This is a genomic window from Streptomyces sp. NPDC025721, from assembly GCF_055558595.1.
Genome location: NZ_JBVHMF010000009.1, coordinates 171,242 through 221,653 on the forward strand (window position 1 = coordinate 171,242; position 50,412 = coordinate 221,653).

At 71.4% G+C, this 50,412-nt stretch carries 39 protein-coding genes and 1 tRNA gene (1 of these 40 running past the window's edge); 32 read left to right on the forward strand and 8 right to left on the reverse strand.

The window, feature by feature from the left end; genetic code table 11:
• The 17 genes from ACZ4EF_RS15745 to ACZ4EF_RS15825 form a co-directional block, all read left to right on the forward strand.
• Positions 1 to 241, forward strand: the 3' portion of a protein-coding gene (locus ACZ4EF_RS15745; RefSeq protein WP_355337067.1) for a TcmI family type II polyketide cyclase. The gene continues 89 nt to the left of window position 1, outside the view; 241 of the gene's 330 nt are visible here — the last part of the coding sequence; the start codon falls outside the window, past its left edge; it ends in the stop codon at positions 239 to 241.
• Between the two features lie 61 nt (positions 242 to 302).
• Positions 303 to 1,559 carry a beta-ketoacyl-[acyl-carrier-protein] synthase family protein gene (locus ACZ4EF_RS15750; RefSeq protein WP_188280342.1) on the forward strand — a complete coding sequence of 419 codons (1,257 nt, stop codon included), beginning with the start codon at positions 303 to 305 and terminating at the stop codon, positions 1,557 to 1,559.
• On the forward strand, positions 1,556 to 2,863 hold the full coding sequence (locus tag ACZ4EF_RS15755; protein ID WP_467504893.1) for a ketosynthase chain-length factor: 1,308 nt from the start codon (positions 1,556 to 1,558) through the stop codon (positions 2,861 to 2,863). The genes ACZ4EF_RS15750 and ACZ4EF_RS15755 overlap by 4 nt, the downstream gene beginning before the upstream one ends.
• Positions 2,864 to 2,907: 44 nt before the next feature.
• On the forward strand, positions 2,908 to 3,177 hold the full coding sequence (locus ACZ4EF_RS15760) for an acyl carrier protein (protein ID WP_355337071.1): 270 nt from the start codon (positions 2,908 to 2,910) through the stop codon (positions 3,175 to 3,177).
• Between the two features lie 258 nt (positions 3,178 to 3,435).
• Positions 3,436 to 4,221, forward strand: a complete 786-nt coding sequence (gene fabG / locus ACZ4EF_RS15765; RefSeq protein WP_188280345.1) for a 3-oxoacyl-ACP reductase FabG — start codon at positions 3,436 to 3,438, stop codon at positions 4,219 to 4,221.
• Between the two features lie 54 nt (positions 4,222 to 4,275).
• Positions 4,276 to 5,223, forward strand: coding sequence for an aromatase/cyclase (locus ACZ4EF_RS15770; RefSeq protein WP_355337074.1), 948 nt, complete (start codon positions 4,276 to 4,278; stop codon positions 5,221 to 5,223).
• 1 nt (position 5,224) lies between these two features.
• The gene (locus ACZ4EF_RS15775; protein WP_467504895.1) at positions 5,225 to 8,563 is read left to right on the forward strand and encodes an FAD-dependent monooxygenase; all 3,339 of its coding nucleotides are present in this window, start codon (positions 5,225 to 5,227) and stop codon (positions 8,561 to 8,563) included.
• A 79-nt stretch (positions 8,564 to 8,642) separates the two neighbouring features.
• A complete protein-coding gene (locus ACZ4EF_RS15780) occupies positions 8,643 to 9,323 on the forward strand; it encodes a nitroreductase/quinone reductase family protein (RefSeq protein ID WP_355337078.1) in 681 nt (226 codons plus the stop codon).
• On the forward strand, positions 9,320 to 9,562 hold the full coding sequence (locus ACZ4EF_RS15785) for a hypothetical protein (RefSeq protein ID WP_355337080.1): 243 nt from the start codon (positions 9,320 to 9,322) through the stop codon (positions 9,560 to 9,562). The genes ACZ4EF_RS15780 and ACZ4EF_RS15785 overlap by 4 nt, the downstream gene beginning before the upstream one ends.
• A 50-nt stretch (positions 9,563 to 9,612) precedes the next feature.
• Positions 9,613 to 10,428 carry a dienelactone hydrolase family protein gene (locus ACZ4EF_RS15790; protein ID WP_355337082.1) on the forward strand — a complete coding sequence of 272 codons (816 nt, stop codon included), beginning with the start codon at positions 9,613 to 9,615 and terminating at the stop codon, positions 10,426 to 10,428.
• A 176-nt stretch (positions 10,429 to 10,604) separates the two neighbouring features.
• Complete coding sequence (locus ACZ4EF_RS15795) at positions 10,605 to 12,266, forward strand: MFS transporter (RefSeq protein ID WP_391046837.1); 1,662 nt, start codon at positions 10,605 to 10,607, stop codon at positions 12,264 to 12,266.
• 421 nt (positions 12,267 to 12,687) lie between these two features.
• Positions 12,688 to 14,385, forward strand: a complete 1,698-nt coding sequence (locus ACZ4EF_RS15800) for an NAD(P)/FAD-dependent oxidoreductase (RefSeq protein ID WP_391046834.1) — start codon at positions 12,688 to 12,690, stop codon at positions 14,383 to 14,385.
• A gap of 43 nt (positions 14,386 to 14,428) precedes the next feature.
• Complete coding sequence (locus tag ACZ4EF_RS15805) at positions 14,429 to 15,937, forward strand: FAD-binding oxidoreductase (protein ID WP_355337088.1); 1,509 nt, start codon at positions 14,429 to 14,431, stop codon at positions 15,935 to 15,937.
• A gap of 151 nt (positions 15,938 to 16,088) precedes the next feature.
• Positions 16,089 to 17,456 carry a cation:proton antiporter domain-containing protein gene (locus ACZ4EF_RS15810; protein WP_401304701.1) on the forward strand — a complete coding sequence of 456 codons (1,368 nt, stop codon included), beginning with the start codon at positions 16,089 to 16,091 and terminating at the stop codon, positions 17,454 to 17,456.
• Positions 17,453 to 18,001 carry a flavin reductase family protein gene (locus ACZ4EF_RS15815; protein WP_391046827.1) on the forward strand — a complete coding sequence of 183 codons (549 nt, stop codon included), beginning with the start codon at positions 17,453 to 17,455 and terminating at the stop codon, positions 17,999 to 18,001. The genes ACZ4EF_RS15810 and ACZ4EF_RS15815 overlap by 4 nt, the downstream gene beginning before the upstream one ends.
• A 70-nt stretch (positions 18,002 to 18,071) precedes the next feature.
• Positions 18,072 to 18,446 (forward strand): antibiotic biosynthesis monooxygenase family protein, encoded by a 375-nt coding sequence (locus ACZ4EF_RS15820; protein WP_355337094.1) that lies wholly within the window; start codon positions 18,072 to 18,074, stop codon positions 18,444 to 18,446.
• 47 nt (positions 18,447 to 18,493) lie between these two features.
• Positions 18,494 to 19,981, forward strand: a complete 1,488-nt coding sequence (locus tag ACZ4EF_RS15825) for a cation:proton antiporter (protein ID WP_355337096.1) — start codon at positions 18,494 to 18,496, stop codon at positions 19,979 to 19,981.
• Positions 19,982 to 20,019: 38 nt separating this feature from the next.
• Here ACZ4EF_RS15825 and sigJ read toward each other — a convergent pair whose 3' ends face one another.
• Entirely contained in the window at positions 20,020 to 21,093 is a 1,074-nt protein-coding gene (sigJ, locus tag ACZ4EF_RS15830) for an RNA polymerase sigma factor SigJ (RefSeq protein WP_355337098.1), read from the reverse strand.
• A gap of 171 nt (positions 21,094 to 21,264) precedes the next feature.
• Here sigJ and ACZ4EF_RS15835 point away from each other — a divergent pair, with 171 nt between their 5' ends.
• Positions 21,265 to 21,684 carry a nitroreductase family deazaflavin-dependent oxidoreductase gene (locus ACZ4EF_RS15835; protein ID WP_355337100.1) on the forward strand — a complete coding sequence of 140 codons (420 nt, stop codon included), beginning with the start codon at positions 21,265 to 21,267 and terminating at the stop codon, positions 21,682 to 21,684.
• 39 nt (positions 21,685 to 21,723) lie between these two features.
• Complete coding sequence (locus ACZ4EF_RS15840) at positions 21,724 to 22,083, forward strand: hypothetical protein (RefSeq protein WP_391046820.1); 360 nt, start codon at positions 21,724 to 21,726, stop codon at positions 22,081 to 22,083.
• A 68-nt stretch (positions 22,084 to 22,151) separates the two neighbouring features.
• Here ACZ4EF_RS15840 and ACZ4EF_RS15845 read toward each other — a convergent pair whose 3' ends face one another.
• The gene (locus ACZ4EF_RS15845) at positions 22,152 to 22,643 is read right to left on the reverse strand and encodes a MarR family winged helix-turn-helix transcriptional regulator (protein WP_355337104.1); all 492 of its coding nucleotides are present in this window, start codon (positions 22,641 to 22,643) and stop codon (positions 22,152 to 22,154) included.
• Positions 22,644 to 23,217: 574 nt separating this feature from the next.
• Here ACZ4EF_RS15845 and pstC point away from each other — a divergent pair.
• The 7 genes from pstC (at position 23,218) to ACZ4EF_RS15880 (ending at position 34,736) form a co-directional block, all read left to right on the forward strand.
• Positions 23,218 to 24,243 carry a phosphate ABC transporter permease subunit PstC gene (gene pstC, locus ACZ4EF_RS15850; protein ID WP_355337106.1) on the forward strand — a complete coding sequence of 342 codons (1,026 nt, stop codon included), beginning with the start codon at positions 23,218 to 23,220 and terminating at the stop codon, positions 24,241 to 24,243.
• 4 nt (positions 24,244 to 24,247) lie between these two features.
• On the forward strand, positions 24,248 to 25,555 hold the full coding sequence (pstA, locus tag ACZ4EF_RS15855) for a phosphate ABC transporter permease PstA (RefSeq protein WP_355337108.1): 1,308 nt from the start codon (positions 24,248 to 24,250) through the stop codon (positions 25,553 to 25,555).
• A complete protein-coding gene (locus ACZ4EF_RS15860) occupies positions 25,555 to 27,366 on the forward strand; it encodes a phosphate ABC transporter substrate-binding protein PstS (protein ID WP_467504901.1) in 1,812 nt (603 codons plus the stop codon). Before pstA ends, ACZ4EF_RS15860 begins: the two co-directional genes overlap by 1 nt.
• Complete coding sequence (locus tag ACZ4EF_RS15865) at positions 27,363 to 30,119, forward strand: hypothetical protein (protein ID WP_467504903.1); 2,757 nt, start codon at positions 27,363 to 27,365, stop codon at positions 30,117 to 30,119. The genes ACZ4EF_RS15860 and ACZ4EF_RS15865 overlap by 4 nt, the downstream gene beginning before the upstream one ends.
• A gap of 193 nt (positions 30,120 to 30,312) precedes the next feature.
• Positions 30,313 to 32,565 (forward strand): Ig-like domain repeat protein, encoded by a 2,253-nt coding sequence (locus tag ACZ4EF_RS15870; protein ID WP_467504905.1) that lies wholly within the window; start codon positions 30,313 to 30,315, stop codon positions 32,563 to 32,565.
• 277 nt (positions 32,566 to 32,842) lie between these two features.
• Positions 32,843 to 33,835, forward strand: coding sequence for a sortase (locus ACZ4EF_RS15875; RefSeq protein ID WP_467504907.1), 993 nt, complete (start codon positions 32,843 to 32,845; stop codon positions 33,833 to 33,835).
• Between the two features lie 109 nt (positions 33,836 to 33,944).
• On the forward strand, positions 33,945 to 34,736 hold the full coding sequence (locus ACZ4EF_RS15880; RefSeq protein ID WP_391047183.1) for a phosphate ABC transporter ATP-binding protein: 792 nt from the start codon (positions 33,945 to 33,947) through the stop codon (positions 34,734 to 34,736).
• A gap of 167 nt (positions 34,737 to 34,903) precedes the next feature.
• Here the strand turns inward: ACZ4EF_RS15880 and ACZ4EF_RS15885 are convergent, their stop codons facing one another.
• The 3 genes from ACZ4EF_RS15885 to ACZ4EF_RS15895 form a co-directional block, all read right to left on the reverse strand.
• A complete protein-coding gene (locus tag ACZ4EF_RS15885) occupies positions 34,904 to 36,361 on the reverse strand; it encodes an aldehyde dehydrogenase family protein (RefSeq protein ID WP_355337118.1) in 1,458 nt (485 codons plus the stop codon).
• Between the two features lie 41 nt (positions 36,362 to 36,402).
• A complete protein-coding gene (locus ACZ4EF_RS15890) occupies positions 36,403 to 37,752 on the reverse strand; it encodes an MFS transporter (RefSeq protein ID WP_355337120.1) in 1,350 nt (449 codons plus the stop codon).
• Positions 37,753 to 37,974: 222 nt separating this feature from the next.
• The gene (locus ACZ4EF_RS15895) at positions 37,975 to 38,799 is read right to left on the reverse strand and encodes a nuclear transport factor 2 family protein (protein WP_391160436.1); all 825 of its coding nucleotides are present in this window, start codon (positions 38,797 to 38,799) and stop codon (positions 37,975 to 37,977) included.
• 130 nt (positions 38,800 to 38,929) lie between these two features.
• On the opposite strand from ACZ4EF_RS15895, the gene ACZ4EF_RS15900 reads away from it, so the two are divergent.
• On the forward strand, positions 38,930 to 41,119 hold the full coding sequence (locus tag ACZ4EF_RS15900) for an ATP-binding protein (RefSeq protein WP_467504909.1): 2,190 nt from the start codon (positions 38,930 to 38,932) through the stop codon (positions 41,117 to 41,119).
• A 128-nt stretch (positions 41,120 to 41,247) separates the two neighbouring features.
• Here the strand turns inward: ACZ4EF_RS15900 and ACZ4EF_RS15905 are convergent, their stop codons facing one another.
• Together ACZ4EF_RS15905 and ACZ4EF_RS15910 are read right to left on the reverse strand one after the other, a co-directional pair.
• The gene (locus tag ACZ4EF_RS15905; protein WP_467504911.1) at positions 41,248 to 42,153 is read right to left on the reverse strand and encodes an NADP-dependent oxidoreductase; all 906 of its coding nucleotides are present in this window, start codon (positions 42,151 to 42,153) and stop codon (positions 41,248 to 41,250) included.
• 219 nt (positions 42,154 to 42,372) lie between these two features.
• Entirely contained in the window at positions 42,373 to 42,903 is a 531-nt protein-coding gene (locus ACZ4EF_RS15910) for a TetR/AcrR family transcriptional regulator (RefSeq protein ID WP_467504913.1), read from the reverse strand.
• Positions 42,904 to 43,008: 105 nt separating this feature from the next.
• On the opposite strand from ACZ4EF_RS15910, the gene ACZ4EF_RS15915 reads away from it, so the two are divergent.
• A complete protein-coding gene (locus tag ACZ4EF_RS15915; RefSeq protein ID WP_467504915.1) occupies positions 43,009 to 43,746 on the forward strand; it encodes an SDR family NAD(P)-dependent oxidoreductase in 738 nt (245 codons plus the stop codon).
• Between the two features lie 255 nt (positions 43,747 to 44,001).
• Here ACZ4EF_RS15915 and ACZ4EF_RS15920 read toward each other — a convergent pair.
• A tRNA-Arg gene (locus ACZ4EF_RS15920) sits at positions 44,002 to 44,074 on the reverse strand.
• 339 nt (positions 44,075 to 44,413) lie between these two features.
• Here ACZ4EF_RS15920 and ACZ4EF_RS15925 point away from each other — a divergent pair.
• The 4 genes from ACZ4EF_RS15925 to ACZ4EF_RS15940 all read left to right on the forward strand — a co-directional run bounded on the left by ACZ4EF_RS15925 (position 44,414) and on the right by ACZ4EF_RS15940 (position 50,308).
• The gene (locus tag ACZ4EF_RS15925; protein WP_467504970.1) at positions 44,414 to 46,111 is read left to right on the forward strand and encodes a dynamin family protein; all 1,698 of its coding nucleotides are present in this window, start codon (positions 44,414 to 44,416) and stop codon (positions 46,109 to 46,111) included.
• Positions 46,112 to 46,116: 5 nt separating this feature from the next.
• On the forward strand, positions 46,117 to 48,003 hold the full coding sequence (locus ACZ4EF_RS15930; protein ID WP_467504917.1) for a dynamin family protein: 1,887 nt from the start codon (positions 46,117 to 46,119) through the stop codon (positions 48,001 to 48,003).
• A 125-nt stretch (positions 48,004 to 48,128) separates the two neighbouring features.
• Complete coding sequence (ssb, locus tag ACZ4EF_RS15935; RefSeq protein WP_467504919.1) at positions 48,129 to 48,629, forward strand: single-stranded DNA-binding protein; 501 nt, start codon at positions 48,129 to 48,131, stop codon at positions 48,627 to 48,629.
• A gap of 248 nt (positions 48,630 to 48,877) precedes the next feature.
• The gene (locus tag ACZ4EF_RS15940) at positions 48,878 to 50,308 is read left to right on the forward strand and encodes an LAETG motif-containing sortase-dependent surface protein (RefSeq protein ID WP_467504921.1); all 1,431 of its coding nucleotides are present in this window, start codon (positions 48,878 to 48,880) and stop codon (positions 50,306 to 50,308) included.
• The last annotated feature ends 104 nt before the right edge of the window (positions 50,309 to 50,412 follow it).

The window sequence follows — 50,412 nt, forward strand, 5'->3', positions numbered from 1 at the left end:
GCCCGACCTGATGGGCACCCGTCGACGGGAGCTCTTCTCCTACAACGGCCTCTACTTCCACCTCCAGGACTTCGACACGGAGGCCGGTAACACGACCATCGAACAGACCAAGGACCACCCGCTCTTTGTGCAGGTCAGCGCCGACCTGAAGCCGCACATCGAGGCCTACAACCCGGCGACCTGGCGGTCGCCGAAGGACGCGATGGCCACGCGTTTCTATCACTGGGCCAAGTCCGAGTGACGGACCTGATCTCAAGCCTGTCCTCAAGAATTCACGAAATTCCGAAGGGAGCGGCGTCCACATGGGACGGCGAGTGGTGATAACCGGCATTGGGGTCGTGGCGCCGGGGGGTGTCGGCGTGAAGGACTTCTGGAGTCTGCTGAGCGACGGCCGAACCGCGACCAGAGGCATCACGTTTTTCGATCCCGCCCCGTTCCGTTCCCGCGTCGCGGCCGAGGTCGATTTCGACCCGGAGGCACTGGGACTGAGCCCGCAGGAGATCCGCCGCATGGACCGCGCCGCGCAGTTCGCGGTGGTCACGGCCGCGGAGGCGCTCGCGGGCAGCGGACTGGAGATGTCCGACCTGGACCCGTACCGGACCGGGGTGACCGTCGGCAGCGCCGTCGGCGCGACGATGGGCCTGGACCAGGAGTACCGCGTCACCAGTGACGGCGGGCGTCTCGACCTCAACGACCACCGGTACGCGGTACCGCATCTGTACGACTTCTTCGTGCCCAGCTCCTTCGCGAGCGAAGTGGCCTGGTCCACCGGGGCCGAGGGCCCGGCGACGGTGGTCTCCACCGGCTGCACCTCCGGCCTGGACTCGGTGGGCTACGCGACCGAGCTGATCCGCGAGGGCAGCGTCGACGTGATGATCGCGGGCGCCACCGACGCCCCGATCTCCCCGATCACCGTGGCCTGCTTCGACGCCATCAAGGCCACCACCTCGCGCAACGACGACCCCGAGCACGCCTCGCGGCCGTTCGACAACTCCCGCAACGGCTTCGTCCTCGGCGAGGGTTCCGCGATGTTCGTGCTGGAGGAGTACGAGGCGGCCAAGGCGCGCGGCGCGCACATCTACTGCGAGATCGCCGGGTACGCCACCCGCTCCAACGCCTTCCACATGACGGGTCTGCGGCCCGAGGGCCTGGAGATGGCCGAGGCCATCAGGACGGCCCTGGACGAGGCGCGGATGAACCCCGACGAGATCGACTACGTCAACGCGCACGGCTCGGGCACCAAGCAGAACGACCGCCACGAGACCGCCGCCGTCAAGCGCACGCTGGGCGACCACGCGTACCGGACGCCGATGAGCTCCATCAAGTCGATGGTCGGGCACTCGCTCGGCGCGATCGGCTCGATCGAGATCGCCGCGTCCGCGCTGGCCATCGAGAACAACCTGGTCCCGCCGACGGCCAATCTGCACGAGCCGGACCCGCAGTGCGACCTGGACTACGTACCGCTCAAGGCCAGGGAGTGGACCACCGACGCCGTGCTCAGCGTCGGCAGCGGCTTCGGCGGCTTCCAGAGCGCGATGGTGCTGCGGAGGGCGGCATGACCACTTCCGAAGGCACGGCCGCTTCCGCGGACACGACCGCTTCCACGGGCCCGGCCGCTTCCGAAAGCACGGCCGCCTCCTCTGGCGCCGCCAGTTCCGTCGTCGTCACCGGTATCGGCGTCACCGCGCCCAACGGCCTGGGCACCGAGGAGTTCTGGGCCGCGACGCTCGCGGGGAAGAACGGCATCGGACCCGTCCAGCGGTTCGACGCCACCGGCTACCCCGCCAAACTCGCAGGCGAGGTACCGGGCTTCGTCGCCACGGACTACCTGCCGAGCCGGCTGATCCCGCAGACCGACCACATGACCAGGCTCGCCCTGGTCGCGGCCGACTGGGCGCTGGCCGACGCGGGCGTGAAGCTCGACGAGTGGAAACAGTTCGACATGGGCGTCATCACCGCCAGCTCCTCCGGCGGTTTCGAATTCGGCCAGAACGAACTCCAGAAGCTGTGGTCCAAGGGCGGCCAGCACGTCAGCGCGTACCAGTCCTTCGCCTGGTTCTACGCGGTCAACACCGGCCAGATCTCCATCCGCAACGGCATGCAGGGCCCCAGCGGGGTCGTCGTCTCCGACCAGGCGGGCGGCCTCGACGCGCTCGCGCAGGCCAGGCGGCAGATCCGCAAGGGCACCCGGCTGATCGTCTCCGGCGGCGTCGACGGCTCGATCTGCCCCTGGGGATGGATCGCGCAGGTCGCCGCGGGACGGCTCACCGACAGCGACGACCCGGACAAGGCGTACCGGCCCTTCGCCGCGGACGCCGACGGCTATGTGCCCGGCGAGGGCGGCGCGTTGCTGATCCTGGAGGACGCCGGGTCCGCGCGGGAGCGCGGCGCCAAGGTCTACGGGGAGATCGCCGGATACGCCTCGACCTTCGACCCCAGGCCCGGCAGCGGCCGGGAGCCCGGTCTGCGGCGGGCCGTCGAGGCGGCGCTGGCCGACGCGGGCCTGACGGCGGGCGACATCGACGTCGTCTTCGCCGACGCGGCGGCCGTCCCCGAACTGGACCGCGCGGAGGCCCACGCGATCACCGCGGTCTTCGGACCGCGCGGCGTGCCGGTCACCGCGCCCAAGACGATGACCGGACGGCTCTACTCAGGAGCCGCGTCGCTCGACACGGCCGCCGCGCTGCTGTCGATCAGGGACGGGGTCATCCCGCCCACCACCCATGTCGCCCCCGCCCCCGAGTACGACCTCGACCTGGTGGTCGACCGGCCCAGGACCGCGCCGGTGAACGCCGCGCTGGTGCTGGCCAGGGGCTACGGCGGCTTCAACTCGGCGATGGTCGTGCGCGGAGCAGCCCGGTGACGGGCCCGCGCACCGCCGTCGCCACACCTCAGGAAGGGACCGAGATGGCCGGACCGGAACTCACGATCGAAGACCTCAAGCGCATCCTCCGGGAAGCCGCGGGCGAGAGCGAGGGCATCGACCTGGACGGCGACATCCTCGACCAGACCTTCGAGGACCTCGGCTACGACTCGCTGGCGCTGCTGGAGACCGGCAGCCGGATCGAGCGCGAGCACGGGATCGAGCTGGAGGACACCTCCATCACCGTCGTCGAGACGCCGCGGGCGCTGCTCGCCGTCGTCAACGAGCAACTCGCCGCGGAACACGCGGCCTGACGCTCCCCCCACCCGGTGGGGGGGGGGGGGGGGCGAGGGGGGGGGGGGGGGGGCCCCCCCCCCCACCCCCCCCCCCCCCCCCCCCACCCCCCCCCCCCCCCCACCCCCAGCCCACACCCCCAGCCCCCACGTACAGCGCACCCGTCCAGCCCACACGCCCAGACCACACGTACAGCGCACATGAACGCAGCACTTGAAGAGCGCACGTGAACGCAGCACATGTACGCAGCCGAGCGGTACCGAGTCGGAGGAGCAGTCATGTCGGCAGAGGGACAGCGGGTCGCTCTCGTCACCGGGGCCACCAGCGGAATCGGGCTCGCCGTCACCAGGGCGCTGGCCGCACAGGGACACCAGGTGTTCATCTGCGCGCGGACGCCCGAGAGCGTGGAAGTGACCGTCAAGGAACTACGGGACGAGGGCCTGGACGTCGACGGCACCGCCTGCGACGTCAAGTCGGGCGACGACATCAAGGCGTTCGTGCTCGCCGCCGTGGAGCGGTACGGGCCGGTCGACGTCCTGGTCAACAACGCGGGCCGCAGCGGCGGCGGCGTCACCGCCGACATCGACGACGAGCTGTGGTTCGACGTCGTCAACACCAACCTCAACAGCGTCTTCCTGATGACGCGCGAGGTGCTCAACACCGGCGGCATGCGGTACCGCGACCGCGGCCGGATCATCAACATCGCCTCCACCGCGGGCAAGCAGGGCGTGGTGCTCGGCGCCCCGTACTCCGCCTCCAAGCACGGCGTCGTCGGCTTCACCAAGGCCCTGGGCAACGAGCTGGCGCCGACCGGGATCACGGTCAACGCGGTCTGCCCCGGCTACGTCGAGACGCCGATGGCCGCGCGGGTCCGGCAGGGCTACGCGGCGGCCTACTCGACCACCGAGGGCGAGATCCTCCAGAAGTTCCAGTCGAAGATCCCGCTCGGCCGCTACTCCACGCCCGAGGAGGTCGCGGGCCTGGTCGGCTACCTGGCCACCGACACCGCGGCGTCGATCACCGCGCAGGCCATCAACGTGTGCGGCGGCCTCGGCAACTTCTGATCCGCCGCCACCGACCCCGTCCTACGACGTCCGACTCGCGTGAGGGGAACGAGAATGACGCAGACTGGCCACCGCGAGGTGGAGCACGAGATCACGGTGAACGCCCCGGCCGCCGCGGTGTACCGGCTGATCGCCGAGGTGGAGAACTGGCCGCGGATCTTCCCGCCGACCGTTTTCGTCGACCATGTGGAGCGCTCGGAGAACGAGGAGCGCATCCGCATCTGGGCCACCGCCAACGGCGCGGCCAAGAACTGGACGTCGCGCCGCGTCCTGGACCCGCGGGCGCTGCGGATCGAATTCCGCCAGGAGGTCTCGGCGCCGCCGGTCGCGGCGATGGGCGGCACCTGGGTGATCGAGCCCGTGTCCGACACCGAGTCGCGGGTGCGGCTGCTGCACGACTACCGCGCCATCGACGACAAGCCGGACGATCTCGCCTGGATCGACGAGGCCGTGGACCGCAACAGCCGCTCCGAACTGGCCGCGCTCAAGACCAACGTCGAACTGGTCGTCGGCTCCGCGGACGAACTCCTGCTGTCCTTCGCCGACACCGTCCACATCGACGGATCGGCCAAGGACGTCTACGACTTCATCAACGAGGCGCAGCTCTGGAAGGAGCGGCTGCCGCACGTGGCGCGGGTCTCGCTGGAGGAGGAGACGCCGGGACTGCAGATCCTGGAGATGGACACCCTCACCAAGGACGGCTCCTCGCACACCACCAAGTCGGTGCGCGTGACCTTCCCGCACAGCAGGATCGTCTACAAGCAGATCACCCTGCCCGCGCTGATGACGCTGCACACCGGCTACTGGCTGTTCGAGGAGGAGGGCGACGGCGTCGCCGCCACCTCCCAGCACACCGTGGTGATCAACACCGCGAACATCACCAAGATCCTCGGCCCGGACGCCGGGGTCGCCGAGGCGCGCGCCTTCGTGCAGAACGCGCTGAGCACCAACAGCCGGGCCACCCTGGGCCACGCCAAGGACTACGCCGAGGGCCGGCGCTGAGATGGACACCGACGTCATCATCGTCGGCGCGGGGCCTGTCGGCCTGATGCTGGCCGGTGAACTCCGGCTCGGCGGAGCCCGGGTGACGGTTCTGGAGCGGCTCGCCGCCCCCACCACCGAGTCCCGGGCGTCGACCCTGCACGCCCGCACCATGGAACTCCTCGACCAGCGCGGCCTGTTGGAGACGCTGGGCACGCCGCCCAACGAGCCGATGGGCCACTTCGGCGGTCTGCCGCTCGACCTGAGCGAGCCGACCACCCGCTACCCCGGCCAGTGGAAGGTCCCGCAGGCCCGGGTCGAGGAGCTGCTCGCGGAGTGGGCCACGGGGCTGGGCGCGGAGGTCAGGCGCGAGCACGAACTGCTCGGCCTGACCACGGGCGACGGCGGCGACGAAGGTGACGTGGGCGCGGAAGGCGTGGAGGTCGAGGTCGCCACCCCGGACGGTGTCACCCGTCTCACCGCCGGCTATCTGGTCGGCTGTGACGGCGAGGAGAGCACCGTACGGCGGCTGGCGGGCTTCGACTTCCCCGGCTCCGACGCCACCAAGGAGCTGCTGCGCTGCGACGTGCTGGGGCTCGACATCCCCAACCGCCGCTTCCAGCGGCTCCCGAACGGGGTGGCCATCGCGGCCACCCGCGACGGCGTCACCCGCGTCATGGTGCACGAGTTCGGCCGCGAGGTGCGGCCGAGGACCGCGGAACCCGAGTACGCCGAGATCGCCGCCGTGTGGGCCAGGGTCACCGGTGAGGACATCACCCACGGCACCCCGACGTGGCTGAACGCCTTCGGCAACACCAGCCGCCAGGCGGCCTCGTACCGCCGGGGCCGGGTGCTGCTCGCCGGGGACGCCGCCCACCGGCAGATGCCGGTCGGCGGCCAGGCGCTCAACCTCGGGCTCCAGGACGCGGCCAACCTCGGCTGGAAGCTCGCCGCGCGGGTCACCGGGCGCGCGCCCGACGGGCTGCTGGACACGTACCACACCGAGCGGCACGCGGTCGGGCGGCGGGTGCTGGCCAACATCGAGGCGCAGACCGTCATCCTCTTCGGCGGCCCCGAGACCGGGGCGGTCCGCGGCACCGCCGCCGAACTCCTCACCCGCACCTCGGTCGTCCGCGGCCACCTCGCCGGCATGATCAGCGGCCTCGACATCCGCTACGGCGATCCCGACGCCGACACTCACCCCGACACGGCCGGTGAGTTGACCGGCCGCCGCGTGCCCCACATCGCGCTGACGACCGCGGACGGGCCCACCGGCACCACCGAGCTGCTGCGGCCCGGCCGCGGCGTGCTGCTCGACCTGTCGGGCGACACCAGGCGCCGGGCCACGCTGGGCAGGGCCGCCGAGGGCTGGGCGGGCCGGGTCGACGTGGTGTCGGCGCGCCCGGTGCCCGGCACGCTCCTCGACGGGCAGAAGACCGTACTGCTGCGGCCCGACGGACACATCGCCTGGTCGGCGCCGCGCGCGGCCGACCCGGCTCCGGCGCTGCGGCGCTGGTTCGGCGCCGAGGACGTCCCCCGGGTCCCCGTCACGCCGATCGCGGCTCCACGGAAGGGCGTTGCGGAGACGGCGGCGCCCCAGGCAAGTGCCCCTCAGGCAAGTGGCCCCCAGGCAACCGCTCCTCAGGCAACCGCCCCCCAGGCGAGCGCCGTAAAGGCAGCCGCACCGAGACCGGCCGCTCCGAAGCCGCCCGTCCGCACCTGTGACGTCCTGATCGTCGGCGCGGGTCTGGCCGGTTCGGTGAGCGCGGCGATCCTCGCCCGGCAGGGCAAGAGCGTCGTGCTGGTCGACTCCCAGACGCATCCGCGGATGGCCATCGGCGAGTCGATGACCCCGCAGCTCATCGAGTGGCTGCACATCCTCGCCGTACGGTTCGACCTGCCCGAACTGCTGCATCTGCTGGACCACCGGTCGGTCACCGAGCACATCGGCCCGACCCACGGCAAGAAGCAGAGCTTCGGCTTCGTCAAGCACGACAAGGGCCAGGAACCGGACCCGCGGGAGACGACGATGTTCGTCATCCCCAAGGCGCTCACCCAGGCCAGCCACCTGTTCCGGCAGGACACCGACGCGTACTACTTCCACGTCGCGGCCAAGTACGGCGCCACGACGCGGCAGCACTGGCGGCTGTCCGACCTGGACTTCGACGACGACGGCGTCACCGTCACCGGGCAGAACGGCGAGGTCTTCAGGGCCCGCTACCTCATCGACGCCAGCGGCCACCGGTCGCTGCTCGCCGAGAAGTTCGGCCTGCGGGAGCAGCCCGCGCGCTTCAAGCACCACTCGCGGTCGCTGTTCACGCACTACATCGGCGTCAAGCCGTTCGACGACGTCAGCCACCACCCGGAGAGCCTGCGACCGCCCAAGAACGCGCCCTGGAGCGGCGGTACGCTCCACCACCTGATCGAACGCGGCTGGTTCTGGATCATCCCGTTCAACAACCACAAGGGCGCGGCCAATCCGGTCACCAGCGTCGGCCTCACCATGGACGAGCGGGTCTACCCGCGCCCCCGTGACATCAGCCCCGAGCAGGAGTTCACCCGCTTCCTCGACCAGTACCCGGCGGTGAAGCGGCAGTTCGAGGGCGCCACGCGGGTGCGCGAGTGGGTCTCCACCGACCGGCTCCAGTACAGCTCGAAGGAGTCGATCGGCTACCGCTGGTGCCTGATGTCGCACGCGGCCGGCTTCCTCGATCCGCTGTTCTCGCGCGGCCTGTCCAACACCTTCGAGGTCGTCCACTCGCTCATGACCCGGCTGCTGCCCGCCCTGGACGACGACGACTTCGCGGTCGAACGCTTCGGTTACGTCGACCGGTTGGAGCGCGGCCTGCTGCACTACAACGACGAGCTGGTGAACAGCGCGTACATCTCCTTCGGCCACTTCCGGCTGTGGAACGCGGTGTTCCGGGTCTGGGGCGGCTTCGCCACTCCCGGTGTGATGCGGCTGGCCCGCGCGCGGATCAACTTCACGCTCACCGGCGACCCCGCGCACCTGGACGCGCTGGAGGACGCGCCGTATCCGGGCCTGTGGTGGCCGGAGCCGGCCGTCCGGGAGATCGTCGACCTCACCGCGGAGACCTGCGAGAAGTACGAGGCCGGGCAGATCGACGGCGACCGCGCCGCGGACATCATCTTTGACCGGCTCCGCCGCTGCGAGCTGCTGAACCCGGCCTTCGGCTGGCGCGACCCCGAGGACACCCGGCTGATCACCCCGACCACGGCGACGATGGCGAAGTTCATGTACTGGGCCGTGCGCAAGGCCCCGCCGCAGATGCGGGACCTCGGCTCCGCCCTGCTGTCCGGCACGGTCCGCGCGGGTGTCAAGGGCAAGAAGGTCCTCTGAGCAGACGGCCTTGCGACGAAGCGACGCGTTCCGACACAGAAGTCCTGAGAACACCGGATCTCGCGAAAGGGCACCACACATGCAGACCACCCCGAAGCCCATGGAGGACTCGATGGCCGAGCCGATGGGTGACACCTCGGTGATCCAGGACACCGAGGCGCTGTCGTCCTTCAGGACGACGCGTCCTGACCAGGGTCTGGACGCGGGCCCGATCACGCGGGCCTTCATGCGCGTCAACGTCTACATCTACTCCAAGCCGCCGAAGAAGGTGCAGAAGTCGCTCAGCAAGGGCGCGCTCAATGTGCACATCTGGCTGTACGAGCGGTCCAACGGCCGCATCGGCGGCAAGATGGGCAACCTCGACGCGCTGCTGCTGCACACGCTGGGCCGCAAGACCGGCAAGGAGCGTGTCGTGCCGGTCGGTTACATCTACGAGCGCGGCTTCTTCTACGCGGTCGCCGTGCCCGGCCACTTCGACATCCCCGGCGGCCCCAAGGGCCTGCACCCGGCCTGGTACCTCAACTTGAAGGCCACGCCCGAGGTGACCATCAACATCGGCCGCGAGCAGATCGTCGCCCTCGCCGAGACCCTGTCGGGCCCCGAGCGGGACCGGATCTGGGCGAAGTACTCCGAAGTCCTGCCGTTCATCAACGAGTTCCAGAACCGGGCCAGCCGCCTGCTCCCGGTGGTGAAGTTCACCCCGAAGGACATGCTGGCGGCGGTGGCGCCGTCGGACGGCGAGACGGACGCCGTACGGTGAGCGCCGCCGGGCCGCGGGCGGGTCGGTCCGGGCCGCCCGCCGCGCGGGGAGCGAGCCCGCTGCGGACGGCGGTCACGGTCGGTACGCTGGCCGCCAACTTCCTCGCCGTCACCAAGAAGATCCGCAGGGCGAACGGGTCGCCGCACGCCATCGACCACATCGACCTGATCGCGAGCATCACCACCTTCGTCGTCCTCGCCGTCCGGGCGCGGCAGGGACGGGAGTCCGGGGGCGGCTGACCGCCCGTCCGCCCGCCCGGGCCGAAGAACCGTCTGAAGGAGAACCCCTCGTGACCGGTACCGCACCGACCTCTGATCTCACCGGCTGGCGCGCGGCCCCGTTCACGGGAGCCGGGCTCACCCACGACGTGTACGAGAAGGGCGCGGGGCCGGGAGTGGTGCTCGTCCCGGAGATTCCGGGCATGACGCCCGAGGTGCTGGGCCTGGCCGACCACCTGGTCGACCAGGGCTTCACCGTGGCGATGCCGTCGCTGTTCGGACGGCCCGGACGTAAGAACTCCACGCCCTACACGCTGTCCACCGTCGCCAAGCTGTGCGTGTCCGCCGAATTCCGGGCCTTCGCCGTCGACGCGCGGCGGCCGGTCGCGGACTACCTCAGGGCGCTGGTACGGGATCTGGCCGCGCGAACCCCCGGGCCCGGTGTCGGCATCGTCGGCATGTGCTTCACCGGCGGGTTCGCGCTGGCCGCCGCGGTGGAGGACGTGGTGCTCGCGCCGGTCGTCGCCCAGCCCGCGGTGCCGTTCCCGGTCAGCGCCAAGCGGTCCGCGGACCCCGGCCTCTCGCGGGGCGAGCTGGACACGGTGGTGAGCCGTACCAAGAACAGCGGACTGTGCGTGCTGGGCATGCGCTTCAGCGGGGACAGCGCGTCCCCGCGGGCCAGGTTCGACACCCTGCGGCGCAGTCTCGGCGACGCCTTCGAGGTGATCGAACTGGACTCCTCGAAGGGCAACGAGGGCGGCTTCCCCAAGGGAGCCCACCCCGTACTGACCGAGGAGATGCGCGAGATCCCCGGACACCCGGCGTACGCCGCGCGGGAGCGGGTCGTGAGCTTCCTGCGGGAGCGTCTGGCGCCCGCGGCCCTCTAGGGCCCGTCCGGCGGACCGCGGCCCCCGCGGCCGGGACTCGCGGACCTCCTCGGTGACGGTTGCGTCTCGACCGTCCCACCGATGTCACACCCACGGCCCCCGCTCACCTCTTGGGGGGCAAGGGGCTGTGGGTCGTGCAACGCCGTGCGGCCCGACGCGCGCGGCAAGGAGGAACCGTGAACAAATGGCGTGGTAATCCGTGGGTCATTCTGGCGATCCTGTCCTTCGGATTCTTCATGACCCTGCTCGACCTGACGATCGTGAACATCGCGATCCCCGACATGGTGGACAGCCTCGACGCGTCCCTCGACCAGATCCTGTGGGTCGTCAACGCGTACACCCTCGGGCTCGCCGTCCTGCTGATCACCGCCGGCCGGCTCGGTGACCTCGTCGGCAAGAAGAACCTGTTCATCGCGGGTGTGGCGCTGTTCACCCTGGCGAGTCTCGCCTGCGGACTCTCCCAGTCCCCGACCCAGCTCATCATCTTCCGGGCGATCCAGGGCATCGGCGCGGCACTGCTGCTGCCGCAGACCCTGTCCATGATCGCGGACGTGTTCCCCGACGAGAAGCGCGGTGTCGCGCTCGGCATCTGGGGCACGGTCGCGGGCCTGGCGTCGGTCGCGGGACCGAGCCTGGGCGGCCTGCTGGTCACCAAGCTCAACTGGCGCTGGATCTTCTACGTCAACGTGCCGATCGGTGTGCTGGCGATCATCGCCTCGTTCATGTTCATGCCGTCCGCGGCGCGTACGGTGCGGCACCGCTTCGACATCCCCGGCGTCGTCCTGACCACCATCGCCCTGTTCCTGCTCGCCTTCGGTCTGATCGAGGGCCAGAAGTACAGTTGGAACGGCGCGATCTGGGGCACGATCGCGGCCGGTGTCGTGGTGCTGGCGATCTTCCTGGTCTACCAGCGCGGTCAGCAGGACAACGAGCCGCTGGTGCCGTTCGTGCTGTTCAAGGACCGTAACTTCTCGGTGGTCAACTTCGTCGGTATCGCCGTCTCGTTCGGCGTCGTCGGCCTGCTGCTGCCGCTGACCATCTACCTCCAGTCGGTGCTCGGCTTCAGCGCGCTGAAGGCCGGTGGCGTGCTGGTGCCGATGGCGGTCGGCTCGATGCTCACCGCCGGGCCCTCCGGTGTGCTGGCCGAGAAGTTCGGCGGCAAGTACATCCTGATGGGCGGTCTGCTCGCGTACATCGGCGGTGTCTTCTGGATCGTGCGGACCGTCGAGGTCGGCCAGAGCTGGACCGGGCTGATCGCGCCGGTCGTGATCGTCGGCGCCGGTATGGGCTGCACCTTCACGCCGATGGCCACCGAGGTCATGCGCAATGTGCCGCCCAAGCTCACCGGGGCCGCGTCCGGCGTCAACAACGCGCTGCGGCAGGTCGGTTCGGTCATGGCGGGCGCCGTCATCGGCGCGGTGCTCCAGAACCAGCTCGCCTCCTCCCTCAAGGACCAGGCGGCGCAGCGCGCGGGCGCCGTGCCGTCCGACTACCGCGCCGGTTTCCTGAAGAACTTCGACAACGCGGGCAAGCACCTCGAGGTCGGCGGCCAGTCGAGCAGCGCCATGAAGTTCCCGTCGAACGTGCCCGCCGACATCGCCCACCGCATCCAGGACACCGCCGCGGCGGTCTTCGGGCACGGCTTCGTCGACGCCATGAAGCCGACCATGTACGTGCCGATGGCCGTGCTGTTCGTCGGTGTGATCGCCTGCCTGATCATCGTCGGGCCGAAGAAGTCGGCCACGCCGGAGTCGGGTGCGGCCGTTCCCGGTCAGACGGACGGCGCGGGGTCTCCCGCGGCAGATTCGGCGGCCGATTCCGGAGCCGCCCACCGGTAGGCCACCCCTTGGTAAAGCCGTCCATCGGCAAGCTCCCGCGGTTCTCCGAGTAGCCCTTTAGGGAGGGGTGAGTTGCCCTTTAGGGAGGGGTCGGGAGAGTCCGGACAATAACACCGGCGGCACTCGCGTCACTTCCGGTACACCATTACCGGGGTTGACACCGAGTGTCGCCGCGTGTCACGCTTTATTGGGCAGTAGAAGTATGCCCAATTGCGGTTTGACGCCGGCGGACCACCGCCGCGACGCCGCCGCGTCTCACATCTTGGTCACCTCTTCTCGATCGCCGGGCCGACCCATCGGGGTCGGCCCGGCGATTGTTTTGCACGCCCTTTTTCAGATGCCCGCGTGTGCCCTGGGAATTCGGCCACACACCCGTCGTTGATTCTCCGCGCCGTCCGCGCCGGAGAGAGAGGGGCGCTCCGTGCCCAGCAAAGCCAAGGAATCCGTTCCGGTGAACAGCGCCTCCAAGACGCAGAACTGCGACGTCCTGATCATCGGGTCGGGCCTCGCGGGTTCGGTGAGCGCGGCGATCCTCGCCCGGCAGGGCAAGAACGTGGTCATGGTGGATGCCGCGACCCATCCCCGGATGGCGATCGGCGAGTCGATGACCCCGCAACTCATCGAGTGGCTGCACATCCTGGCGGTGCGCTTCGACGTACCGGAGATCAAGCACCTGCTGGACGTCAAGGCCGTCACCAAGAACATCGGCCCGACCCACGGCAAGAAGCAGAGCTTCGGTTTCATCAAGCACGAGAAGGGCCAGGAGCCCGACCCGCGCGACGCCACGATGTTCGTCATTCCCAAAGCGCTCACCGAGGCCGGTCACCTGTTCCGGCAGGACACCGATATGTACTTCTTCAACGTGGCGGCCAAGTACGGCACCACGACGCGGCAGAACTGGCGGGTCGCCGACCTTGACTTCGACGACTTCGGAGTGACGGTCACGGGGCAGAACGGCGAGGTCTTCCGGGCCCGTTACCTGATCGACGCGAGCGGCTTCCGCTCCTTGCTGGCCGAGAAGTTCGACCTGCGCGAGAAGCCCGCGCGCTTCAAGCACCACTCCCGGTCGATGTTCACCCACTACATCGGCATCAAGCCGTTCGACGAGGTCAGCCACCACCCGGAGAGCCTGCGGCCGCCGGCCAGCGCGCCCTGGCACGGCGGCACGCTGCACCACATGATCGAGCGCGGCTGGTTCTGGATCATCCCGTTCAACAACCACAAGGACTCCAAGAACCCGATCACCAGCATCGGGCTCACCATGGACGAGCGGACGTATCCCAAGCCGAAGGACCGCACCCCCGAGGAGGAGTTCCAGGGCTTCCTCGACCAGTACCCGGCGGTGAAGCGGCAGTTCGAGGGCGCGACGCGGGTGCGCGAGTGGGTCTCCACCGACCGGCTCCAGTACAGCTCCAGCAAGTCGATCGGCTACCGCTGGTGCCTGATGTCGCACGCGGCGGGCTTCCTCGACCCGCTGTTCTCGCGCGGTCTGTCCAACACCTTCGAGGTCGTCTACGCCCTGTGCTCCCGGCTGCTGCCCGCCCTGGACGACGACGACTTCGCCAACGAGCGATTCCAGTACGTCGAGGACGTCGAGCGCGGCCTGCTGCACTTCAACGACGAACTGGTGAACAGCTCCTACATCTCCTTCAGCCACTTCCCGCTGTGGAACGCGGTGTTCCGTGTCTGGGGCTCCTATCTCACGCCCGGCGCGCTGCGGTTGATCCGGGCGCGGGCGCGGTATGAGGAGAGCGGCGACGTGAAATGGCTGGACGATTTGGAGAAGACCCCCAATCCGGGTCTTTGGTGGCCGAACAGCCCGGATTTCAAGCAAACCGTCGAAATCATGGCGGAGGCCTGCGAGAAGTACGAGGCCGGTGACATCGACGGCGACGCGGCGGCCAAGCTGATCATGGACAGTCTCCGTGCTTCGGATGAACTCAACCCCGTTTTCGGATGGGAGGACCCAGAAATCAAATTCGTGTACCCGACCACCGCGATGATGGCTAAGTTCATGTACTGGGCCAACTTCAAGGCTCCGGGCGAGATGCGCGAACTGGGTCGCGACATGGTAAGCGGAATTGTGCGGTCCGGTCTGCGTGGGCAGAAGTTCGTCTGACCCCGCCCGGCAATTTCCATCTGACCGAAAGTTGAACAGCACCATGATCAGTCGCAGAAAAGTCCTCGGTGCGGGCGCGACCGCGGTGGCTCTGTCAGGACTTGGGGCCACCGCCGGATTCGCCGGCAGCGGGGCACCCTGGAGTCAGTTGCGCGCGCACCTCCAGGGCCGGCTCGTCCTGCCGACCGACTCCGGTTACACGACGGCGAAGCAACTCGACCTGCAACAGTTCGACGTGATCAACCCGCAGGCCGTCGCCTACTGCGTCAGCGCCGCCGATGTGGCGCTGACCCTGAAGTTCGCGCAGGACAACTGCATACCCTTCGCCGTGCGCAGCGGAGGGCACAGCGGCGGCGGGTACTCCACGAGCACCGGCCTGGTGATCGACGTCTCCGGGCTCAACTCCATATCCGTCGGCCAGAACACGGTGACCGTCGGCACCGGCGTCCAGGGCGTCGACGCCATCGACGCGCTCGCGCCGCACGGCAAGGCCATCATCGGCGGCTACTGCCCGACGGTCGCCGTCGGCGGCTTCTACCAGGGCGGCGGCCTGGGCGTGCTCACCCGCTCCTACGGCGTCGGCTCCGACCGGATCGCCTCGGCGAAGGTGGTGCTCGCCAACGGCGACGTCGTCACCGCCTCACCCACCCAGAACCGGGACCTCTACTGGGGCATACGCGGCGGTGGCGGCGGCAACTTCGGCGTCGTCACCTCGTACGACATCACCACCGTCAACGTCTCGCAGCTCGCCGTGGTCAATCTGAACTGGACCTTCGACAAGGCCGCCGACGTCCTGGACGGGTACGCGCGCTGGTCCGTCAACGCGCCCCGCACGCTCAGCGGCGGCGCCTTCCTCCAGCTCTTCGACGCCTCGCCGGGCGCGCCGGTCAACGTCATGGTCTTCGTCGCCTCCACCGGCACCACGGCCGAACTCACCAGCGAGGTCGCCCGGTTGGTGGCGCTGACCGGAGCACCGGCCAGCCAGACCCCCGCGAGCGTCGTGCCGTACCAGCCGCTGATGATGGGCTTCTTCCGGTGCGCGGCCGATGTGACCGCCTGCCACCGGGCCGACACCACGCCCGGCGGCACGCTTCCCCGGTCGGCGTTCGGCCTCCAGCGCAGCCGGTTCTTCAACCGGCTGCCGTCGCGCAGCGTGTGGGACAACGCGGCGGCGCTCTTCGAGACCCTGCGGGTACCCGGCCAGGCGCACCTCATGGAAGTGCTCCCGCTGGGCGGGGCGGTGAGGGATTTACGCCGTACCGACACCGCGTTCGTCCACCGCGACGCGCTGTTCACGGTGAACTTCCTCGTCGACATCGGGTCCCCCGACGCCGCCGACTCCGCGGGCAGGGCGGCGGGTCAGGCGTTCGTCGACAGCGGCTTCCGCGTCATCGACCGGCAGTCCTCCGGTGAGACCTACCAGAACTTCATCGACCCGGAACTGCCCGACTGGCGGCAGGCGTACTACGCCGAGAACTACCCGCGGCTGTCCGCCGTGAAGCACCGCTACGACCCGCACGGCGCCTTCAGGTTCGCCCAGAGCATTCGCTAGGGGCCTGACGGCGACACAGCGACATCCCTCTCACGACAGCGGGGTGGCCACGGACTTCCGTGCCACCCCGCTGTCGTGCGTCCGGACACCGCCCGGACGCGTACCGCTCGAGTCCGCATCTCCCAGCCGCTCCCGTCCCCGGAGGACTGCGATGACAAGCATCGCGCTGCACAGCCTCGCGCCCCACAACGACCTCCAGGTCGCCACCATGCTGGCGGGCATCGCCTTCGTCCTGCTGGTCGGAGTGCTGCTCGGCACTCTCGCCAAGCGGGTCCGCCAGCCCGCCGTGATCGGCGAGATCCTCGCCGGCATCGCGCTCGGCCCCAGCCTGCTCGGGCTGCTGCCCGGCGACCTGTCGCACAAGCTGTTCCCCGCCGACGTACGGCCGCTGCTGTCCGCGGTCTCCAACGTCGGCCTGATGCTCTTCATGTTCATGGTGGGCTGGGAGTTCGAGAAGCGGATGCTGCGTCCGCACCGCGGTCTGGCCGCGTCGGTCTCGCTCTCCTCTGTCGCCTGCGCCTTCGGACTCGGCGTCGCGGTGGCCGCGCTGCTCTACCCGCACCACAACACGGTGGCCGGGCACCACATCTCCTTCGTCACCTTCTCCACGTTCATGGGCGCGGCCATGTCGGTGACGGCCTTCCCCGTACTCGCCCGGATCCTCACCGACAACCGGCTCACCCACTCGCGGGTCGGCACCCTCGCCCTGGCCAGCGCCGCCGTGGACGACATCCTCGCCTGGTGCATGCTGGCGTACGTCTCCGCGCTGGTCACCTCCAGCGGCGCCGGTGACCTCTTCCAGGTGCTCGGCCTGAGCGCGGCCTACGTGCTCGGCATGTTCGTCCTCGTGCGGCCCGCGCTGGCCGCGGTGGTCAGGTTCTTCAGCGAACGCCAGCAGTGGCGGGCCCTGTTGGTGGTCATGGCGGCCGGTACCTTCCTGTCGTCCTACCTGACGACCTGGATCGGCATCCACGGCATCTTCGGCGCCTTCCTCTTCGGCTTCATCATGCCGCGCGAGCCCGCGCTCCAGCTCGCCGAGCACCTGCGCAAGCCGCTCGACCACGTCAGCCTGATCCTGCTGCCGGTGTTCTTCATCGTCACCGGCCTCGGCGTCGACATCAACGGCCTGCACGCCCGGCAGTACCTGGAGCTGGCCGCGATCCTGGTCGTCGCCTGCGCGGGCAAGCTGCTCGGCGCGATGGTGCCCGCCCGGCTGTTCGGCCTGTCCTGGCGGGAGTCCAGGGCGCTCGGCCTGCTGATGAACACCCGAGGGCTGACCGAGCTGATCATCCTCAACACCGCCGTCCAACTCGGCGTCCTGGACAGCCAGATGTTCACCATGATGGTGATCATGGCGCTGGTCACGACCGCGCTGGCCGGTCCGCTGCTGCCCAAGAGCAGCGAGCTGATGGCCACTTCGACGGTGGGCGTCGAGGTCGGCGAGGCGGAGGCGGCGGGCAAGGCCGAGGCGGGGGCCGGCGCCGGGGCGGCAGCCGCGGGCGAGAAGGGGCGCTCGTGAGCGCGCCCTCCGATCAGGTGCTGCACCAGCCGGAGCCGGTGGAGGGCAGGCTGCTGCGCAATGTGTGCGGCCTGTTCGTCACCGGCGTCACCGTCATCACCAGCGGCGCGGAAGGGCGTTCGGAGGGAACGACGGTCAACTCGTTCACCTCCGTCTCGCTCGACCCGCCGCTCGTGCTGTTCTGCCTGCACAAGGAGTCGCGGCTGCGCGCGGTCATCGACGAGGCCGGCTCCTTCGTGGTGAATTTCCTGTCGGGGCCGCAGGAGCCGCTGGCCCGCGCCTTCGCGGGCAAGGACACCTCGGCGGTCAAGGACGTGCCCCACCACCACTCGGCCGAGGGCATGCCGGTGCTCAGCGAGGCACTGGCCTTCCTGGCCTGCCGCCTGGACAAGGAGTTCGACGGCGGCGACCACACCATCTTCGTCGGCCGCGTCGTCGAACTCGGCGTGCCCCGCGAGTACCAGGAACCGCTCATCTTCTTCCGCGGCTCCCTGGGCGCGCTGGAGGAGGAGCCGCGCGGAGCGCACCCGATCTTCGACGGCTGAGCGGACCCGCACGTCAGCCATCCACGTCACGTCACGTCACGCACCGCCCATGACGACGAGAGGACACACCATGGCGTTCGCATTCGAGGCCGTCGACCCGAAGGTCTCCTTCGAGACCCAGCTCCAGCAGGAGGACTCGGGCACCGTCGTACTCATCAACACCCTTGTCGTGCCCGAGGGGCAGATGGACAAGACCCTGGAGAGCTGGGCGCTCGACGCCGCCTACATGAAGTCCTGTGACGGCTGCATCTCCACCCAGCTCCACCGCGGCACCGCGGGCAGCAACACCCTGGTCAACATCGCGATCTGGGAGTCGACCTCCTCGCTGCTCGCGGCCTTCATGTCGGCCGAGTTCCAGGAGAAGGCCGGCGCCTACCCCGACGGTCTGCTCGCGCGGCCGTTCATCGCGGAGAAGGTCGCCGTCCAGGGGATCTGCGTGGCCTAGGGCCTGTCCGCCGACCCGGCCACCGCGCATCAGTGAGGAGCTCTTCGATGAGTGCGATCAGCATCGCCGCGGAAACCGTCGATCCCCTTCCGCAGCACACACTGCTGGTGTTCCTGCTCCAGATCGGCGCCCTGCTCGTCCTGGCACTCGTGCTGGGACGGCTGGCGAGCAGGCTCGGCATGCCGACCGTCGTCGGAGAACTGGCCTCGGGCGTCTTACTCGGGCCCTCGCTCCTGCTGCACGTGGCGCCGGGCCTGTCCGGCTGGCTCTTCCCCCGCGACCCCACCCAGATGCACCTGCTGGACGCCGTCGGGCAGCTCGGCGTGCTGCTGCTCGTCGGCTTCACCGGCATGCACCTGGACCTGAAGGTGGTCCGCAGACAGGGCGGCAAGGCGGCGGGCGTCAGCGCCGCCGCCCTGCTGCTGCCCCTGGCGCTCGGGGTGTGGCTCGGTTACGCGCTGCCGGGTGAACTGCGGCCGGGCGACGCCGATCCGGCGGTCTTCGCCTGGTTCGTCGGCGTCGCCATGTGCGTCAGCTCGATCCCGGTGATCGGCCGGGTGCTGGTCGACATGAAGCTGATCCACCGCAATGTCGGCCAGATGATCCTGGTCGTCGGCACCATCGACGACGCCGTGGGCTGGCTGCTGGTCTCCGTCGTCACCGCGATGGCCACCACCGGGGTCGGCGCGGGCGAGATCGCCACCCCGCTGTGGCACCTCGCCGTCGTCATCGTCGTCCTGCTGACCGGCGGCCGGTGGCTGGTCGGCTGGGTGCTGCGCTGGGCCGAGCGCTCCGGTTCGCGCGGCGTGACCATCTCCGCCACCGTCATCCTGCTCGTCCTGTCGGGCGCGGGCGCCCAGGCGCTCGGCTTCGAGGCGGTGTTCGGCGCCTTCCTGTGCGGCATCCTGATCGGCTCGCGCGGTACGGACGCGCAGGCACGGCAGTTGGAGCCGCTGAACGCCACCGTGCTGTCCTTCCTGTCCCCGCTGTTCTTCGCGCTCGCCGGGCTGCGGATCGACCTGACGTCGCTGACGCGTCCGAAGATCGCGCTGTGGGGACTGGCCGCGCTGGCGATCGCCGTCGCCGGGAAATTCCTCGGCGCCTTCATCGGCAGCGCCTTCAGCCGCCTCACCCGCTGGGAGGCCCTGGCGCTCGGCGCCGGGATCAACGCGCGCGGGGTGATCCAGGTGGTCATCGCCGTGGTCGGCGTGCGGCTCGGCCTGCTGACCACCGCGATGTACAGCATCATCGTGCTGATCGCGATCCTCACCCCGCTGATGGCTCCGCCGATCCTGCGGGTCGCGATGAAGCGGATCGAGAGCACGGCGGACGAGGAACTGCGCGAGCAGCGGGTACTGGCCCTGCAAGGGGTGCCCGAGGGGGGTACGGACGGGCGGCCTGACGAACTCGCCGACGGACGCGCGGACGGCCTGACCGACGGTCTGACCGACGGGTTCGCGGACGCCGGAACATCCGATCCGGCGGCCGATACCCCCGTCACCCAGGAACGCGGCGTCCCGGTCCACCCCACGTGACATGCCCCACGTGGGGAGGGCCGGGACAGCCGCTCGGCTCAGCCCGCGCGCGGACCGGACTCGTCGCGGCCGTCGCGGCCGTCGTCGCCGGGCTCGATCGCCTTCCTCGGCTCGGCGGCCTCGATCTGTCCGGCGGCCGTGTCCTCGTCCCCGTCGTCCAGACCGTCCAGCCGTACGCGGGAGAGCTTGTCCGGGTTGGTGACCAGATAGATGTCGGTGACCTGGTCGTTGCTCGGATTGAGGTCCATGACCATGACCGCGTAGGGGGAGTCGCCGGAGAAGACCACGGCGGACGGGTCGCCGTTGACGTGCCGGTAGCGGATGTCGAGGGCTTCCGGCAGCCGGCTGGTGGCGTAACCGTTCAGCAGCCGGGCGACCTTGTCGCGGCCGGTGACCGGGCGCAGCGCGGAGCGGACCTTGCCGCCGCCGTCGGTCCACATCGTCACGTCCGGCGCGAGCAGGCTCATCAGGTCGGCGATGTCGCCGCCGAGCGCGGCGGCCACGAAGCGCTCGGTGACCTGCTGCTGGAGGTGCGGGTCGGCCTGGTAGCGGGGCCGCCTGGCCTGGACGTGTTCGCGGGCCCGGTGCGCGAGTTGGCGAATCGCGGACGGGCTGCGGCCGAGAATTTCGGAGATCTCGGTATGCGCGTAACCGAACACCTCGTGCAACACGAACACCGCGCGTTCCAGCGGGGTCAGCGTCTCCAGAATGACCAACAGTGCCATGGACACGGATTCGTTGCGCAGCGCGGATTCCGCGGCGTCCGTCGCCTGCGCCGCCTGCGGGGTGTTCCGCGCTTCCGGAATCTGCGTGATCAACGGCTCGGGCAGCCAGGGCCCGATGTACGTCTCGCGGCGGCGGCTGATCGTGGCCTGCCGGGCGAGCGCCTGGTTGACCGCGATCCGCACCAGGTACGCGCGCGGGTTGTCGATCTCCTCGGCGTGCGGCTGGCGGACTCTCCGCGCCCAGGCCAGCCAGGTCTCCTGAAGGACGTCCTCGGTGTCCGAGACGCTGCCGAGCAGGTTGTAGACCACCGAGAACAGTAACTCCCGATGACCCACGAACACCCGTGTGGCGGTGTCGTCGGGCAGCTCCGCCGGGTTGTCGGACATGGTGGGCCTCCCAGTGTGACGCGCGCTCCTGTCACCTGAGATGAAGGGCCCCCGTCCGAGTGTGACATCGGCCGGTAAAGATGTTGCGCTATTACCGACCGCTGTCGTTTTTCTTCTCTCTTTTCTCCGTTCTTTTTCCCCGTGCGAGTCCCTCAAAGAAGGAGCACAGTCATGTCCGTTAAGCGGCGGCTGGCGCGCGTGAACAAGTATTTCGGCAATCGGATCGTCGGCCGGATCCTCCCCGCCATGCCGGGGTTCGGCGCGGTCTACCACAAGGGCCGCAAGTCCGGCCGGGAGTACCGCACGCCGGTCAAGGTCTTCAAGAAGAACGGCCACTTCATCCTGTCCCTCCCGTACGGCGCGGAGTCCGACTGGGTCAAGAACGTGGTGGCCGCGGGCGGTTGTGAGATCAAGACCCGCGGCAAGCGCGTCCCGGTGGTCGCGCCGCAGGTGTACATCGACGACAACCCCGACATCCCCGCCGTGCTGCGCTGGGCGCTCCAGCGGCTGCGCATCGACGAGTTCATCTCGCTGAAGATCGTCGAGACCACGGCGCAGACCGGGACCGGGGTCACGGCCGAGCGCGTCTGAGCACGATCGGTGAAGACGCGTGAGGAGGAGTGATCGCGCATGCCCGCACCGAATTGGCGCGCCTTCGGCCGGGCCGCCGCCCGGTTCTGCGGGGACCGGCTGCTGCGCGCCCTGATCTCGCTGGGCTCGACGACCGTCGGCGTCTCGTCGTCCGAGTGGTGGCGCGGGCGCGGCGAGCACTGGTGGGAGGGCGCGGCGCCCACCGAGGGCTCAGGCCCGCGCGCGGTCGCCGCGGCGGCCCGTCGCAGGCCCGGCGGCCTCGACGATCCCGGCGTGCTGCGCAAGCTGCGGGCGCTGCGGGGCAGCCAGGACCTGCCGGGTCCCGGCGACCCGTACGACGGCTGCCTGGACGCGGCGCCGCGCTGGCACCCGGAGCGCCGCGCGGCCGGTGGCAGGTGAGGTGAGGACGGCCGGCGGCCTGTGAGGTCGGGTGAGGTGAGGACGACCGGCGGCCGGCCGTCGGCCCGTCAGCGGTCGGCGAGTTCGTCGGTCGCCTCACGTCCCGCCCGCGCCGCGCGGGACAGGAAGTCGGCGATCAGCACCAGTTCGGCGTCGTCGTAGTCCGCGCAGATCACGTCCATCGACTTGTTGAGCCCGGCGAACATCTCGGCCGTCTCGGTCTCGCGCTCCTTGATGACCTGGACGAGGACCGCCCGCCGGTCGCTGGGGTTGGGCGTACGGACCACCCAGCCGCCGCGCTCCAGCCGGTCGAGCACGCCGGTCAGCGTGGCCGGGTGCAGGCCCGCGTGCTTCGACAGCGCGGTCGGTCCGATCGGCCCGAAGCGGCTGACCAGGTCCAGGCACTCCAAGTCGGCGTCGCGCAGGCCCAGATGAGTGCCGACCCGATGGTTCAGCAACGCCATTTGGACGGAGAGATCGCGCAGCGCGTCCTTGATCCTCGTGTTCAGTCGCCTCCGCCGCCGTATTGTCGACGCGGCTCCGGGCAGTGTGGAATCCATACGCAACGTTCCTCGCATCGATAGCACGCGGAGATATGAAACTACCCCAACCCCCGATTCGGTCCGCTGGTCGACCGCTGGAGCCTTCGGCCCCGGTCGGGCGGCGAATATCGGCGGGGTTCAGGCGGACACCCTCTCACAGGTCCTTTACAAACTCGTAGGGCTCTCCCCGAATCCTCCGCGCCTCGCGCGGTGCCCGTTGCCGGTGGCAGGCGTGCGCCTCCCGGCAACCGTGGGCTCGTGCCTCAATGTGGCCGGATCGTGCCCCCTGTCGCTCGTCACCCTCCGTGCTCACATCGCCCGCCAACACCACCGGTCCCGCCCGTATCGCGCGCCGAGCGCCCTCTCAACACCCCTTCTGGGCAGGCAAGTTGCTAGGTGCATAAGGCAACCGAGCGGGAGATGGGTAGTTTTGTCGGACATTGGACAACCTCCACAGGCCACTCACAACTTCTCACTATCTGTTGTTCATTTTCTCCTCAGGTGAACAGTGTCATTCGGCCATGGAGGCCCCGTTCACTCCTCGCAACGCGACGCCATTCGGCGCGCGGGAGCGCTGGGGGGAGAACGACACGTGACATCCACACAAGTGGTGTCCCGCACGCCCGAGTCGGTCGGGGGCGACGACGCCCCCCGGCGGCTGCGGGCGGCCAAGGGGATCGGGGACCGGATATTCCGCGGGCAGCTCACGGCCGCCGGTGTCGCCGTACTGGCGATCATGGCGGCGGTCGGCCTGTTCCTGCTGCTACGGGCGAGCCAGGCGCTGCGGGTACGCGGCTTCGCGTTCCTGACCACCGCGCAGTGGCAGCCCGACGTCCACAACTTCGGCATCGCCGCCGTCCTCACCGGGACCGTGCTGATCGCCGCCGTGGCCGTCTGCTTCGCGCTGCCGCTCGCGGTCGGCACCGCGCTGTTCATCTCGGAGATCGCGCCCCGCCGGGTGCGCCGCACCCTGGTCGCGATGGTCGACCTGATGGCCGCCGTGCCGTCCGTCGTCTACGGCCTGTGGGGCCTGTTCTTCTTCCAGGGCCATGTGATCGGCCTGTCCCGCTGGCTGTCCACCTGGTTCCACTGGGTGCCCTTCCTGCGCGTGGACGGCGTCGAGCCGGGCGAACCCCTCTCCTCCGCCAGCGTGTACACCGCCTCCACCTTCATCGCCGGAATCGTCGTCGCGATGATGGTGGCCCCCATCATGTGCTCGGTCATGCGCGAGGTCTTCGCGCAGGCCCCGGCCGGTGAGCGGGAGGGCGCCTACGCGCTCGGCTCCACCCGCTGGGGCATGATCCGCTCGGTGGTGCTGCCGTACGGCCTGGGCGGCGTGATCGGCGGCACGATGCTGGGGCTCGGCCGGGCGCTGGGCGAGACCATCGCGGTCTACCTGATCATCTCCCCGGTCTTCCAGATCCAGCCCCACATCCTCCAGACCGGCTCGAACTCCGTCTCCTCGCTGATCGCCCTGCACTACGGCGACTCCTCGGACTTCGGCATGTCGGCGCTGATGGCCGCAGGCCTGGCCCTCTTCCTGCTCACCCTGGTCGTCAACTTCACCGCGTCCACGATCGTCGCGCGGTCCCGCTCCGGCTCGCTGAGCGAGGGGTGACGACATGACGGACCTTCTGGCCGAGCCCGCCACCGCCGCCACGAACGCCGCCGCAGCCGCCGCCACAACGGCCGCCGCCGCGCCCGCCACCACCGTCGTCGTACGGCAGCCGGCCGACGCCCCGGACGCCGCGCAGCGGCGGCGCGCCCTGGGCGGCGTCGCCCGCGGCGCGGTGCTCAACGTCCTCGGCGCCGCCGCCACCGGCCTGTGCACCGCCCTCCTCCTCTTCGGCCGACTGGCCCCGCTCTCCGGCCCGCTGGGCTTCGCGGCCGTCACCTACCTGGTCTTCCTCGCCGCGTACGCCCTGCTGTGCTCGCTGGAGCACGACGGACCCGCGGTCCGCGACCGGCTCATGACCGTCGTGCTCTGGTCCGCCGCGGGACTGCTGTTCTCGGCCCTGGTCCTCGTCGTCGGCTTCACGCTGTGGCGGGGGCGCGAGGCGCTGCCGCACGGCAACTTCTTCACGCAGGACATGCAGCTCGCGGGCCCGCTCGACCCGATCACGGTCGGCGGCATCACCCACGCGATGCTCGGCAGCCTGATCATGATCGCCATCGCCCTGGCCGTCACCATCCCGCTGGGCATCGCCTGCGCGGTCTACCTCAACCAGACCCGAGGCCGGTTCGCGCGCTTCGTGCGGACCATCGTCGAGGCGATGACCGCCCTGCCCTCCATCGTGGCCGGGCTGTTCATCTACGCCACCTGGATCCTGATCCTGCACTTCCCCAAGTCCGGTCTCGCGGCCGGACTCGCGATCAGCGTGATGATGCTGCCGATCATCATCCGGGCCTCGGACGTCGTCCTGCGCCTGGTCCCCGGCAATCTCACCGAGGCCGCGGAAGCGCTCGGCGCCCCCCGCTGGCGCACCGTCTGGCACGTGGTGCTGCCCACCGCGCGCTCCGGGCTCGCCACCGCCGTCATCCTCGGCACCGCGCGCGGCATCGGCGAGACCTCGCCCGTCCTGCTCACCGCCGGATACGCCACCGCGGTCAACGCCGACCCCACCAACGGCCCGATGCTGTCGCTGCCGCTGGCCGTGTTCACCTTCGTCAAATCCCCGGAACCGGCCATGGTGGCCCGCGGATTCGGCGCGGCGGCCGTGCTGATGCTGCTGGTCCTGGTGCTCTTCACCATCGCCCGGCTGATCGGCGGGCGCGGCCCCGGCCAGCTCTCCAAGCGCCAGGGCCGCCGCGCCGCCCGCGCCTCCCGCCGCGACGTCGAGCGCTTCGACGACCTGCGCGCCCCCCGCCCCTCGCTGTTCGCTCCCGCCGCAGACCCGGCCGGATCCCCGCTTCCCGGAGAGAACTCCTGATGCCCCGCCGCACCTCAGCCCCGGCCGCCCTGCTCATGGCCCTGCTCGCCCTGCTGGTCACCTCGGTGTTCGGCCCCGGCGTCCAGCGCGCCGCCGCGGCCGACAGCTACGTCCCGCTGTCCGGCGCCGGATCGACCTGGGCGTTCAACGCCGTCGACCAGTGGCGGCGCAACGTCAAGCAGTACGGCATGGAGATCCAGTACGCGCAGACCGGCTCCTCCGACGGCCGGCACCAGTTCCTCAACGGGACGGTGGACTTCGCGGTCTCCGACATCCCCTTCCAGACCAACCCCACCGACGGCTCCGCGCCCGAGCACCCGACCAACGGCAGTTACGCGTACATGCCGATCGTGGCCGGCGGCACGGTGTTCATGTACAACCTCAAGGTCAACGGGAAGCGGCTGACCAATCTGCGGCTGTCCGGCGAGAACGTCACCAAGATCTTCACCGGCGCCATCACCAACTGGTCCGACCCGGCCATCGCCGCCGACAACCCCGGCCTGCGACTGCCCGCCAAGAAGATCGTGCCGGTGGTCCGCTCCGACGGCTCGGGCTCCAGCGCCCAGTTCACGCTGTGGATGGCCAAGCAGCACACCGCGCTGTGGAACACCTACTGCGCCAAGGTGGGCCGCGCGGGGGCCTGCGGCTCGACGTCCTACTACCCGCCGGTGCCCGGCATGATCTCCCAGGCGGGCGACCTCGGCGTGGCGGGCTACGTCGCCCAGGACTACGGCGACGGCGCGATCGGCTACGTCAACTACTCCTACGCCAAGAACGCGCACTTCCCCGTCGCGAAGGTGCTCAACCACGCGGGCTACTACACCGAGCCGACGCCCGCCAACGTCGCGGTGTCGCTGGTCAAGGCGCGGATCAACACCGAGAAGAACTCGCCCGACTACCTCACGCAGGACCTCAGCGGCGTCTACACCGACACCGACAAGCGCAACTATCCGCTGTCCAGCTACTCGTACATGATCCTGCCGCTCAAGGTGCAGGGGCAGTTCACCCAGGCCAAGGGCACCACGCTGGCGGCCTTCTCGTACTACTTCATGTGCCAGGGCCAGCAGTACGCGCCCAAGCTCGGCTACTCGCCGCTGCCGATCAACCTGGTGCAGGCGGGCTTCGACCAGATCCGCCGCATCCCGGGCGCGCAGACCCAGACGATCAACGTCAAGGGCTGCCACAACCCGACCTTCAGCACCGACGGCACCAACACCCTGGCCAAGTCGGCGCCCTTCCCGCAGGACTGCGACAAGCAGGGCGCCGCGCCCTGCACCACCGGCAGCGGCGGCGCGTCCACCGGCGGCTCCGGCGGCTCGTCCGGCGGCTCCAACGGCGGCGGTACGAGCGGCGGTTCGGGCAACGGCACGGGCGGTTCGGGCAACGGCGGTACGGGCGGCGGCGGTTCGGGCGGCGGCGGTTCGGGCGGCGGCTCCGGCGGTACGGGGAACGGCGGCACCGGCGGATCGGGCAGTGGGGGCGGCGGCAACAGCTCGGGCGCCGTCGACCCGGACACCGGCCTGCCCGTCGACGCGTCCAACGGCGGCTCCCCGAACGGCGGTTCGTCCGGCGGCGGCTCAGGCGACGGCGGTGCGAACGGCGGCGGCAACGGCAATCAGGTCGTGCTCGCGCAGCCGGTCGCCGTCGGCGGCCACAACGGCTGGGGCGGCACCCAGACCCTGATGCTCCTCGCGGCGCTGCTCGTCGTCGGGCTGGTCCTGGCACCGGCCGCGACCTCCCGCGCCCTGAACGGCCGCAAGGCCCCGGCCGACCGCACCGCCTCGACCGACCGCAAGGAGGACACGCCGTGACGACCCCGCGACAGTCCCTCGGCCGCCGGCTCGTCCGGCGCCTGCTCACCGGCGCCCTGCTCGGCGCCGTCCTCGGCGCGGCGGCGGCCCAGGCGGCCCCCGCCCTGCTGACCGACCTGCGGCCGGTCGCCGCGCAGTCGGCCGCGTCGGTGCGGGCGGCCCAGTCGAGCCCTTCCGCCCAGTCGTCCGCCGTGACCGTCTCCGGCCGCGGCGAATTCGCCGACATGCGCTTCCGCGTCAGCCAGACCCGCGACCTCGCCAACCAGGCGATCAGCGTGTCCTGGACCGGCGGGGTGCCCACCACCTTCGCCGGCACCCAGTTCAACACCGACTTCGTCCAGATCATGCAGTGCTGGGGCGAGGACGACGGCGCCGTCCCCGGCAACCCCGGACCGCCGCGCACCCAGTGCCAGTTCGGCGCGTCGCCCACCACCGGCCGTAACACCTGGCCCGGCAACCAGGCGGACGACACCCGGCAGGTCTCGTACAGCGCGGACCCCGGCAGCTACGGCGAGGACGACAAGTACGGCGCGGGCCGACCCTTCGGCCGCGGCGAGGTGCCGTTCAAGTCCATCGACGGCACCGTCGTCACCAGCGACACCCAGAACAACCGCTTCTACAGCTACAACACCACCAACGAGATCGACTTCGGCCGCACCGGGGCCGACGGCACCGGGCAGGAGTACGTCGAGGCGCAGACCAAGGAGGAGGCGCCGCACCTGGGCTGCGGCGCCCCGGTCAAGCACCCCGACGGCAGCGTCACCGGCCGGTCCTGCTGGCTGGTGATCGTCCCGCAGGGCCACCTGGACCTGGACGGCAAGCCCTACCAGGACCGCACCCAGGTCAACGCGGGCTCCCCGGTGTCCTCCACGAACTGGCGCAACCGCATCGCGGTCCGGCTCGACTTCCAGCCGGTCGGCGCGACCTGCGCGATGGGCGCGCGGGAAGTCGACACCACCGGCAGTGAGTTGGTCTCCGACGCGATGGGGAGCTGGCAGGCCAAGCTCTGCGGCACCGGCACGGTCTTCGGCTACACCACCGTCGGCGACTCCGAGGCGCGCGGCCAGCTCACCGACTCCGGCGACAGCCTGGTCTTCACCACCCTGCCGGTCACCGGCGAGACCCGGCCCGCCGACACCATCATCTACGCGCCGGTCGCGCTGTCCGCCGCCGTGATCGGCTTCAGCATCGAGCGCCAGCCCCGCTCCGACGCGCCCGCCGACGTCAGGAAACGCGCGGGCACCCGGGTCGGCTCACTCGACCTCACCCCGCGGCTGGTCGCCAAACTGCTCACCGAGTCGTACCGCAACTCGCCCTGGGGCGCGGTCCGTACGACATACGACGACGGCGGACCCCGGCTGACCGCGGCCAAGGGCTACGACTGGGCGCTGCACAATCCGGGCGGACTGCTCACCGACCCCGAATTCCTCGCGTACAACAAGGAGTTCGCGGACCTGTCGGTCGCCTCCAACCCGAGCACCGACACCGACCTGATCACCGCCTTCGGCCACAGCGACCTGGCCAGGCAGGTGTGGACGTGGGTGCTGGCCGACCGGCAGGCCCGGCAGTTCCTCGCGGGAGTGCCGGACGACTGGGGGATGCGCGTCAACCCCTTCTTCAGCTCCAACGGCGACCTCAACCCCACCGGTTACGCCTTCTCCGCCGACCGCGACGACTTCCCCAAGAACGACAACTGGGAGACCGTCCCGCCCGGCAGCGGCGCCCCGGACAGTCAGAAGCAGAAGATGACGGACTTCCACCCGTACGTGGACGACCTCTACACCGGCGCGCTGCGCACCCGCCGCGGCGACCAGCTCTGGAAGTCCAACTGGGACCCGCTGGCCACCCCGCCGGTCTGGAAGACGCCGGGCCCGCAGGTCGCCGGGCAGCGCTTCATGCTGACCATCACCGACGCGGCCTCCGCCGCCCGCTTCGGCCTCCAGACCGCCCGGCTGCGCAACCCCGCGGGCGAGTTCACCGCACCGACCAGGGCCGCCCTGGTGGCCGCCGCCGACAAGGCGAAGGCCGCCGACGGCGTACGGCGGATCGACCCGACCGCGAACGCCAAGGGCGTCTACCCGCTGAGCATGCTGGTCTACGGCGCAGCCCGCCCGGCCGAACTGGCGCCCACCGCCCGCAAGCAGTACGCGGACCTGCTGCGGTACGCCTCGGGCGGCGGCCAGGTGCCCGGCACCGCCCCCGGCACGCTGCCGGTCGGCTACGCGCCCCTGCCGTCCGCGCTGCGGGCCGAGGCGGCCACGGCCGCGACCGCCCTGGAGACCTGGAAGCCGGCCCCCGGCCCCGGCGGCTCCGGCGCCCCGCAGACCGAACCGGGCGCCGCGGACGGCGGCACCGGCTCCGGCGGCGGCACGGGCGGTGACGGCGGCGGCAGCGGTACGGCCGGCGGCTCCGACGGCGGGAGCGGGAGCGCGGACGGCGGCACCGGCGGCCACACCGCCCCCGGCGGCAAGCCCGGCGCGTCGCCCAGCCCCACCGCCGCGACCGGTTCCCCCGCGACCGTGCCGGTCGCGGGCGGCATCACGCCCTCCGACCCCGGTTCCGCGCTGCGCTTCGCGGTGCCGATCGGGGCCGGCCTCGGGCTGCTCGCCGCGCTGGGAGCGCCCTTCGCCGCCGGTACCCGGCTGCCGCTGCGCCTGAGCCTGCCCGGCGGACGCTCCCTCACCATCCCGCGGCCGACCGTCCCCGCCCGGCTGCGCGGCTTCCGCCCGCCACGTCGGCGACCGGGCGGCTGAACCGGCCCGCGCCCGCCACGTCGGCGACCGGGCGGCTGAACCGGCCCGCGCCCCGGGCCACCCACCAGACACGTCGTTCGCCCCGAGTCTCAGTCGGGGCGAACGACGGGCTCCACCCTGCCAGACCGGCCATCCGGCTCCGGCGGGTCCCCACCCGTCACGCAGTACGAGTCCCCGATCAGGAGACAGAGATATGCGCACCAAGCGCCCCATCGCCACGATCGCGGCGGTCATGACCGCGGCCATCGCGGCCGGTACCCTCACGGTCGCCGCACCGGCCTTCGCCGACCCCGCGCCCGGCACCTTCGGCACGTACGTGGGCGTCGGCTCCGACACGACGCAGGACGTGCTGAACGCGCTGGCCGGCACGGCGCTGCCGGACGTGGCGTCGTACGACGCCACGGGCTCGGCCACCATCAAGACCCGTGCGAACGGCGTGACCTTCACCCGTCCGAACGGCTCGGGCGCGGGACAGAAGGCGCTCAGCGCCTCGCTGATCGGGGACACCGACCCGGGCGGCACCGTGAACATCGCGGGCCAGGTGGACTTCGCGCGCTCCTCCGGCGCCCCCTCCACCGCGGGCACCACCCTCACGTACATCCCGTTCGGCCGGGACGCGGTCGGTTACGTCGCCAAGGGCGACTTCCTGAAGAACCTGACGCGCACCCAGCTCAACGAGATCTACTCCGGCACGGTCACCACGGTCGCGGGACACCCCGTGCGGCCGTTCATCCCGCAGTCGAGCTCCGGCACGCGGAAGTTCTTCCTGAGCGCCATCGGCGTCGTCAACCTCGGCAGCAACGTCAAGGGCACCGACGACAACGGCAAGACGGTCGAGGAGAACCAGGCCAACGGCGTCATCCTCAAGGACGGCGACCTCGTCCCCTTCTCCGCCGCGAGCTGGATCGCGCAGAACAACCACACCGCCCCCGACCGCAGCACCGCCGCCGCGCAGAACGGCGCCTTCATCGGCGCCCTCGACCTCGGCGCGGGCACCCCGGTCAGCCCCGTGGTCAAGGGCGCGGACGACAAGCTGTCCCCGTTCGGCGGCTACTACGACGACCCGACCTTCGGCCGCGACGTCTACAACGTGGTGCCCACCCGCGCCATCGACACCTCCAGCGCCTTCTTCGACAAGGGCCTGTACGACACCTTCGTGAGCGCCGGCGCGCACAAGGCGGCCATCGCGTCCGACGTGGCCGAGAAGACCATCGCCGCGTTCGGCTTCCAGAACGAGCCCTACAACGGCAGCATCGACACCTCCGTCCGCGGCCACGCCAAGGCGGGCGGCCTGGAGACCAACAGCTCCTCGCTGATCAAGCCCGCCGCGGTCGGCGCGCTGGCCGCCACCGCCCCGGCCCCGCGCCAGCTCACGCTGAGCTGGACCGCGCCCGCCGACCCGGCGCTGCCGGTCACCGACTACCGCGTGCGGATCACCGACAGCGCGGGCGACGTCGCCTTCAGCACCGACCTCAAGGCCCCGGCCACCTCGGTGACCGCGACCCTGGCCCCCGGCGCGTACACCGCCGAGGTCTACGCCTCCAACCTGGTCGGCGACGGCCCGAGCGTGACGGTGGCCGGCACGGTCAGCGAGGTCCCGAAGGGCGCCTCGAAGATCACCCCCGCCGTCTCCCCGGCGAGCGTCCCGTACGGCACCGCCGCCAAGCTCGCCGTCGCCGTCAGCGGCCCGTCCGCCGCCACCGGCAAGGTCACCGTCAAGGACGGCGCGGCCACCCTCGGCACGCTGACCCTGGACGCGGCGGGGAAGGCGTCGCTGACGCTCCCCAAGACCCTCGCGGTCGGCGCCCACACCCTGTCCCTGTCCTACGCCGGTGACAGCAGGCTCAACGCCTCCGCCGCCACCGCCAAGGTCACCGTGACCAAGGCCGCCGCCCGCGTCGCCGTCGGCGTCTCCCCGGCGAGGCCGGCCTACGGCACCTCCGGCCGGCTCTCCGTCGCCGTGACCGGCCCGGCCACCGCCACCGGCAAGGTCGTCGCCAAGGAGGGCAAGACCACGCTCGGCACGGTCGGCCTGGACAAGACCGGCCGCGCGTGGCTGACGCTGCCCAGGACGCTGAAGGTCGGCACGCACACCCTGTCCCTGTCCTACGGTGGTGACGGCCGCCTCAACACCGCCGCCGCCACCTACAAGGTCACGGTCGTCAAGGCCGCGCCGCGCATCGCGACGAAGGCCCCGGCCGGCGTCAAGACCTCGGCCCGCGGCAAGGTGACCGTCGCCGTCACCGCCAACGGCGTCACCCCCACCGGCTTCGTCCGGATCTACGACGGCAAGAAGGTCGTCGGCACCGCCACCCTGAAGAACGGCAAGGCCGTCGTCACGCTGGCCAAGCTCACCAAGAAGGGCAAGCACGTCCTGACGCTGCGGTACTCGGGTTCGGCCACCGTGAACACCGGCAGCAAGTCGTTCGCCGTCACCGCGAAGTGACCCCGGCTCCCGCCCCGGCGGACGGCACCCGTCCGCCGGGGCGGGAGACCCGCGCACGGGTGCCGCGCGCACGGGTGGCCGCCGCCCGCTTTCGGTATCGCCCGGTGCGCCCCTGTCGCGTGAACCGCCGTGACCCCGTGGACCTTTCGCGCCGCACACCACCGTCCAGCCCCGCGCACCCCCATCCGCTGCGCACGCCACCGTCCAGCCCCGTACACCCCCATCCAGCCCCGTACACCCCCATCCAGTCCTGGACATCCCGAGGAGGCAGGCCGCCGTGACGGTCACCGACCAGACTCCGCCGCGGGCGGCGCGTTCCGCCGAGGCACCGGCCGAGACGCCCGAGGAGGTGACGCGGGCCGAGACGCCCGGCGGAGAGCCGACCGAGGAGCCCGCCGCCGCCCCGGCCCCCCGGCCCCGGCGGCCCGCCGCCCGTCAGCTCGCCGCAGGCGCGCTGCTCGCGCTCGCCGTGCTGCTGCTCGGCCTGGCCGCCAACCTCGTCGTACTCAGCGGGGTGCAGCACAGGTCCGCGCAGCAGGACCGGTTCGACGCGCTGCGCGCCAGCCTCGCCGAAGGCACCGTGCCGGTCGGCCAGACCGACGAGCGCGGTCGGCTGCTCGCGCCCGGCACACCGCTCGCGCTGCTGGAGATCCCCCGGCTGCACCTGCGCGAGGTGGTGGCGGAGGGCACCTCGGCCGACGTGCTCACCGGCGGCGTCGGCCACCGCCGCGACACCCCGCTGCCCGGCCAGTCCGGCAGCAGCGTGCTGATGGGCAGGGCGGCGGCGTACGGCGGACCGTTCGGCGCGCTCGACCGTCTGCGGCCGGGCGACACCTTCACCGTCACCACAGGACAGGGCCGCCACCGGTTCCGGGTGCTCGACGCCCGCCGCGCGGGCGACCCGGCCCCGGCGCAGCCCGCCGCGGGAGGCGGCCGGCTGGTGCTGGTCACCGCCGACGGCCCCGCGTATCTGCCCAGCGGTGTGCTGCGCGTGGACGCCGACCTGGTGTCGAAGACCGCCGACACCCCCGACGCCGTCATCCGGCCCGGCTCCGTCCCGGCCGACGAGCAGCCGATGGGCACGTCCACCAGCGAGCTGTGGAAGCTGGTGATGTGGCTCCAGGCGCTGCTCGCGGCGTCCGTCGCGGCCGTGTGGGCCTGGCACCGCTGGGGCCGCCACCAGACGTGGATCGTCTTCCTGCCGCTGACCGCCGTCGTCGGCTTCCAGGTCGCCGACCAGGTCACCGGCCTGCTCCCCAACCTCCTCTGACCCGCCCACCGTCCGCCCCGTACTGCCCGAGGTGCCCGCCGTGACCGACATCGCCACCCCCGAAGAGACCACCGTCGCCCTGCCCGCGACCGTCCCGCCCGAGACCGCCGTGCCGCGCGGGCCGGGCGCCGCCACCCTGGACGCGCGGGGCATCTCCGCCTGGTTCGGCACGCACAAGGTCCTCGACCGGGTCTCGCTGACCATGCCCGCCGGCCGCGTGACCGCCCTGATCGGCCCGTCCGGCTGCGGAAAGTCCACCTTCCTGCGGACCCTGAACCGGATGCACGAGATGATCCCCGGCGCCGCCATGGGCGGCGAGGTCCTGCTCGACGGCGACGACATCTACGCGGCGGGCCGCCCGCTCACCGAGGCCCGGCGGCACATCGGCATGGTCTTCCAGAAGCCGAACCCGTTCCCCGCCATGAGCATCTACGACAACGTGCTGGCCGGACTGCGGCTGACCGGCACCCGCGCCTCGCGGCAGACCAAGGACCTGCTGGTCGAGGAGTGCCTGTCGCGCGCGGGCCTGTGGAAGGAGGTCAGGGACCGGCTGCGGCAGCCCGGCGGCGCCCTGTCCGGCGGCCAGCAGCAACGGCTGTGCATCGCCCGCTCGCTGGCGATCCGCCCCCGCGTGCTCCTGATGGACGAGCCCTGCTCCGCCCTCGACCCGACGTCCACGCGCCGCGTCGAGGAGACCATCAGGGAACTGGCCGACGAGGTCACCGTCGTCATCGTCACCCACAACATGCAGCAGGCCGCCCGCGTCTCCCAGAACACCGCCTTCTTCCTCGCCGAACAGGGCACTCCCGGCGGCATCGTCGAACACGGCCCCACCGAGGCGATGTTCGCCAACCCCCAGGACACCCGCACCGCCGACTACGTCAACGGCCGCTTCGGCTGACCGACCGCGCCGCCCTCGTCGTCACACGCGTCCCGGACCGGATGTTCGCCGCCGTCCCGACGGGCCTGACGCGGTCGCGGGTGACCTGCGCGACCGAACAGCCGCAGTCGCCGGGCGTGCCGACGCCGGTCCGCCCAGCCGCGGGGGCAGGTGGGCGGACCCACGCGTCACGACACGGGGACGTAGACGACCTTGTTCTCGACGAACTCCTTCAGCCCCTCGATCCCGAACTCCGCACCGATACCGGATTCCTTGATCCCGCCGAAGGGCACGTCGGGAAAGCCCCCGACGTGGGTGTTGATCCACACGGTGCCGCTGTCGAGCCTCGCGGCGACCTCGGCCGCGGCCTCGATGTCCGGTCCCCAGACGGAGTTGCCGAGCCCGTAGCCGGTGTCGTTGGCCCGGGCCACCGCCTCGTCGAGATCGGCGTAGCGCAGAAGCGCGCGCACCGGGCCGAAGGTCTCGTCCCGCACCAGGGGGCTGTCATCGCTGATGTCGCGGACCACGGTCGGCGGGACGAAGTAGCCGGGGCGCGGGTCCACCGCCCCGCCGGCGATGACCGTGCCGTCCTTGTGGGCCAGTTCGAGATATTCCTTGACCCGCTCGAACTGGGCGGCGTTCTGCACGGGACCGAACGCGGGATCGGCCTCGGGGTCGAGGCTGTGACGCAGCTCCTTGGACGTCGCGAGCTCCGCGAAGATCTCGGCGAACCGCTCGTACATCGCGTCGGGGACGAAGATCCGCTTGATGCCCACGCACAGTTGCCCGGCGTAGGAGAACGTCCAGGTGAAGATCTCGGGTGCCACCTTCTCCACGTCGGAGTCGGGCATGATGATCGCCGAGTCGTTTCCGCCGAGCTCCAGCACCACTCGTTTGATCGTCGTGGCCGAGGCTTCCAGGACCTTGCGCCCGGCCGCTGTCGAGCCCGTGAACGACACCATGCCGACGTCCGGGTGGTTGGCCAGCGCGGGGCCGACGCTCTTGTCGGGGCTGTTGTCGCCGAGGATGTTCACGACACCCGCAGGCACGATCTCCCGCAGCAACTCGCCCAGGTACAGGGCGTGCAGAGGCGAGGTCGGCGCGGTCTTGAGGACGGCCGTGTTGCCCGCGAGGATGGCCGGCACGACCTTGTACAGGCTCTGGAAGAGCGGCATGTTCCACGGGACGATCGCGGCGACGACACCGATCGGCTGGTAGTGACGCTCCACCCTCCATTGCGCGTCCGAGTGCACCACGTCGGGCGAGAGGTCGAGTTCGGCGAAGTGACGGACCCACCTGAGCGTCCAGTCCAGATCCAGCTCTCGCAGCATCGGCAGGGGCTTGCCCAGTTCGAGCGCCAGGATGCGCAAGAATTCGTCGTAGTGCTCCTCGACCGCGTCGGCGATCCTCCGTACGACCTCGGCGCGTTCGGCGAACGGCGTCGCGCGCCAGGCCGGGAAGGCGGTCTTCGCGGCCTTGACCGCGAGCTCGAGCTGGCCCTCGTCGGCGGCCGCGGCGGTGGCGATCACCTCCCCGTTCCCGGGGTCGATGATCTGCGAGGCGGCGGCTCCGGGCACCAGCTCGCCGTCGATCAGGTGGGCGAACGTGTGGTGAAGGAGGTTCGTCTCGTTTGAAGGGAAAAGCATCGTTGCTCCTTCTCTGATGGATGTTGCGGTTCCTGGCGGGGTCACGACGTCTCGCTCGGCTCAAGGCGGGACGAAGGCTGCTTGCCGGTGTCCCCGGAGCGCAGCCGGAGCCCGACCGCGGCGACACCGGTCAGGAGAACGGCAGCGATGGACAGGGACGCGGCCAAGGAGCCGGTGGCCTTCCAGGCGGCGCTGACGAGCGCGAAACCCACCGCGTTGGCCACCTGCGTGGTGGTGAGCAGGACACCCGACGCGGCGCCCTCGTCCCCTTCCCGTACACGGGCGAGTACGGAGGCGATGATCGCCGGGTAGGCGAAGCCCATCCCCGCGCCGAAGCCCGCCGTCATCAGCGCGATGACGACCGCTCCCGCTCCGGCAAGCGCGGCGCAGATCGCGGCGACGAGGCTGGCGAACATGACCAGTGAGCCCCACAGCATCGCCGGGGGACCGGTGGGGGCACCGGGCCGACGGGCCGCGAGAGTCGTCGCCATGTACGCCACGCCGAGCGGAAGGTACGCCAGCCCCGCTCCGAGCGCGCCGATCCCGAGCCCCTCCTGCAGGTACAAGGTCATTCCCAGCAAAGTCGCGCTGTTGCCCACGTAGAACGCCACGGTGGCGACGAGCCCGAGCCGGATCGACCTCTGTCGCAGGAGCTGCCTCGACAGCAGCGGAGCGGCGGCCCGGCGCTCAACTCCGGGCATCGCCGTCGCGATCACGGCACCCGCGCCGAGCAGCACCCACGCGATCCAGGGCCAGCCGTGGTCGGGCCCGAGGCCGAGGCCCAGCAGCAACGGGATCAATGCGCCGGCCAGTACGCCGCCGCCGAGCACGTCGACCGGCACCGGCTCGGGCGCGCGCGTCTCCGGGATCGCCCTGGTGACGAGAAGCAGCGCGGCAAGGCCGATCGGCACATTGATCGCGAAGAGCGCACGCCAGCCCACGCCGGCGATGTCGACGGCCAGCAGCCCGCCGCCGATCAGCTGACCGAGCGTCGCGGCAGCGCCGAGCACCGTCGTATAGGCCAGCACCGCACGGCGACGCGGCTCGCCCTCGTACACCGCCTGGATCGTGGCGAGCACCTGGGCCAGCATCACCGCGGCCGCGAAGCCTTGAAACGCGCGCATGGCGACGAGCACCAGGAGGCTGGGAGCGAGTGCGCAGCCCAGGGAGAAGAGCGTGAAGGCCGCCATCCCGATGCCGAACATCAGGCGCCGGCCGAACCGGTCTCCCAGCCGCCCGCCGATCACCAGCGCCGCTCCGTAGGTCACGACGTAGATCGAGAGAACGAGCTGCGTGTCGGCAATCGAGGCTTTCAGGTCCTCGGCGATCGACGGAACACCGACGATCACGATGAAAGAGTCCAGGAATCCCATGAAGGTTCCGGTCAGCAAGACCGGCAGGGCCAACCGATGAGATGTCATGTTTGGCCTTCGCTTTCCGTCCTGAGACTGGCGATCGCGCCTTCTCGGGCACGTGAGATCCCGCCACCTGGCCATCGGACCCCGCGGATCACGAACCACCGAGGAACGGCAGGTCGGCCGGGTGATCCGCGGGTCCGATGTCCGCTGTGACGACGTCGCCGTCGAGACTGAGTCGCGGGTCTCGGAATACGGCTATGACGCGACGTCGCGCGCGGGTGGGACGACCGCGGCCAGGCGGGTCAACGACCCCTCGAGCTCGTCGGCGGAGACCATCGGCAGGCGGGGCACCACTGCCGGGTCGGTGACCGCTGCCCAGTCGTAGGTCTGGGTCACCTCGGTGTGGCCCTCGCCGGTCGGGGCGAGCTTCCAGGTGAAGCGGTGACCTTGCGGGCGCTGCCCCGGGTGGCCGGGCGCCCAGGCGATGACACGGTCCTCGGTGAAGGCCACGACGTGGTTCTCGGTCCGGTAGTCACCGAGCTCGCTGTGCATGGCCATGACGAAAGTGTCACCGACGGCGTCCACCGGGCGGGAGGTTTCGGCGTGCCTGAGGCGGCCGGTGGCGTCGAATTCGACGTGGCGCCGGGGGTCGCGCAGCACCGCGAAGATCTGTTCGGCCGGGGCGTGCAGCACGCGGGAGACGGTGGTGTGGGTCGGACCGCCGTCCGTGGTGACCGGGTCCGGGTAGAACCGGGCCCATGCGATCCGTCCGTCGCGGACGGTGAGGATTACCGGGCCGCGCAGTACGACCGTCGCCCCGGTCGGGGCGGTGCCCCGCATCTCCCATTCCGACCACGATTCGTCGCCGTTCTGCGCATGGCGCAGGACCTCGGCCCGTATGTCGGGCAAGCCGGCCAGGATCTTCGTCCAGTTCGCGGCGACCTGGTCGGAGCCGACGAATCCCTCGGCCGGTCGCAGCGGTCGTTCGGCCACGTAGTCGTCGGTGAAGCAGTCGGCGATCCGCTCCGGCACGTGGGAGTTGATCGCTTCGCGTAGTGCGTGGAGGGCCTGGGGGAGCATGCGGCGATCTCCTAGTTCTGGTTCGCTCTGTCACCGTCGAGCATGGAGGTCCGGGGTGCCGCCGGGCGACCTGACACCGCCCGGACACTGCCCGGACGGCGTCCCGGCCCTGACAGGCATAATCGAAGTCATGAACGACTGGCCGGGGCCGAAGACGACCAGCTTCGCGGCCATGCTGCGCGGCCTGCGGGAAGCCCGGTCGCTGACCCAGCAGGAGCTGGCCTCCGCCGCGGGACTCTCCGTCGAGGCGGTCAGCGCGTTGGAACGGGGGCGGCGGACCCGGCCCCAGCCGCACACGGTGCGGTCGCTGGCCTCGGCGCTCCAGCTCCGCGAAGCGGACCGCATGGCGCTGCTGGCCATCCTGGGCCGGGCCGGGGACGGGACGTCCGAAATGCCGGCCCGCACGTTGACACCCCGCCCGCCGTCACCCCCGGCCGTCCCGGTGATCGGGCGGGACGGCGAGGTCGCCGAGATCGTCGCCGCCCTGCGCACCGCGCCGGGCCGGCTGGTGACGCTCACCGGCCCCGGCGGGGTGGGCAAGACCACCGTCGCGCTGGCGGCCGCGGACGCGGTGGCCGCGGACCATCCGGGGGCCGTGTACTTCGCGGACCTGACCGACGTCACCGACCCGGACGACGCCATCGCCGCCGTGTCCCGCTCCGCGGGCTCCCACAGCGACACGGTGACCGGCCTCGCCGCGCACCTCACCGGCACGTCGGCTCTGCTCGTCCTCGACAACCTGGAGCGCGTCACGGCCTGCGGCCCGCAGCTGGCCGAGCTGCTGACGGCATCCCACGACGCGGTGATCCTGGCCACCAGCCGCGTCCCGCTGCGGGTGCGGCGGGAACGTGAGGTGCGCATCGCTCCCCTCGGCCCGGCCGCAGCCGTCCGGCTCTTCGGCGAGCGGCTCACCGCCGCCGGCGCGCCGCCGACCGGGAGCGGGGACGACGCCGCCGTCGCGCTGCTGTGCCGACGGGCCGACGGGCTGCCGCTGGCCATCGAGCTCCTGGCTGCCGCCGCCGCCCGACTCGGACCACGGGAACTGCTCAAGCGGGTCGATCAGCTGGCGGATCTGCCCGTGGCCGGCCCGCGGGACCTGCCGGCGCGGCAACGCACCATGGCGGCCACCGTCGAGTGGAGCTGCCGGATGCTCGGCCCCGCGGCGCGGCGACTGCTTCCCCGGCTCGCCATGGTCCCGGGCAGCTTCTCCCTCGACATCGTCGAGGCGGTCGCCGCGCCGGATGCGTCGGACGCGGTGGGCGCGCTCGCCGAGTTGGTCGAGCACTCCCTGGTCACCCGCGGCGCCGACGCGGGACCGGTCGCGCGGTTCCGGCTGCTGGAACCGGTCCGCCGGTACGTGTTCGAGGCACTCGGGCCGAACGACCGGTACCACATCCGTCGGAGCGTGGCCCAATGGGCCTTGCGGGCAGCGCGCGAACAGGGTGCGCGAATCCGTGGCCGCGGCGATTTGACGGCCGTCGTGGAGGTTGAGGCGGATCGCCATGTGCTGCGGCTCGGCTTCGATCACCTCGTCGATTCCCGCAGGCACGACGACGCCGCCGAACTGCTGTGGTCGGTGTGGCTGCCGCTGTGGATGACCGGGCACACCCACGAGGGGCTCGACTGGGCCGACCGCTTGCGTGAGCACGACCTGAGCGAGCGGGGCCGGGCCCGCTGGCTGGTGGCGCGTGCCGGGTTCCACCGCGTCGCCGCGGACCTGTTCGCCACCGCGGAGCGGGCGATGCGGCTGGCCGAGCGGATCGACGACACCTCGCTGGCCGCGGAAGCGGCGATCTTCGCGGCGGCGGCGGCGCTGCGTCTGGAGGACTTCGACGCTTCGGTGTCTTTGCTGGCCAGGGCGGAGGCCCACGTCAAAGCGCGCCTCGACGTCGAACGCGACGTGTGGGCGGCTGTGCACGTGCTCATCGGCCGCGGGGACGGCGCGCTGCTGCGCGGTGACCGGTCCGCGGCGGCGCGGCACTGGCGCGCCGCCGCGGCCACGGCGCGGGAGCTGGGCAGCGAGTTCTCGGTGGCCGCGGTCCTCGCCGAGTGCGCGCAGGCGGCCCGCGGCGAAGGGCGCCTGACCGACGCGGCCTCGATGCTTGCCGTCGCCAGCGAGCTGGGCCCCCAACAGGACGAGTACCGGGCGCGCCTGGCGGGCGTGGCCGCGGCCGTGGCCACGGACCTCGATGACCTGGCGTCAGCGCGGTGGTGGGAGGACGCGGCGGGGCCGGACGCACCCCTGCGGGACACCGATGAGCTGGGCGAGCGATTCCGGGAGCTCGTCCGGCGCGCCGACACCGTCTCGGGCCGGGACTGAGCTGAGCCGTCCGCCCGTACCGGCGGTGTCCGGTCGGTGTCCGGAGGTTCCCGCGAGGGGGGCGGCGGGATTCGAGACCGTCGACGGCGCCGGGGAGCCGCGCCCCCTCGGACCGCGTACGGCCGACGTCAGATGAGGATCACGATCTTTCCCCGCACATGTCCGCGTTCGGAGAGGGCATGGGCCCGCGCGATCTCCTCCAGCGGGAAGGTCCGTTCGACGCGCGGTGCGTACCGGCCCTGCTCGCCGAGCGCGGCCGCTTCGGCGAGAAGCGTGGAATCGTTCACCGCGTTGGCCATACGGACCCCCAGACGTTCCGCGTTCGCGTAGTCGGCGACCGTCAGCACGCGGGCGGGGTCGCCGGCGATCTCGATGAGGTCGGGGAGGGAGCCGGAGGCGGCGGCGTCGAGTACGAGGTCGACCCCGTTCGGGGCCAGGTCGGCGAGACGTTCCGACAGGCCGGCACCGTAGGTGGTGGGAAGGGCTCCGAGTGAGGTGAGGAAGGCGTGGTTGCGCTCACTGGCGGTTCCAATCACGATGGCTCCGAGGGCGACCGCGATCTCGACCGCCGCGCCGCCGACGCCTCCGGCGGCGCCCTCGACGAGCAGGGTGCGTCCCGCGAGCGGGCCGAGCGCCTTGAGCCCGCTCAGCGCCGTCACGGACACCAGACCCGCCCCGGCCGCCTGCTCGTCGGTCCACGCGGCGGGCGCGGGCGCCCACGCCGAGAGGACGGCCAGCTCCGCCGTCGCCCCCGTGACTCCGCCCAGCCCGAAGACGCGGTCGCCCACGCTCACTCCGGTGACGCCCTCCCCGATCATGTCCACCAGGCCCACGGCGTCGCGGCCAGGTATCGCGGGCAGGTCCACTGGGAGTACGTCGCGCACCTCCCCGCTGCGCACTTTCCAGTCGACGGGGTTGACGCTGGCCGCCACGACGGCGACGCGGATCTCTCCGGGACCCGGCAGCGGGTCCTGGACCTTCTCGACCGTGAGGGTCTCCGTACCGCCGTACTCGTGGTACCGGGCTGCGCGCATGATGTCCTGCCTTGTTCGTCCCGACGGCTTGGTGTGCCTTGACATCGACCAGGCTAAAACCTGACATCAGTGTCAGAGGCAAGTCGGGCAGTCAGGGGGCAGAGGACGCGTAGGCCCGCGGTGTGGAGCCACGGACGGTGACCAGACCCTTGACGGCCTCGTCTCCGGTGATCTCCGGGTAGGCGTCCGGCCGGGCGACAGAAAGCCAGGGTCCGCGAGTCAGGACCGCGCGGCGGCGTTCTCGCCGAGGTCCAGGCGGTCCGGGCGATGCGGCAGCGTACGGGCGCCGGTGGCACGGAGCCCGTCGAGGGCGAGTTCGAGGTAGCGGCGCCACGCCTGGGGCTGTGCGGCCAGCAGGGGCGCCGCCGTCTGATGGATGCCCGCGAGGAGCAGCACGATGTCCGTTCCCGTGACGTCCCCGCGGACGGTGCCCTGCTCCTGCGCCCTGGCCGTGAGCACGTCGGCCGCGTCGCGGAGGCGGCCGATCCCGTCCCGCACCCCGGTGTGATCCAGCGAGGGGCGTCCGATCACTTCACAGAAGGCGCGGTCGGCGGCCAGCGCCCCGACGCCGTCGGCCATGAACTCCGCCAGTGCCCGCGCCGCGTCGTCCGCGTCGGCGAGGCGCTCCGCCATGCCGGTCAGCCGGTCGAGAAGTCGCAGCATGATGGCCGCGAGCAGGTCCTCCTTCGAGGCGAAGTGCCGGAACACGGTGCCTTTGGCGAGTCCGGCACGCTGGGCGATCTCGCCCATCGGCGGTCACCTTCTGTCGGGTCGGCCGTGCCGTCGCCATGACGCCTCGCGGATCACCGCCGCTTCATCACGCGCCGTCCTCGCGGCGCACCACCGGAGGAAGACATGAACAGCACCCTTGACGGCAGGACCGCACTGGTCACCGGCGCCTCCTCGGGCATCGGCCGGGCCACCGCGTTCGCCCTGTCGAAGGCGGGCGCCCGGGTGGCTGTCGGAGCGCGCCGGGCGGACCGTCTGACGTCGCTCGCGCAGGAGGCGCCGGGTGAACTCCTGGTCCTGGAGCTCGACGTCACCGACCGTCAGTCCGTACAGGACGCGGTCGCGGCCACCGTCGACCGCTTCGGCACCCTCGACGCCCTCGTGAACAACGCGGGCGTCATGCTCAACGGACCGATCCTGAACGCGGACACCGCCGAGTGGCGCCGCATGGTCGACACCAACCTGCTCGGATCGATGTACACCGCCCATGCCGCCCTGCCCCACCTGCTGGAAAGCAGGGGCGCCGTCGTCCAGATCTCCTCGACCTCCGGGCGCACCGCGTCGGCGGGCGGCGGTGTGTACGCCGCCACCAAGTTCGGCGTCACCGCCTTCGCCGAGTCGTTGCGGCAGGAAGTCACCGCCCAGGGCGTACGGGTGATCGTCGTCGAACCCGGAATGGTCGCGACCGAACTGCTCACCCACATCACCGACCCCGCCCTGCGGGACTACGCCAAGACCTATGCCGAATCGATGCGGACGCTCAACGCCGAGGACATCGCCGACGCCGTCCTGTACGCGCTCACCCAGCCCGACCACGTCGCGGTCAACGAGATCCTGATCCGACCGACCGATCAGACCCGCTGATTCGGACGAGGAGTTGAGCCCGGTGTCCTCGCCGGTCGGCGGCCGCGTGGCGTGGTGGGCGAGTTCGAGGGCGAGGCGGGCAAGCATGCGGGACGGCCGGCCGTAGATGGCCGGATCCAGCCAGCATCAACCGGACTTCCCGGACATGAGGGCGGTGGCATTCCGTCTGCCGCGGCACCGGTTCGACGGAAGCGCTGAAAGGGCCGACCTGCGGAAATATCCTGGGACGGGCCGAAGGGTCCGTTCGGATAGGAGTGCCCCCGGCAGGACTCGAACCTGCGGCCAAGCGCTTAGAAGGCGCCTGCTCTATCCACTGAGCTACGGGGGCCGGACAGTGGCCGCGGCTGTCTCCGCCCCTGGGTGGTTCCGTGACCTTGTACCGAGGTCAAGGATAGGGCGCTACATGCCTGCCGCCGGTTGCTTCACCCGCGTGACACGTTGTGGAGGTTCGGTGAAGTGGTCCGATAATCGCAGGCATGTGCAGAACGTGCATCGCTTTTGACGCCTCGGATCGCTGCTGTTGTGCACTCGTTATGCCGATGGCTCATTCTGCCCCATCGACACCATGGGCCGCCCCATTTCATGTAGTGCGGGCCGAATGGGGTGATTTACCCGAAATACGCTTCAAAAATGCTCCAATATGGGGCATTCTGCGGGTGTGGCGATCTTGGACGTACGGCCCGAGCTGCTCGACGCGCTGTCCGCGCTGCGTGACCGCGTCGACGCCGCACGCTTCCCCTTCCCACTGCGCGGAGCCGCCCGCGCCCGGCGTACCCGACAGGAGTTGCTCGCCCAGCTCGACGACTACCTGGTGCCCCGGCTGAAGGCGCCCGAGGCCCCTCTGCTGGCCGTCGTGGGCGGTTCGACGGGCGCGGGCAAGTCGACCCTCGTCAACTCCCTTGTCGGCCGCCGCGTCAGCGAATCCGGGGTTCTCCGGCCGACCACCCGCACCCCGGTGCTGGTCTGCCACCCCGAGGACCGCGCCTGGTTCGCGGACCCGCGCGTCCTGCCGGGCCTCAACAGGGCCTGGGCGGTACGCCAACGGGTGGGTCCGGGCGGCGCGGCCGGGGGCGGCAGGCCGGGCCGGGGCGACAGCGGCGACCGGAGCGACGACCGGAGCGACGACCGGCGCGGCCGGGGCGACCGCACCGACCGCGGCGAATCCGGGCGCGCCGAACTGCGCCTGGAGACCGACGACAGCCTGCCCCGCGGCCTCGCGCTCCTGGACGCCCCCGACATCGACTCCCTCGTCACCCGCAACAGGGAACTGGCCGCCGAGCTGATCTGCGCCGCCGACATCTGGGTCCTGGTCACCACCGCCTCCCGCTACGCCGACGCCCTGCCCTGGCATCTGCTGCGCACCGCCAAGGAGTACGACGTCACGCTCGCCACCGTCCTCGACCGCGTCCCGCACCAGATCGCGGACGACGTCGGCAGGCACTACGCGGCGCTGCTCGGCAAGGCGGGCCTGGGCGACGTACCCCGCTTCACCGTCCCCGAACTGCCCGAATCCGCGGGCGGCGGCGGCCTGTTGCCGCAGACCGCGGTGGCCGCGCTGCGCGAATGGCTCGCGCACTGCGCCCAGGACCCGGCCGCCCGCCAGCACGCGGCCCAGCGCACCGCCGTCGGCGTACTGGACTCCCTGCGCGGCCGGTTGCCCGCCCTCGCCTCCGCCTCCGCCGCCCAGCACGCCGCCGCCGTACGCCTGGCGCGCGGCGCGGAGGACGCGTACGAACAGGCCGGGGAGCGGATCGACACCGCGATCGGCGCGGGCGTCCCACTGGCCGGTGAGGCCCTCGCGCACTGGCAGGGCTACCCCGCGTGCGGCCCCGACGCCCTCCAGCACGCGCTCGCCGAGGAGTTCGCGGCCCTGCTGCGGACCGAGACCGACGCCGCCGACGAACGCGTCGTCGCCAACTGGCAGCGCGACCGCGCCGGATCGGCGCTGCTCGGCGAGCCCTCCGCGCGGCCCGACCGCGACCGCGTCGCCGTCGCCGCCCGGATCGACAAGGGCGTACGCCGCTGGCGCCGCGGTCTGACCGAACTGTCCTACGCGCAGGCGCGGGCCGCCCGCGACGCCGACCGGCCGCCCGTCGACCCCGAGGACGTGGCCGCGCTGCTGGCGACCGCGCTGCTCGGCGGCAAGCGCGGGAGCGCCGCGGGTGAGCGCCTGGCCGAGACCGTCGGCGTACAGGCCGCGCTGCGGCTGCGCGACACCGCGCGCGACCGGCTGGACGACGCCGTCGCAGGGCTGCTGCGCGCCGAGCGGGACCGGCGGCTGGCCCCGGTCGACGGCTACGACGTGACCGCGCGGCAGCAGGCGTCGCTGATCGCGGCGCTGTCCGTACTCCAGAGGGAAAGGTGACCACGGTGGCCACGACGACCGGCAGTTCGGCACGATCGGCGGCGAGCGGGTCCACGGACGCGGCGGGGGACGGGCCGGGACGTGTCCCGGGCCCGTCGTCCTCCGCGTCGTCCGCTTCTCCGTCCGCCGTTTCTTCGTCGGTCGCTCAGGGGCGGGAGAGCGCTACGGACGCGCTGACCGTGCGGGTGGACGCGCTCGGCGAGTTGCTGGGGCTGTCCAGGACGCGGATCAGCCCGGACGCGCTGGCCGAGACCGGCGAGCTGCTGGAACGCCTGGGCGAGCGGCGGCGGTTGTCGCTCGACCACACGGTGGTGGCGCTGGCCGGGGCGACCGGCAGCGGGAAGTCCACGCTCTTCAACGCCCTGGCGGGGCTCGCGCTCTCCGAGACCGGCGTACGGCGGCCGACCACCGCGAAGCCGGTCGCCTGCGCCTGGCAGCCGGAGCGGGCGGCCGGGCTGCTCGACCGGCTGGGGATCGCACCGCAGGACCGTTACGCCAGGCGCGGCGCGCTGGACGCGGCGGGGGAGTGGCCGGGGGACCTGTCGGAGGAGCTGTCGGGGACCGAGGGCGCCTTCGCCGCCGACGGCGCCACCGGGCGCGCGGAGAGCCTGGACGGGCTCGTCCTGATCGACCTGCCCGACCACGACTCGGCTGCGACCGGCCACCGCGATCAGGTGGACCGGCTGCTGGGCCTGGTGGACGTCGTCGTCTGGGTGCTCGACCCGGAGAAGTACGCCGACGCGGCCCTGCACGAGCGCTATCTGCGCCCGCTGTCCGGGCACGCCGACGTGACCGTGCTGGTGCTCAACCAGATCGACCGGCTGCCCGGCGACTCGGTCGACCTGGTCCTCGACGACCTGCGGCGGCTGCTGGACGAGGACGGCCTCGCGGTCGGCGAGCACGGCGAGGACGGCGCCGTGGTGCTCTCCGCGTCCGCGCTGACCGGCGAGGGCGTCGCGGACCTGCGCGCCGTACTGGCCCAGCTCGTCACCGACCGGGCGGCGGCCGGAAGGCGGCTGGCGGCCGACATGGACCGCACGGCGAGCAGGCTGCACCCGCTCTACGTCGGCGAGGGCGGCGCCGGGCTCACGGACTCGGCGCGCGAGGAATTCGTGGACCGGCTCGCGGACGCGGTGGGCGCGGCCGGGGCAGGACAGTCGGCGGAACGGGACTGGGCGGGCGCGGCGGAGGGGGCCTGCGGTACGCCGTGGGGTCGGCTGATCGGTGAACGGGCCGCGGTCGGCGCCGGTTCCCGCGGTGAGCGCCCGGCGCAGGGTTCACCCGTACGAGCGACCCGTACGGGCGGCGGCGGGCTGTCCGCGTCCCGGCCGGTGGTCGACGAGGCGGTGCGCGGCGTGGCGGCCGACGCGTCCCGCGGGCTGCCCGCGCCCTGGGCGCAGGCGGTACGTGACGCGGCCCGGCGCGGCGGTGACGGGCTGCCGGAGGCGCTGGACGGCGCGGCGGCGCGGGCGCGGCCGGGGGCGCCGGAGCGGCCCGGCTGGTGGTCGGCGGCCGGTGGCGCGCAGTGGCTGCTGATGGCGCTGGCCGTGGCAGGCGCGGTCTGCCTGATCTCGGTCGCGGTGGGCTCGCTCGATCTGACGTGGTGGCTGCCGGTCGTGATGATCGCGGTCGGCGGACTCGGCGGCCCGGCCCTCGCCGGTGCCTGCCGGTTCGCGGCCCGCGGGCCCGCCCGGCGGTACGGCCAGGCCGCAGAGCGGCGGCTGCGGGACGCGGCGGCGGACTGCGGCAGGGCCCGGGTGCTCGAACCGGTGGCGGCCGAATTGATGCGGTACCGCGAGGTGCGCGAGCAGTACGCGGTGGTCGCCGGGGCACATTCCGCGCACGCGGCGCATTCCGTCCGCACTTCTCTGGGAGACCACTCGTCCGAGTGACGAAGTTATCCACAACCGGCCGGTAATCCACAGATTCCGGCCGGTTTCTCCATGCCTGGTCGAATTCCTGCACGATGTCCTTACGGCGTCCCGCGAGGGGCGCGATCGGCAGGGAGGGCAGAGAAATGAACGAGACGCTTGTGACCGTGGTGGGAAATGTGGCCACCGAGCCGGAGACCCGGCAGACCGCGACCGGTGTGGCCGTCACCCGCTTCCGGCTGGCGACCACCTCGCGCCGGTGGGACGCCGAGCGCGGCGCGTGGACGGACGGGGCCACGAGCTTCTACACGGTGTGCGCGTGGCGGACGCTGGCCTGGCATGTGAAGGAATCGGTCGGAGTCGGTGAACCCTTGCTCGTCCAGGGGCGGTTGAGGATCCGTGAGGAGGAGCGTGAGGGTCGGCGCTATCTGACCGCGGAGATCGAGGCGGTGGCGGTCGGGCACGACCTGGCGCGGGGCGTCTCGCGGTTCAGCCGGGTCGCGGCGAGCATGACCGGGGCGGGGGCCGCGTCCGCGTCCGGAGCGGCGGGGGCCGTGGTGGGGAACGCGGTCGGGAACACGGCCGAGACGCCGCCGGTGGTCGCCCGGCCGGATCCGGCGCCGCCCGTTCCCGCGGCGGCGCCCTGAGTATCCGGAGTATCCGCTTTCGGCGGCATTTCCCGGGATGAATTCTGTCGATGACTTATCGACAAACACGGAATCATGCAATTGTGCCGATAACGATTGGGATTCGAAAAGGCGCTGCGGGGACTCTCTTGGTGAGCGTGTGACGCCTGGTTCCTAGGATCTCCTCGTTCAGCACGCACGGGGGCCGGAACTGCGCAGGCAAGGCGATCCTCTGAACGACCAACGCGCCTTGCCCGGAGGGGAAATCCATGTTCAAGACCTACAGGCGGGGCGCCGCCCGCCTCGCGGCGGCCGGCATCGCCACGGGCCTGCTCGCGGCGGGCGTGATGGCGGGCGCGGGCGCGGCCGACGCCGCCCCGAACGACGGCACGACGCCGTCGGCCACGGGCGCCACCGCCGTGCTCGGCGGCATCGAGAAGGACAAGGCCGACCAGGCCGTCGTCAACCCCGGTGCCAAGGACGAGTACGACGTCACCGCCGGACTCTTCTCGATGGCCGTGACCGGTGGCGGCAGCATCGAGACGTACTGCATCGACTTCAATCACCACACCGTCGACAAGGCGACCTACAACGAGGTCACCTGGGACAACTCGACGCTGAAGGACAACAAGGACGCGGGCAAGATCGCCTGGATCCTCAACAACTCCTACCCCAAGGTCGACGTGGCGGGCGTCACGGACACCCTCAAGGCCGCCGGGGTCACCCTCGACCACCCGCTCACGCCGGGCCTGGCCGCGGCCGGTACGCAGGTGGCGATCTGGCACCTGTCCGACCCGGGGGTGAACGTGCAGGCCAAGGACAGCGACGCCAAGGCGCTCGCGGAGTACCTGGACAGCCACGCGCAGACCCTTGAGGAGCCCAAGCCCTCGGTGACGCTCGACCCGCCCGCCGTCTCCGGCAAGTCCGGCGACCGGCTCGGTCCGGTGACCGTGCACACCACCGCCGACGCGGTCGACGTCAAGCTCGGCGCCGACGCCCCGGCGGGCGTCAAGATCGTCGACAAGGACGGCAAGGCGATCAGCGGTCCGGTCAAGAACGGCACCGCGCTCTACTTCGACGTCCCCGCGGGCACCGCGGACGGCACCGCCCCGGTGACCGTCGCGGCCACCACCGAGATATCCGTCGGCCGTGCCTTCTCCGCCACGGACACCTCCAGCCAGTCGCAGATCCTCGCCGGTTCGCAGAGCACCACCGTCACCGCGGCGGCGACCCTGTCCTGGGCCAAGAAGGGCCCGATCCCGGCGCTGTCCGCGCAGGTCGTCTGCGCCAAGAACGGGGTCGACGTCACCGCCGCCAACCAGGGCGACGAGGACTTCACCTTCGAGCTCGAAGGCAAGAGCTACACGGTCGCGCCCGGCAAGTCCCAGACCGTCACGGTCCCCGTCCAGGAGGACCAGAAGTACAAGATCGACATCACCCTGCCCAACGACCAGGTGAAGACCTTCGAGGGCGTCCTGGACTGCAAGACCGCCACCACCCCCGGCCCCACCCCGACGGCCACCCCCACCAACGCCCCCAGCCCCGCCACCTCCGGCAGCACCACGGGCGGCACCGATCTCGCCGAGACCGGTAGCAGCAGCGCCACCCCGATGATCGCGGGCATCGCCATCGCCCTCGTCGTCCTCGGCGGCGCCGCCGCCTTCTTCTTCCGCCGCAAGAAGAACACCCCCACCGCCTGACCCGGGGCGCCCCACCGGGGGGGGGGGGGGGGGGGGGGGGGGGGGGGGGGGGGGGGGGGGGCGAGGGGGGGGGGCGGGGGAGGAGCAGTATGGGCGCCCCGGCT

Coding starts and splice junctions, on each gene's coding strand:
- ssb (WP_467504919.1), top strand. CDS start 48,129: ATGAACGAGACGCTTGTGACCGTGGTGGGAAATGTGGCCACCGAGCCG.
- ACZ4EF_RS15750 (WP_188280342.1), top strand. CDS start 303: ATGGGACGGCGAGTGGTGATAACCGGCATTGGGGTCGTGGCGCCGGGG.
- ACZ4EF_RS15860 (WP_467504901.1), top strand. CDS start 25,555: ATGCCCCGCCGCACCTCAGCCCCGGCCGCCCTGCTCATGGCCCTGCTC.
- ACZ4EF_RS15845 (WP_355337104.1), bottom strand. CDS start 22,643: ATGGATTCCACACTGCCCGGAGCCGCGTCGACAATACGGCGGCGGAGG.
- ACZ4EF_RS15915 (WP_467504915.1), top strand. CDS start 43,009: ATGAACAGCACCCTTGACGGCAGGACCGCACTGGTCACCGGCGCCTCC.
- ACZ4EF_RS15840 (WP_391046820.1), top strand. CDS start 21,724: ATGCCCGCACCGAATTGGCGCGCCTTCGGCCGGGCCGCCGCCCGGTTC.
- ACZ4EF_RS15905 (WP_467504911.1), bottom strand. CDS start 42,153: ATGCGCGCAGCCCGGTACCACGAGTACGGCGGTACGGAGACCCTCACG.
- fabG (WP_188280345.1), top strand. CDS start 3,436: ATGTCGGCAGAGGGACAGCGGGTCGCTCTCGTCACCGGGGCCACCAGC.
- pstA (WP_355337108.1), top strand. CDS start 24,248: ATGACGGACCTTCTGGCCGAGCCCGCCACCGCCGCCACGAACGCCGCC.
- ACZ4EF_RS15900 (WP_467504909.1), top strand. CDS start 38,930: ATGAACGACTGGCCGGGGCCGAAGACGACCAGCTTCGCGGCCATGCTG.
- ACZ4EF_RS15780 (WP_355337078.1), top strand. CDS start 8,643: ATGCAGACCACCCCGAAGCCCATGGAGGACTCGATGGCCGAGCCGATG.
- ACZ4EF_RS15760 (WP_355337071.1), top strand. CDS start 2,908: ATGGCCGGACCGGAACTCACGATCGAAGACCTCAAGCGCATCCTCCGG.
- ACZ4EF_RS15825 (WP_355337096.1), top strand. CDS start 18,494: ATGAGTGCGATCAGCATCGCCGCGGAAACCGTCGATCCCCTTCCGCAG.
- ACZ4EF_RS15755 (WP_467504893.1), top strand. CDS start 1,556: ATGACCACTTCCGAAGGCACGGCCGCTTCCGCGGACACGACCGCTTCC.
- ACZ4EF_RS15910 (WP_467504913.1), bottom strand. CDS start 42,903: ATGGGCGAGATCGCCCAGCGTGCCGGACTCGCCAAAGGCACCGTGTTC.
- ACZ4EF_RS15940 (WP_467504921.1), top strand. CDS start 48,878: ATGTTCAAGACCTACAGGCGGGGCGCCGCCCGCCTCGCGGCGGCCGGC.
- ACZ4EF_RS15770 (WP_355337074.1), top strand. CDS start 4,276: ATGACGCAGACTGGCCACCGCGAGGTGGAGCACGAGATCACGGTGAAC.
- ACZ4EF_RS15805 (WP_355337088.1), top strand. CDS start 14,429: ATGATCAGTCGCAGAAAAGTCCTCGGTGCGGGCGCGACCGCGGTGGCT.
- ACZ4EF_RS15775 (WP_467504895.1), top strand. CDS start 5,225: ATGGACACCGACGTCATCATCGTCGGCGCGGGGCCTGTCGGCCTGATG.
- ACZ4EF_RS15895 (WP_391160436.1), bottom strand. CDS start 38,799: ATGCTCCCCCAGGCCCTCCACGCACTACGCGAAGCGATCAACTCCCAC.
- ACZ4EF_RS15820 (WP_355337094.1), top strand. CDS start 18,072: ATGGCGTTCGCATTCGAGGCCGTCGACCCGAAGGTCTCCTTCGAGACC.
- sigJ (WP_355337098.1), bottom strand. CDS start 21,093: ATGTCCGACAACCCGGCGGAGCTGCCCGACGACACCGCCACACGGGTG.
- ACZ4EF_RS15810 (WP_401304701.1), top strand. CDS start 16,089: ATGACAAGCATCGCGCTGCACAGCCTCGCGCCCCACAACGACCTCCAG.
- ACZ4EF_RS15835 (WP_355337100.1), top strand. CDS start 21,265: ATGTCCGTTAAGCGGCGGCTGGCGCGCGTGAACAAGTATTTCGGCAAT.
- ACZ4EF_RS15885 (WP_355337118.1), bottom strand. CDS start 36,361: ATGCTTTTCCCTTCAAACGAGACGAACCTCCTTCACCACACGTTCGCC.
- ACZ4EF_RS15870 (WP_467504905.1), top strand. CDS start 30,313: ATGCGCACCAAGCGCCCCATCGCCACGATCGCGGCGGTCATGACCGCG.